We start from the raw sequence: 55,558 nt of genomic DNA on the forward strand, positions 1-55,558 counted from the left end.
TTGCCACGGTCTGTTCCGTCATGGTCGGGGAAGGAGTGAAGCGTCAGATACTTCAAACCTACCCTGTTCCGGGCGGAACAGATTTCTTTTTGCCCCAGCTTTAGTACCCCGCAACTTGGGTTAGCTAACATCTGCGAGGCTGTATGTGCGGTCTGCGAGACGTTAGGTGCGCGCTCGGAGGCAGTAGATTGTATCTGCGAGGCGGTAGGAACCATCTGCGAGGTAGTAGGTCGTATCTGCGAGGCGGTAGCTAAGCGCGGCGAGATGGTGGGAACGGGCGGAATGAGGGTGGCAGAGGTCAGCGAGACGGTGGAAGCGCGCGGAATGATGGTGGCAGGCCGCGGCGAGACAGTGGGAACGTGCGGAGAGACAGTGGAAGCGGGCGGCGAGACGGCGGAAGCGAGCGGGGAGGCTTGGTAGGTAGTTGGTTACTACCTGGCGTCAGCAACGACGGTCAACCACCCCAGCCGCCGCTACAGCGTCGGCTTCCCCTCCTCATCTGAGGAGGGGAGTTTGTCGTTCTGTTGGCGCGGTGCCCTTTTCCCTATCAACTCCTCAACTCCTACCCGCTCACCCTCCTACCCTAATTCGCCTTGTCCCGGCGCAGCTCGATGAGGTTGGTGATGAGGCGGTAGGCGCCGGGCACGCCGGCGGGCAGCTCGCGGAAGAAGGAGAGGCCGGTGTAGATGTAGTGGCCCTTGCCGTACTCGGCGACGAGGATGGCCGACTGCTTGGGCTTCTCGCCGGGGTCGTTGCTGCTGATGATGGGCTGGTACTTATCGTCCCAGGAGCTGGGGTAGTAGAGGCCCTGCTCCTGCTGCCAGCCTTCGAAGTCCTTGCTGGTGATTTTGTTGGGCACGTTCAGCACGGGGTGCTGGGGCCGCAGGAAGGTCACGGGCGCGTTTTCCACCGTCACGCGGTCGTTCGAGAGCTGCATGGGGTACGGGCCGATTTCGGGAATGACGGTGCCGCGGTTGACGGTGTACTGCACCACCAGGTTGCCGCCCTGCTCCACGTAGCGCAGCAGCACGGGCTGCAGGGCCTTCATCCGCTCGATGGTGTTGTAGGCGCGCACGCCGAGCACCACCGCGTCGAAGCGTTTGAGACGGTCTTCGGTCACGTCCTCGGGCTTGAGCAGATTGACGCGGTAGCCGAGCTGGCGCAGGGCTTCGGGCACTTCGTCGCCGGCGCCCATGAGGTAGCCGATTTCGTCGCGGCGGCGCTTCACGTCGAGGCGCACGAGCGGGGCGGTGGCTTCGGGGAAGAGCGTCTGCGTCGGGATGTGCGGGTAGCTGATGGTTTGAATACCGCGCGAGTAGACCTGGCCGGCTACCGTCGCGACGGCGCGCAGCTGCCCGGCGCCCTCGCGACCCACGCTCACCGGGCGCACCCGGAAGTTGAAGGTTTGCTCTTCGTCCTTGTTTTTGAGGCTGAACGGAATCGTAGCCGGCTCAGCTTGCCAGCCTGCCGGCATCTGCAAGGCTAGAGAGCCGGAGACATCAGCCCGCCCTGCCCGGATGGTGACGGGCACCTGCTGCGCCCACCCGTCGCTCACCTGCTGGTCGTTGAAGATGTAGGCTTTACCTGGCACGTTCACGGCCACGGGCGGCACTACGGTCAGGGGCTGGTACAGCTCACCCAGGGCGGGGTCGGTGCGCTTGTATTGGACGGGGACTTTGAATCTAAATTCTTCCTTATCCAGATAAGTATAGAAATACACATTGGCCGCCGCGCCATTTTCAGGGGTACCAATAACACTTCTCCCGTGGGTACGCTCTGCCATTACGGAGCTAATGCGGACAGATTCATTCGGGAAGGCCGTTACTATTTCTGGCACTTTGTACATGCCTACCGTCGCCTGTTCGATAAGCCAGTAAGGTTGCGTTACGCCTTGTGGGGCATCGCCTGTAGCAGAGCCTTTTTCAGACGGAATTCGCAAAGGGCCTTTAGCGACAAATGGCACGCCCTTCTGCAACACCTTGCCCGAAAAGGTATTGCTGCTTGCTCGGGCCTCCTGCAGCGTCACCGGGAAGTCCGAACGGTTGATGGCTGATACCGTCACCCGAAAACTGTCGCCGATGGCAACTGAAGGCTGGGCAGCAATGGCTTCCAGATGAAGCCCGAGGCAGGCTTTAATCAACTCCTCGATTTCACCTAGTTTCTCCTCTGCCCAAAAGGTCCGGGTAGGTCCTCCTTCCTGTTGGCCGTACGCAGTTGGGAATTGCCGGATAGCCTTCTGCACTTTCAGCAGCCCCGCCACGCTCGCGGCCGGGTTGCTCGGGTCGTATTTGCGGATGACCTCATCGAGGAGCTTCTGCACGGCGGCTCCGCCTTTCACGCGGTTCCAGGTCAGGTCCACGCCTTCGAGGGGGTCTTTGGTGGCTTTGTCGCCTTTCACCAATTGCAGGTATTCGAGGGCTTCGCCGCGCTGGGCGGCCGAGCCGAAGCCCTGGCTGCGGTGCTGGGAGCGGCTGCGGGCGGCAATTTCGCCGTAGCTCTGGCCCAGCAGCGGATTGTAGCCGCCGGCGTCGATTTTGAGGTAGCCGTCCATGTTCTCGCCGGGCTTCACGAAGAAGGAGCCGGTGTTCCAGAATAGCCGCTTGGGCTGCCAGGGCTGCACGTACTGGAGCTGCTCGGGGAAGCGTTTCGGGTCGCCGGCGGCGTCGAAGGCTTCGGCGGCTAGGATGGCCGAGGCGGTGTGGTGGCCGTGGCCGGCGCGGGCGTCGGGCGGAAAGCGGGTGATGAGCACGTCGGGCCGGCGCTGGCGTATGACCCAGACCATGTCGGCCAGCACCTGCTCCTTGTCCCAGATGTTGAAGGTCTCCTGCGGGGTTTTGCTGAAGCCGAAGTCGTTGGCGCGCCCGAAGAACTGCCGGCCGCCGTCGATGCGGCGGGCCGCCAGCAGCTCCTGGGTGCGGATGACGCCCAGCTGCTCGCGCAGCTCCGGGCCGATGAGGTTCTGGCCGCCGTCGCCGCGGGTGCAGCTGAAGTAGCCGGTTTCCACCAGGCGGCCGTTGGCCATGTAGGCAATCAGGCGGGTGTTCTCGTCGTCGGGGTGGGCGGCGATGTAGAGGACCGAGCCCAGCACGTTGAGCTTCTTGAGGCCCAGCAGGATTTCCGAGGAGGAGTAGGTCTTCGGCGCTTGCGCCTCCGCGGTGAAGGAGTGAGTGAGCGGCTGAGTAAGTAGGACGGCCGGCAGGGCGGCGCGGAGGAGGCGACGGAGCATTCTGATGGGGCTGGGCGTGCGGAGCGTAAAGGTAGACCGCGGAAGGGCGAAGATGTTTTGGGTGAGGTTGCGCGAGGGGCTGGCGCCGGTTTAGCAACTGAAAGTTGCGTAACCGTTGCCCGAAATAAGACAGGCTTTCAGCCTGCGTATTGGAGCCGGGCGGTCTTGAGCAGATTTTTCCGGTGGTTTCGGCCCGCAGGCTGAAAGCCTGCTTTATTTTCGGCACCGGTTACGCCGTCTTCGACGGCTAAACCGGCGCCAGCTTTATCTGAATTATCTATGAGTGACAGGTATAAAGTCCGCGACGAGCGGCAGCTTTACTTTTTGAGCTTTGCCACCGTCAACTGGGTGGACGTATTTACCCGGCGGCTGTACTGCGACATTGTTATCGACAGTCTCCGCTACTGCACTGGGCACAAGGGACTGGAGCTGTACGCCTACTGCATCATGACCAACCACGTGCACCTCATCGTGGGCAGTGAAACGGGGCGGCTGACCGGCATTATCCGCGACTTGAAACGGCATACTTCCAAGGAGCTGCTACGGGCCATTGCGGATAATCAGCAGGAAAGCCGACGGGCCTGGCTGCTGTGGATGTTTGCGCGGGCCGGGCAGCACAAAGCCGGGAACGAGCAGTACCAATTTTGGCAGGCGGGCAGCCACCCGGTGGAACTGGGGACGAATTTTCTGCGACGGCAGAAGCTGGAGTACGTCCACCGCAACCCCGTAGAAGCGGGCTTCGTGGCTTTGCCCGAGGAGTTCCTGTACAGCAGCGCCCGTAATTATGCTGGACAGCCGGGCCTGCTGCCGGTACTGCTGATTCAGTAGCCGAAACCGTGGCTGGCGCCGGTTTAACGAGCGAAGCGAGTGTAACCGGTGCCTAAAATAAAGCAGGCTTTCAGCCTGCGTGCCGAATCCTGCGGACGAACGGACCCGGCTAATACAACACCGTTCCACGCAGGTTGAAAACCTGCTTTATGATAGGCACCGGTTACGCCGTCTTCGACGGCTAAACCGGCGCCAGCTCTGAGCCTCCGGCGGCCCAGCACAACGAGGCCCTTACGCCGCCGGGGCGCCGGCCGGCTTCGTAGCCCATTCCAGCAGCCCCACCACCGTCAGGGCTAGCCCGGCGCTGCCTAGCTTAAACCACGTCAGCCAGACAAAGCCGGTGGCCGCAAGCAGCTGCAGCCAGCACAGCCCGGCGGCCAGGCCCGGCAGCGCAAACCGCCAGGCCCGCCCGTGCAGGTGGCGGTGGTACCAGGGCAGCGGACTCAGAAAGGCCTGGCCCAGCAGCAGCACGAGGAACACTGCGGTGCCGAGCAGCCACAGCAGCAGGGTGGGCAGGACCTGGGCCAGGCCGCCGAGCACGGCTGGCAGCACGGCCACGGCTGTTTTCAGCGGGTCGGCAGGGGCTGGGTGGGTGGGCGCGACGGGGCCGAGGGGCGGCAGGGGCTGCAGCCAGTCTTCGGCTTCGAACAGGAGGGCCAGGGTCAGCAGGGGCAGCAGCAGCCGCCAGGCTATGCCCAGTAGCAGCTCGGCGTCTTTTGGCGGCCGTACGGCTGGTTTGCTCACGTTATTCACCTCGGCGGGGAACGGGATATGCAGCAATATCGGTTAAAGCCTATAGATACAAAAACCCGACCCGGCCGCAACGCCCGGCTCCCGGCCGTCGTCAGTGGTCTATCTTTCGGCACGCAATGTGTCATTGCCGCCGCAACTTACTTCCCGACTTACCCCTTGTTCATGCGCAATTCCCTCCGTCCCTGGCTGGCCGTGCTCGGCGTGGCTTTGCTACCCGCCGCCGCCTTTGCCCAGAGCCCCGCGGCCGCGGCCGAGCCCGCTCCCCAGCAGTGGACGCACCTCGACCCCAAGACCAACAACGTCATGGGCATCAGCACCGACCGCACCTACGCCGAGCTGCTGAAAGGCCGCACCGCTGCCCCGGTGGTGGTGGCCGTTATCGACTCGGGCGTGGACACCACCCACGCCGACCTCAAGCGCGTGCTCTGGCACAATCCCAAGGAAATTCCCGGCAACGGCAAGGACGACGACGGCAACGGTTACGTCGACGACATCTACGGCTGGAACTTCCTCGGCGGCAAGGACGGCCGCAACGTGGACGCCGACACCTACGAGGAAACGCGCCTGGTAGCCCGGCTCAAGCCCCTGTACGAGGGCAAGACCCGCAGCTCGCTGCCCAAGGCCAAGCAGGCCGAGTACGACCTGTACCAGCGCGTGAAAAAGGACTACGAGCGGAAGCTCAAGGAAGACAACGAGAGCCTGACCCAGCTCACCGACATGAGCGGCAAGATTGACTTCCTGGCCGGGCAGCTGCGGCAGCTGCTGCAGGTGTCGCGCGTGGATACCGCCGCCCTGCGCAAGCTGCCCAGCGCCGACAAGCAGATGGAGCAGCTGCGCGACGCCATGTACGGCTACCTGCTGGCTACCGGCGCCCCCGACCTGGAAACGGCCGTGGAGGAAATGCAGAAGGCCACCGAATCGACCAAGCGCCGGGTGGATTACTCGCTCAACCTCGCGTTTAACCCCCGGGCCGACATCGTGAAGGACGACGAAAACAACGTGGCCCAGCGCAATTACGGCAACCCCGACGTGCACGGTCCCGACCCGCTGCACGGCACCCACGTATCGGGCATCATTGCCGCCGACCGCCGCAACAACCTGGGCGTGCTGGGCGTGGCCGATGCGCCGGTGCGCATCATGGCCGTGCGCGCCGTGCCCGACGGCGACGAGCACGACAAGGACGTGGCCAACGCCATCCGCTACGCCGTGGACAACGGCGCGACGGTTATCAACATGAGCTTCGGCAAGTACTACTCGCCCCAGCGCAAGGAGGTGGAGGATGCCATCCGCTACGCCGGCTCGAAGGGCGTGCTGCTGGTGCACGCGGCCGGCAACGAATCCAACAACATCGACCAGATTGACCACTTCCCGGCGGCCGTGGCCGAGGGCGCCAAAACCACTTACCCCAACGTGCTGACGGTGGGCGCCAGCGCCAGCAAAAACGACGAGAAGCTGGCCGCCGACTTCTCCAACTACGGCAAGCGCGTCGACGTCTTTGCCCCGGGCGTGGCCATCTACAACACCCTGCCCGGCAGCAAGTACGGCAACGAAAGCGGCACCAGCATGGCCGCGCCCACGGTAGCCGGCGTGGCGGCGGTGCTCAAGTCGTACTTCCCCCAGCTGCAGGCCGCCGAGCTGAAGCGCATTATCATGCAGTCGGCCGAGCCGGTGCACACCAAGGTGCAGCAGCCCGGCGAGGAGAAAAAGCTGGTGGATTTTGCCACGCTTTCGAACACCGGCGGGGTGGTGAACCTCTACCGCGCCGTGCAGTTGGCCCAACAGGCCACGGCCGGCAAGGGCGCCGCCACCGGCGCTTCGGCGGCGGGCAAGTAAGCCCGGCTTACGTTTCAGCCTTTGAATGCGGGCCGCGGCGGAAGCTGCGGCCCGTTTGTTTGTGGCCGGTGACACCACAGTCTAACGGTCCCGGACAGCCAGAACCAAGGCTAGTTCCCTTCCTCAGCTGAGGAGGGGTTAGGGGTGGTTGAATGGCTAGAGTTATAGAGCTAGAAGTTACTATCGGACATCAGCACGCGAGATGTCTCGCAGGGCTCGACATGACGTGCTGAGGTGAGGTCAACCACCCCTAGCCCCTCCTCAGCTGAGGAGGGGAACTAGCCTTAGCTCTAGCTGCAATCCGGGAAAATGCCCCCACCGGCCGAACCAGCCAGGCCTCAGGGGGTTATTACTGCTAAGGCCCGGCTGGTTGCCGCCGCCGGGGCCGGCCATTTACTCTATTAATTGGATTTAACTCGGTTAAGCGGCCGGTTCATCCGTACTTTCTGTTTCATCAACCCCATTTTCTGCATGCTGATACAGCAACTTGTCATCCGTAACATTCTGCGTCTGAAGTATCCCAATGGCATTCCGCCGGAGCATTCGGGCGGTTCGCTCTGGAAACTGGGGCTGCGGCTGTTGCGGCGGCAGCTGGTTAGCATCGCGCTGATTATTGCGGGTATCTTCTCGGCGGCGCTGGGCCTGAACGGCTTTCTGCTCCCCAACGACTTCATCGACGGCGGCGTGACGGGTATGTCGCTGCTGACGGCCCAGGTGACGGGCTGGGACTTGTCGGTGCTCATCGTGGTGATAAACGCGCCGTTTCTGGTGCTGGCCTACTTCCACCTCGACCGGGTGGTGGCCATTCGGGCGGCCCTGGCCATTCTGGGCCTGGCCATCGTGCTGCACTTCGTCACCTTCCCCGTCCTCACCCACGACAAGCTGCTGATTTCGGTGTTCGGTGGGTTTTTCCTCGGCGCGGGCATCGGCCTCACCATCCGGGGCGGCGGCGTGCTCGACGGCACGGAGGTGCTGTCGGTGTTTGCCAGCCGCAAAAGCCCGCTGAGCGTGGGCGACGTTATCCTGGTTATCAACATCGTCATCTTCGCCGTGGCGGCCTACGTGCTGTCCATCGAAACCGCCCTCTACTCCATCCTCGCCTACCTCTCGGCCTCCAAGACGGTGGATTTCATGATTGACGGTCTGGAGGAATACACCGGCGTCACTATCATTTCCAAGCGCAGCGAGGCTATCCGCAAGATGATAACCGAGAAGCTGGGCCACGGCGTGACCATCTACGCGGGCAAAACCGGCTACGGCGGCCACGGCCACCAGCAGGAAGGCCTCGACATCGTCTTCACCGCCGTGACGCGCCTGGAAGTCACGCGCCTCAAAACCGAAGTCGAAGCCATCGACCACCAGGCCTTCCTGATCATGCACAGCATCAAGGACACCCACGGCGGCCTGATCAAGAAAAGACCACTGCATTAATGAAGAAGGAGGAATGAGGAAGGAAGAAGGAAAATAGCCCGTCATCCTGAGGCGCAGCCGAAGGACCTTCCTCCCTCCCTGCACCGCCGCCGAAGTCCAAGCTCAGGCGCTATTCCGGCAGCACGATAAAAGCGCAGCCACCATGCCCGGACGATGGGCGTTGGTGGCTGCGCTTCTAGTTGGTGCAGTTCAGCGTTTGCACGTTGGCATCAGTGGCGGTGCGGGGTGCGAGGAAGGTCCTTCGCTGGGGCTCAGGATGACGGCCTTTTTCCCTACCTCACTCTTCCCTCCTCATTGCTCCTTCTTCACTCACCCTCTCGGCACTCGAAAGTGCATCACGTAGCCCCAGAAGGCCAGCCAGTTGAGGCCGTAGTTGATAACGGCGGCGGCCAGGCTCACGATGAGGGCGCTGCCCAGGGCCCGGGGCCAGCTCAGGCCGAGTGCGCCCCGCCCGATGAGGGTGAGGTAGGCCACGTACACCAGGGCCTGCAGCAGCGCCGTGCTACTGCCTGGCTCCAGCCCGATGACCAGAAACACGCTCACCAGGGCCAGAATCAGATACACCTGAAAGGCGCTGCCGACCACCACCAGCGTGAAAAACGACTCGGCGTAGTTGAGCCGGCGGCGGTATACTGCCCAGGCCACCAGCGCGTGCAGGGGCATCAGGGCCAGCCACCACACGTTGAAAAACTTGCCGACGGCCTCGAAGTAGGTTCCCACCCGCGCCAGCACGAAGGCCGGGGCCCCGTGCGCCTGCATGCCGTGCTGCACCTGCTCCCCGATCCGCTCTTAGTAGTGCAGCTTCACGGCCAGCAGCGTGGCCAAACCCACGATGAGCAGCAGAAACTGGAAGGGGTTGAAGTACCGCTTGCGGCGGCCGGCCAGGTAGTCGGCCACCACGCGGGCGGGGCGTAGCAGCACCTGCCCCACGAAGCCGAAGATGCTTTTGTCGGCGTGGGTGAATACGTGCACCAGCTCGTGCAGCACGTGGTGGGTGCTGAGCCGGTGGGGGCGCTGCTGCCCGCAGTGGGGCAGTATGGGCCGGCGGCCAGGGGCTGGGCGCAGTTCAGGCAGTCGGCGGCCGAAGCGTGGTCGGGCGCGGCGGCGCGGGTTTCGGCGGGGGCAACGGCGGGTGCGGACATGGCAGAAACCGGGCTTGGTTGGGTACGACTTTGCAGTTTAGCCCCTTTCCCACTGCCGCGCAAGCTGTACCTTCGCCTTATGGCCCCAGCTCCCGCCCCCAGCATCCTCTCCGATTTATACCTCTACCCCGTCAAGTCCCTCGGTGGCCTGCGCGTGCCCGAGGCCGAGCTGACCACCCGCGGCCTGCGCCACGACCGGCGCTGGCTGGTGGTGGACCAGCGCGGGCATTTCCTCACCCAGCGCGTGCTGCCGCAGATGGCCCTGCTGCACCTGGAGTACGCCCACAACGGCTTCATCATCCGCCACATCCAGCGGCCCGAGCTGCGCCCCCTGCTGGTGCCCTTCATGGCCGAGCACAAGGGCACGCAGTTCGTCACCATCTGGGACGACATGGTGTTTGCCTTCCGCGGCCTGCCCGAGCACGACGAGTGGCTGACGGAGGCCCTGGGCCAGCCCGTGCGCCTGGTGCATATGCCCGATGCGGCCCTGCGCGAAGCCGACGGCGGCCACGCCCCGGGCCTGGTCAGCTTCGCCGATGCCTACCCCTACCTGCTCATCGGCCAGGCTTCCCTCGACGACCTCAACCAGCGCCTGGGTGCCGACGCCGTACCCATGAACCGCTTCCGGCCCAACCTGGTGGTGAGCGGGGCCGCGCCTTACGCCGAGGACAGCTGGCTGCACTTCCAGCTCGGCGAGGCCGATTTCCACGGCATCCGGCCCTGCGCCCGCTGCGTGCTTACCACCACCGACCAGCAAACCGCCCAGCGCGGCCCCGAGCCCCTGCGCACCCTGGCCCGCTACCGCACCGCCGGCAACAAGGTCATGTTCGGCATGAACGTGGTGGGCCCCGCGGGTGGCCGCCTGCGCCTGGGCGACGCCCTGACGGTGCACAGCTACCACCCGCTCACCTAAGCCCGGCGCGCCCATGAGCCCCACTGCCGCCGCTTCGGCCCCGCCGGCCACCACGCCCTTGCTGCTGCCGCGGCTGGTGGCGCTGTGGGCGCTGAGCGAGGCCCTGCTGGGCGGCGTGCTGCACGCGCTGAAGCTGCCCGTAACGGGCCTGCTGGTGGGCGGCGCGGCCGTGGTGCTGGTGCAGCTGCTGGGCCACTACGCACCCCGCCGCGGCACGGTGCTGCGCGGCCTGCTGGTAGTGCTGACCATCAAAGCCCTGCTCAGCCCGCACACCTCCCCCAACGCCTACCTGGCCGTAAGCTTTCAGGGCTTGCTGGGTGAGGTACTGAGCTGGAGCAAGGCCCTGCCCCGCCTGCGCGGCCTGCTGCTGGGCGCCCTGACCATGCTCGAATCGGCCGGGCAGCGCATTCTCACGCTCTGGCTGCTGGGCGGCAAGGCCCTGCCGGCGGCGTTCAACGACTTTGTGCAGGGCCTGCTGGGCCAGGCCGCGCCCCGGGCCGATTATGCCCTGTGGCTGGTGGCGGCTTACTTCGCCACGCACGCCCTTATCGGCGCGGCCCTGGGCTGGTGGGCGGGCAGCCTGCCCGCGTACCTGCCCGGCCTGTTGCAGCGCTACGGTTGGCTGCTGCTGCGTCCCGCCGAAGCGGCCGAAGCCGACGCCGCTACCCCCGAAAAGCCGCTGAAGCCCAAACGCCGGCGCGGCGGCATCAGCCGCCTGCTGCTCGGGCTCTGGGGCGCGGCGCTGCTGCTGTGGCTGGCCGCGCTGCTGGGCTGGCCCCCGGCCCAAGCGGCCGATCAGCACCGCCTGGGCGGCCTGCTGCTGCGCTCCTTGCTGGTGTATGGGGCCTGGGCGCTGTTGGTGGCTCCGCTGCTCACGCGGCAGCTGCGCCGCTGGCTTACCCGCCCCCGGGGCCGCTGGGCCGCCGATTTGCAAAGCACCCTGGAGCTGCTACCCGCTACCCGGCAGCTGGTGGCCCGCTGCTGGCGGCACTCGGCCGGCTACCGCGGGCTGGCGCGGCTGCGCTGGTTTGGCCGCACCCTGGCCGTCAACCTGTTTCTGGCGCCCGCGGGCTAATCGGTGGCGATGGTCATTCACCTGCTCAGCGGCCCCATCCGTAGCGGCAAAACCACCCGCCTGCGCCGCTGGGCCGCCGGCCGCCCCGATGTGGCCGGCCTGCTCATGCCCACCGACGCGCACGGCCGCCGCTACTTCCTCGACATGGCCACGGGGCTGCAGTGGCCCGCTTCGGCGCGGCCCGGGCAGTGGCCGGTCGTCAGCATCGGGCGGTTTCAGTTCGCCCCGGCCGCCTTCGGTTGGGCCAACGCGGCCCTAAGCGGCGCGGCTGAAGCCCCGCCGGCCTGGCTGGTAGTGGATGAAATCGGGCCGCTGGAGCTGCGCGGGGCCGGTTTGGCCCCGGCGCTGCGGCAGCTGCTGGAAGCCGAAACCCGACCGCAACATCTGGTACTGGTAGTGCGGGCAGCCTTGGTGGAACAAGTGATGCAGCACTTCGGCTTAGCCCGGTGGCCTGTAGTCCCGTTTCGGGAACAGCGTTAACGCAGCGTTGTATATTTATTAGTAAAATTATTACACGGGCTTGGCATAGTGCTACAAGCCGACTACTTTTGCTTGCCCTAAACGCCTGACGGTAAGCCCAAATTGGGAGTCGGTGCCGCGTTTAGGGTTTGCCGCCCTCCTTCCCGCACCTTATTCTATGCAACCTACTCCTTACCGCTGGCTCCGGCTGGTCTTGCTGCTGTTGCCCCTGCTGACTGCCATACGGGCCCAGGCCGACAACAACACCCTGGAGCTGCTGCACCGCCCCTGGAACGAGCTGCTGAAACGCTACGTGCAGCCCGACGGCCGCCTGCCTTATGCCGACCTGGCCGAGCACGACGAGCAACTGCGCGGCTACTTGCAGGCCCTGCGCCACGTCACGCCCGAAGCCAGCTGGACGCGCCAGGACCAGGCCGCTTTCTGGCTGAACGTCTACAATGCCTACACCCTCAACCTGGCCGTGGAGTACTACCCGGTGCAGCGCCTGGGCGACATCAAAATCAAAACCGTGGGCGGCTACAAGCCCGCCTGGGAAGCCCCCGAGGTGAACGTAGGCGGCAAGCTGTACTCGCTCAACCAGATTGAGCGCGAAATCCTGCCGCGCCTGCTGCCCCAGGACGCGCGCCGCTTCCTGGCCCTGCACTGCGCCGCCGCCTCCAGCCCCGCCCTGCTGCCCGAAGCCTACGACGGGGCCCGCCTCGACCAGCAGCTCGACGCCCAGGCGCGCCGCTTCGTCAACGACGCCACGCGCAACCAGCTCAGCGCCGCGGCCGTGCAGGTATCGAGCGTGTTCGACTGGCACGCGGCCGAGTTCGGGGAAAAAGCCCAGCTGATTGCCTTCCTCAACCGCTACGCCACTACGCGCATCGAGCCGGCCGCCACGGTGCAGTACCTGCCCTACGACTGGACGCTGAACGACACGGGGGCCTCGGGCGTAATGGCCCAGCAGGCGCGCAAGCACTAAGCGTTTTTGTCCGGGCCGCGGGAATCCGCGGCCCGGGTTTCTGCGTTTCAGAAGGCCCGGCAACGGGCCTTTTTTGTGTTACGGCGGCTCGGCCGGGCCGATTTGGCTGCATTCCGGTTAGCCAATGGCACCGGCGCCCCTGACCGCCGATTTTCTCTCCTGCTCCCCCGACCAGTGACTGACCTCGCCCCCGTACTCGACTTTCTGCGCCAGCTCAAGCAGAACAACAGCAAGCCCTGGATGGACGCCCACCGCGCCGAATACCAGCGCGCCCGCAAGCTCTACACCGCCCTCGTGGCCGATTTGCTGCAGCGCGCCCAGCAGTTCGAGCCCGCCCTGACGGCGCTTAGCCCCTCCGACGTGATGTACCGTATCAACAAAAACGACCGGTTTCAGCAGAGCGACGAGCCGTACAAAAACCACATGGGCGCCGGCCTCAAGCGCGACGGCCGCCAGAGCCCCTGGGCCGGCTACTTCGTGGCCCTCGAAGCCGGCGGCGAAACCTACGTGGGCGCCGGCCGCTGGCAGCCCGAGCCCCAGCAGCTGGCCCGTATCCGCCAGGAAATCCACTACAACGCCGACGCTTTCCACGCCCTGCGGCAGGCCCCCGCGCTGCTGCGCGAATTTCCCAAGGGCCTCGACATGAGCCAGGCCCTGCGCACCGCCCCCAAAGGCTACGACCGCAACGACCCCGACATCGAGTGGCTGCGGCTGAAAAGCTTCTTTGTGTGGCGCTCCTTTTCCGACAAGGAAGTGTTGCGCCCCGACTTCCCCGAGCGCGTGCTGGCCGCCTGGCAAGCCGCCCAGCCCCTCGTCGGCTTCCTCAACGAGGCGATGATGGGAGATTAGGGGATTGGGTGATTAAGTAATTAGGGGATTAGGGGAACAGCACGTCATCCTGAGCCTTAGCGAAGGACCTTCCTCGCACCCTGCACCGCCGTCAAAGACAACGAGCAGACGCTAATTCGCTAGAACAGTAAAGCGCAGCCACCAACATCAGGGCGTTGGTGGCTGCGCTTTCTGGTTGGTGCAGGGTGCGAGAAAGGTCCTTCGCTAAGGCTCAGGATGACGTGCTGTTCCCCTAATTCCCCAATCACTTAATCTCCTAATTAAAACAGACCAAACAGCTTGCCCTGAATCTTTTCGATGATGACGCCGAGGTCTTCGGGGCGGGCGACGTAGTCGAGCTGGTTCACGTCGATGACGAGCAGCTTGCCGGCGTCGTAGCTGCTGATCCACTTCTCGTAGTGCTCGTTGAGGTTCTTGAGGTACTCGATGCGCATGTGCGTCTCGTAGTCGCGGCCGCGCTTCTCAATCTGCTGGATGAGCTTGGGCAAATCGGCCTTGAGGTAGAGCAGCAGGTCGGGCGGCTCCACCATGCTGATCATCGAATCGAACAGGGAGCGGTAGTTCTGGAAGTCCCGCTCGTTCATCAGCCCCGACTCGTTCAGGTTGGCCGCGAAGATGTGGGCGTCCTCGTAGATGGTGCGGTCCTGAATCACACCCTTGCTGGCCTGCTGCAGCTGCTTGATGCGCTGCGTCTGGCGGAAGCGGCTGTTGAGGAAGTACACCTGCAGGTGGAAGGCCCAGCGGGGCATGTCGTCGTAGAAATCCTTCAGGTACGGATTGTCGTCCACGTCTTCCAGAAACACTTCCCACTGGAAGTGGTGGGCCAGCTTGTGGGCCAGGGTGGTCTTACCGGCGCCGATGTTGCCGACAATGGCGATATGCATGGGAATGAGGGCGGATGCAGAATGAAGCCGACAAAAGTACGGCAAAGCCCGCGCCTGATTGCGCTGCCCGGACCGGAATTGCACCGGCGCTAAAAATATATTAACTTATATATATGCCACCGCCTGTACCCCATCCCCGCACCTGCAAACTCCACTCCCCGGTGGAGCTGGTTTACCACGTCGACGACGCCCGCGGCCTGCGCGTGGCCGATTTCGGCTTTTTCGCCGCCGAGCGCGTGCTCTACGTGCGCTGGCACGGCCACCTCACCGCCGACGAGGTCGTCCGCGTGGCCGAAGCCAGCCTGGCCTGGCACGAGCAGCTGCACCCCGTGGGCCTGCTCAACGACAAGCGCGGCACCAGCGGCGACTGGGGCGAGGCCATGAGCTGGATCGAGTACGAGTGGATTCCGCGCGCCAAAGCCGCTGGCCTGACCTGCTTCGCCTACGTCATCAACGCCGACATGATGGTGTCGTTCGAAAACGCGGCCCTCATCAACAAAATCCGGGAGGCCGTGGACTTGCGCACCTTCTACAGCGTGGGCCCCGCCTGGAAATGGCTGCGCCAGCACGCCTTCCGACGCGCTGGCGCAGCAGCTTGAGGGTTTTCATGGGCAAAAAGCACGTCATGTCGAGCAAAGCCGAGACATCTCGCGTGCTGATGGCCGATAGCATTCAACTCGTTGAAAGAGAATAACACTATCCGACGTCAGCACGCGAGATGTCTCGACAAGCTCGACATGACGTTCTGGAATACGGCCGTTACTATTCACTAACGGCTTCCTTGGTCTTTTTGGCCTGCTCCAGGGTGCGGAACTCGCCCTGCCAGGAGCGGATGCGCAGGCGGTCATCGGTCGGAATCTGCTCCCGCACTTTCTCGTAGCGCTGGTTGAGGCGGGTGAGCACGGCCGAGGCCTGGGCCCAGTCTTCGGCCGTCCAGTTCTTGCGGTTGGTGCGCACGTAGTCGATGAAGCGGCCGTAGAGGTCGGTCATTTCGGAGGCGCGGGCGGTGGCCAGGTTCACATTTTCGCCCAGGATGCGCGTCTGCGTCTGCTGGGCGGTGGCGGGCTGGCTGGCTTCCTTTTCCAGGCGCTCCTGGCGGGTTTCCCAGTTTTCGTAGCGGTTTTTCAGGCCCTCGTACTCGCGCTTGCCGGCGGCCGTGAGGCTGTCCACGGCCCGGTCGATGCGGGTGCTCTGGGTGTCGTATTCTTCCTTGATGCGCGGCAGCTCGCGCTTGGTCACCACGTCGGCTTTGTCGAGCTTGTCGTTGACCCAGTCGCGGAAGATGCCCAGGTCCTGCTCCACGTCCGACAGCACGCGGTCGGTGGTGGTGGAGGCTTTGGAGGGCGTTTTGGCCGGGGTAGTCTTGGTCGAGGTCTTGGCGGGGGTGGTCTGGGCCGAGGCCGAAGCGGCCAGCAGCAGGGCGGCGGCAAAGGCGGTGGAACGCAGGATGTGATTCATAGCAGGCAACGTTTGGGGAAAGAGAACCGTCGGGGTGGGCGGCGGGGCCCGCGGCCGGGCTCCGGCCCGGCTCCTTAAAATTCGGGCCAAACCCACTTACGGGCCGGCGGAAGGTTCGTTATTTTGCGAAATTACAATCCTGCCCGTGCCCATGTCCGCAACCGAAGCTGCCCCCATTGCCATCCAGCCCGCCACCCTGGCCGATATTCCCGTCATCATTGAGCTGGCCGAAGCTACCTGGGAGCCCACGTACCGCTTCATCATCAGCAAGGAGCAGATCGAGTACATGTACCGCGTCATCTACACCCCCGCCTCCCTGACGCGGCAGATGCAGCAGGACGGGCACCGCTTCCTCCTGCTCCACTACGATGGCCAGCCCGCCGGCTACGCCTCCTTTAGCGAGCGGGCCGAAGAACCCGGCGTCTATAAGCTGCACAAGCTCTACGTGCTGCCCTCCCACCAGGGCCGCCGCCTGGGCCAGCGCCTGATACTGGCCGTGGAAGGCGCCGCCCGCATGGCCGGCGGCCAGTGGCTGGAGCTGAACGTAAACCGCCACAACCCCGCCCTGGGCTTCTACCAGCACCTCGGCTTCCAGCAGTACCGCGAGGAAGACATTCCCATCGGCCCTTACTGGATGAACGACTACGTACTGCGGAAGAAATTAAATGGCTAAACGGTTGGATGGCTAAATGGCTGGTCGTTCAACGTCAGAACAACCATTTAACCATCCAGCCATTCAGCCATTCAACCATTTGACCATTTAACCCTTGTTCCCCATGCCCACGAAACTCACCGTCAACAACAACGGCTCTTTGCGCGTCGAAGGCGAAGACTTCATCATCGTCGATGCCCAGGGCAACGAGTACGGCCTGCAGGGCCGCACCCTGGTCAGCATCTGCCGCTGCGGCCTCTCGGCCAACAAACCCTTCTGCGACGGCTCCCACAAAGGCCACTTCGAGCACAACGCCGTAGCCTTCGACCTGCCGCCCAAGAAAAGCTAATCACGGATTCGTGCGGATTTGACGGATTGCACGGATTTTGTAGACGATTAAACCTAGTGGTGCCACGACTTTAAAAGTCGTGGCACCACTAGGTTTACGCCACTCCGTTTGGAGGACTGGAAGTTGCGGGCAGCCTAAAAACAGTGGTGCCACGGCTTTAGGCCGTGGCACCACCCGTTCAATCGTCTACAAAATCCGTGCAATCCGTCAAATCCGCACGAATCCGTGATTAGCTCTGCTGAAACAGCTGGTTTACCAGGTCCACGTACTCCTGCCGGGCTTCTTCCTGGCCTTTGCCGTTGAGGCCCGACCAGGCGTCGTACTTGGCAATGGCTTTGAAGTCGAAGCCACCGGGCCGGTCGCCGCTCACGTCGCCTTCGGTGGCTTGCTTGTAGAGGGCGTAGAGCTTGAGCAGGGTCATGTTGTCGGGCTTCTTGGGGAGCTGCTGGGCGCGGTCGGCGGCTTGCTGGAATTCTTCCTGGGTGGCCATGCGGTGAAATAGTGAGGTGGGGAGATGGTGAAGCCATAGCCGTACGGCGGCTTCGGCAGGTAAGGTACGGATTGCGGCGAATTTGGTAGGCATGCAGCATTCTTCGGCTTCGCGCCGAACGGCGCCGCGGCCCGCGAAGCTGGCGCCGGTTTAGCCGTCGAAGACGGCGTAACCGGTGCCTATAATAAGGCAGGCTTTCAGCCTGCGGGTAGCGTTGCGGTGCCAGCCCGGTGGTTTTGTGCAGGCGCCGGACGCAGGTTGAAAACCTGCTTTATGCCGGGCACCGGTTACGCCGCTTGCGGCGGCTAAACCGGCGCCAGCCCCTGAATCCTCGCCGGTTTGGCCGCGGCGCCGGCAACGAACTATCTTACCGCCCTTTCGCCCGCCACGCCTTCCCTCCCCCCTGCCATGCGCCCCACCGCTACCCTGCTCACCCTGCTGACGGCCGCCCTGCTCCCGCTCACGGCCGCCGCCCAGAAAACCTACCTGCACTGCGGCCGCCTGCTCGACGTGCGCGCCGGCCGCCTGCTCACCGAGCAGACCGTGGTGGTGGAAAACGGCCGGGTGCTGGCCGTGCAGGCCGGCTACGCCGCGGCCGGGAGCGGCGCCGACAAGGTTATTGACCTGAAAAACCGCACCGTGCTGCCCGGCCTCATCGACTGCCACGTGCACCTGGAGGGCGAAACCTCCCCCAACGGCTTCCTGGAGGAATTCACCCTCAACCCCGCCGACGTGGCCTACCGGGCCGAGGCCTACGCCCGCACCACCCTGCGCGCCGGCTTCACCACCGTGCGCGACCTGGGCGGCTCCGGGGTCAACGTGGCCCTGCGCAACGCCATCAACCGCGGGCTGGTGGTGGGGCCGCGGGTGTTTACGGCCGGCAAGGCCATCAGCGGCACCGGCGGGCACATGGACCCCACCAACGGCTACCGCCTCGATATGATGGGCGTGCCCGGGCCGGCCGAGGGCGTCGCCAACGGGCCCGCCGAGGCCCGGCAGGCCGTGCGCGAGCAGTACAAGCGCGGCGCCGACCTCATCAAGATTGCCGCCACGGGCGGGGTGCTGTCGGTGGCCAAGGATGGCTCGGCCCCGCAGATGACGGAGGAGGAAATCCGGGCGGCGGTGGAAACCGCGCACGATTTGGGGCTGCGCGTGGCCTGCCACGCCCACGGCGCCGAGGGCATGAAGCGGGCCGTGCGCGCCGGCGTCAACAGCATCGAGCACGGCACGCTCATGGACGACGAAGTGTTCAAGCTCATGAAGAAGTATGGCACCTGGTACGTGCCCACCATCATTGCCGGCAAATCGGTGGCCGACTCGGCCGCCAAGAACCCCAACTACTACCCGCCCCTGGTCACGCCCAAGGCCCTGGCCATCGGGCCGCGGCTGCAGGGCACCTTCGGGCGGGCCTACAAGGCAGGCGTCAAAATTGCCTTCGGCACCGACGCCTCGGTGTACCGGCACGGCGTCAACGCTAAGGAGTTTCAGTACATGGTGGAGGCCGGTATGCCCCCGCTCGAAGCCCTGCGCGCCGCTACCCTCAACGCGGCCGAGCTGCTGGGCCAGACCGACAACCTCGGCGCCCTGGAACCCGGCAAGCTGGCCGACGTGGTGGCCGTCGACGGGGACCCGCTGCAGGACGTCGGCGCGCTGCTGCGGGTGCGTTTCGTGATGAAGCAGGGCGCGGTGTACCGGCAGGAGTAGCGCGGCCGGCCCCGTGTTGCCGGCCCGGCATACTGCGGCCCCGGCCGGCGCGTTATCCGGTCCTTTCCGCCCTATCCCCGCTTACCTGCTTATGCACCGCTTTACTTTTTACCTGCTCGGCAGCGCTCTGCTGCTGGCTTCCCCCGCCCTGGCGCAGTGCCACTTGTACCTCGACCTGCGCGCCCAATTCGAGAGTGGCTACGCCGAAGGCTGGCTGCGCGGCCCCCAGGCCCCCGGGCTGCGGGTGCGCCCGGGCAGCCTCAGCCCCCGCCCCGGCCTGGCCCTGCGCCTGCGCGGCCCGGGCCGCTGGGGCACTTCCCTCGACTACGCCGTGGGCAAGCTGGACTGCAGCTACGTCATTACGCCCCCACCCGGTGCCACTGGCTTCACCCAGGCCCGGCTAAGCAGCTCCCTCGACCTGGACCGGCTGACCCTGCTGGCCCATTACCGCCTGGGCCGCGCCCTCGACCCGGCCGCCGCGCCGCCGGCCTGGCACCTGGGCTGGGAGCTGCAGGCCGGCGCGGGCTTGAACCACATTTCCCGCGACCTGCGGGAGCGGCGCAGCGTGAGCACCGTCGTGAGCAACCAGGATACGGTGGGGCTCATCGCCGAGCGTTTCCAGCGGGCCTGGGCCCCGCAGCTGACCGCGGGCCTGACCGCCCGCCTCCACCGGCGGGGCCACGAGCGGGCATTTCTGAGCGTGTACCTCACGCAGGGGCTGGCCGACCTCATGCGCTACGACACCCGCTACCGCTTCGGCGGGGCGGCTACCAGCCAGTACCAGCTGCGGGCCCGGGGCTCGGCCCTGGGCTTCAGCCTGGGGCTGCCGCTGCGCATCGGCAGCTGGGCGGCCCGCTCGTAGGGCTGCCGGAGGGCGCGGGCCGGCCGGCCGTGGCGTCGGCGGCGGCTTATTCCTGGTCCGCCGGCACCGGGCGCAGCACCCGGCAGGGGTTGCCCACGGCTACGACGCCGGCGGGAATGTCGCGGGTGACGACGCTGCCGGCCCCGATAGTGCTGCCCGCGCCGATGGTCACGCCGGGCAGCACGATGACGCCGGCCCCGATCCACACGCCGGCTTCGATGGTGATGGGGCGGGCAAACTCCCAGCCGGCCACGCGCGGGCCCACCTCCACGGGGTGGCCAGCGGTGCTCAGCACCACGTTCGGGGCAATGAACACGTCGTCGCCGATGGTGACGGGGGCGCAGTCGAGCACGGTGAGGTTGTAGTTGGCGTACACGCGGCGGCCCAGGCGCAGGTTGTAGCCGTAGTCGAGGCGCAGCGGGGCTTCGAGGTGGGCGTCGGTCGGGTAGCCCAGCAGCTCGGCCAGGGTGGCGCGGTCCAGGTCCACGGGGCTCTGGTTGTAGCGGTGGCAGAGCAGCTTGGCTCGGCGGCGTTCGGCTACCAGCTGCGGGTCACCTGCCTGGTACAGCTCGCCGGCCAGCATCTTGTCTTTTTCGGTGCGGGTGCTCATCGGCGGCGAAGATAGGCCGCGGCCGGCCGGTACGGCGCCCAATCACGCCGGGTCGAATGCGGGGCCTAGGGGCCCGGCCGCCCGGCCCTGGGGTCAGCACCCTCCCAACGCCCCGCACCCGCTTCCGGCCACCCTGGCCGCGGGCTTTTTGTTGCGCCGTTATTTCAGCGGCGCCGCTGCCCGACTCCGGAAATTGGTTCTTACCTTCAACCTCACACCCAACCTTACTGCATCCCACAGCTGCATGAAACACTCGTTACTTTTCGTGCTGGCGCTGGCCGGCCTGCTGCCGCTGGGCACGCTGGCCCAGTCCACCGGCTCGGTCGGCATTGGCACCACCGCGCCCGACGCCTCGGCCGCCCTCGACATAGTCAGCTCCACCAAGGGCGCGCTGCTGCCCCGCGTGGCCGACGCTACCGCCCTGGCCGCGCCCGCCCCCGGCCTGCTGGTGTACCAGACCGGCGGCACCGCCGGTTTCTACTACAACGCCGGCACTGCGGCTGCCCCAGCTGGCAGCAGCTGGCGACGGCGGCCGGCGCGGCCGTTACGGCCACCAACGGGCTGAGCAAGACCGGCGCGGCCATCGGGCTGGGCGGCACGCTCGCCGGCGCCACCGACGTGGCCACCGCGGGCAATAACCTCACTTTCTCGGGCGCCGGCAACGTGGGCATCGGCAGCGCCAGCCCCACGCAGAAGCTGGTAGTCGGCGGCTCGGTCTTCGCCAGCGGCGAGGGCACGGGTTTCCTGACCGATTCCCAGCCCAACGCCCGCGTAGGCCTGATCAAGTACGGCAGCCGGGAGGGCGGCATCTGGCGCACCAGCGGCCAGGACTTCGAGATTGGGCGCGTCGACGCCGGCGTGACGGCCCTGCCCGGCACCCCCAGCGCCTGGACCACCGACCTGTACGTGGGCGGCGACGGCAGCGTGGGCATCGGCAACACCGGGCCCACCAACCGGCTGGACGTGAGCGGCACTTTCCGCTCCCTGATGACCAACGGCTCCTTCCGCACCAACGACTTCGGGGCCATTGGCGGCATTGCCACCGTGCTGCTGGGCACCTGGGACGGCTTCAACGGCAACGGGCCGCAGGTGCGCATGCAGGGCGCCGGCACGGGCTTTATCGACATCGGCCAGAACGGCAGCGGCGACTTCGTGGTGGAAGGCAACGACGCGGCCCGCCTCACGGTGCAAAACGGCGGCAACGTGGGCATCGGCACCAGCACGCCCAGCAGCACCCTGCAGGTCAACGGCTCCCTGGCCGTGAAGGTGACCACCGGCCTGGCGGGCAACTCCGCCGGCACCCTCCTGGGCGACGCCGGCTACGTGGGCCTGAGCCCCGCCGCCGGCGCCGACTATTACCTGCTGCCCCGCGCCCAGGACGTGCCCGGCCGCCTCTACTACCTGCGCAACAACTCCGGCAACGCCCCGGCCTACATCAGTGTCAGTGCCAGCGGGGGGGGCATCTTCGACGGGGCCAGCAATGCTCCGGCCAACAACAACGTCTACCAGCTGAACGCCACGGGCTCTACCAAGACCATTACCGTCATTTCCGACGGCACTAACTGGACTTTTATCCGCACCGCGCCCTGAGCCGCCAGCCCCGCACGGCCTACTTATGCTTGCAACACGGCCCCGCCAGGCGACCTTGCCCGGCGGGGCCGTGTTGTGTTGCTGAGCCGCCGTCGCCCCACGGGCGAGGCGGCGCCCCTCAGCGCCGGCGGCTGGCCAGGGCCGCCCCCACGCGCACGGTAAGGCGGTAGCGGCCTTCGCGTGGGCTCTGGTTGGTCAGGTTCAGGTAGCGGATGCCCTGGGCCGGGTCGTACGACGTGCTGAGCGGCGTGGCCATTCAGCCCACCGACAACCGCCTGCTGGTGTACGGCGGCTTCCGCTACGTGGCCGGCCAGCAGCGCATTGCCCTGGCACCCCGTAACGGCCCTGCGCGCGGCTACCGTGCGCCAGCCCCTGCAGCCCTACCCCAATCCGGCCCGCACCCAGCTTACCCTGCCCCTGCCCGCCAGGGCCGCCGGCCGCAGCGCCGAGCTGCTGGATTTGCAGGGCCCGGCCGCCGCTGGCCCAGTTCGCCGCCGGCCTCTACCACCTGCGCGTGACCACGGCCAAGGCCGTCTACCAGCAGCAGATAGCCGTGCAGCCCTAGGTTTAGAGGGCCCGCCCGCCGCGCTTGCCCCCACGAAAAGCTCCGCCGTACCTCGGCGGGGCTTTTTTGCTTTTCCGGGCGCGGCGGCACCGGACCCGGAGCCGTACGCCCCACCCCAAAACAGCTCCGCCGTGGCAGCAGCTGCCACGGCGGATAACTAAAAACCAACTGGCAGTAGCCGCCCGCTTAGGGCTGAACCAGTACGCGCTGGCCTGGGCCGCCCTGGCCGGCCAGCCGGGCCAGGTACCAGCCAGGGCGCAGTCCGGCCAGGCTGATGTGGCCCTGCCCGCCGGCGGGCAGCTGGCAACGGGCTACGCGCTGCCCCAGCAGGGACACCAACTCCAGCGCGCCCCCCGGGGCCGGAGCGCCGGCGTAGTGCAGGGTCTGCCCTGCGGGGAGGATGGAGGGATACACCCGGAAGCCTGGCCCATCCGGGCGCAGGGCTACGGTACGCACCTCTGAGGTAGTGGTGGAGCCGTCCAGGTCGCGCTGCACGAGGCGGTAGTAAAGCACGACGGCCCCGGCGGGCAGGTGCTCGTCGCGCAGGGAGTAGCTACGGCGGGCGGTGCTGGTGCCGGCCCCGGCCACGGCGCCCACGGCGGTAAACCGGCGCCCGTCGGGGCTGCGCTCCACGGTGAAGCCGGCGTTGTTTAGCTCCTGGGCGGTAGTCCAGTTCAGCTGCACGGCAGCGGGGCCGGCAGCCGCCGCCGCGAAGTGCAGCAGCTCCACCGGGAGCAGCGAAGCCGGGCTGATGCGGCCCACTACGCTCTGGGCGTAGGTGCTGCTGCCGCCACTGAGCACCAGGCTGCCAAAGGCAGCATTGGCACTGCGGGCCACCACGGCCACCGAAAGCCGGTCGGCCGCATCCACGCTCAGGCCCACGACATAGTCGTTACCGATGCCGCCGCCCCCTACTCGACCCTGCCAGCCGCCGGTGGCCGCGTCCAGGCGGGCCACCACTACGTCGCTGCTGCCGTCACTGGCGTCGGCGTTGGTCAGAGCAGCGGCAAAGGTGGCACCGAGCGTGAGGGCGGAGCTGCTGAAGTTGCCCGCCACGTAAGTCCGGCCCTGCCCGTCGAGGCTTATTACGGTAAGGGCATCGGAGCCGCTTCCGCCGGCGCGCTGGCCCCAGAGCCAGTTGCCGGCGGCATCCAGCTTGGCCACGAAGCCGTCGGTGGTGCCGGTGCCGGCGTTGGGAAGCGTCGTGCTGCCGAATTCGGCGGCGGTGCTCAGGAAGGTACCCGTCAGGTACGCGGCTCCGTCCGCCGCTTGCAGCAGGGCCGTGGGGTGCTCGTCGGCCGGGCCACCGGCCCGGCTGGCCCAGGTCCAGTTGCCATTGGCGTCGAGCCGGGCCACGGCTACGTCCAGGCCGCCGGCGCTGCTGAGAGCAGTAGTGCCGAAGCTGGCCGTGCCGGCAAAGCGCCCCGCCAGCAGGGCGTTGCCGGCGGCATCGACGGCTAATTTGGGGTTGCCCAGGCTGGCATTGCGCGCCCAGAGCCAGTTGCCCGCCGCGTCCAGCTTGGCAGCGAAGGTTCCGCCCGTAGTGCTGTTGAGGGTGGTAGCGCCGAAGGACACTGCGCCGATGAATGTGCCGCTTATGTACGCATTGCCGCTGCCGTCCACGGCCACGGTGCCGCCGCGGTCGTCGTTGTAGTCGCCCATGACGTAGGCCCAGCTCCAGCTGCCGCTGGCGTCGAGCCGGGCGACAAAGGCGTTGTAAGCATCCTGGGGGCAATTGATGCGGTTGCCGCCGAACTCCACCCAGAATGCAAAGACGTCGCCGGTAACGTAGCAATTGCCCGCGGCATCAACAGCCAACCCGACAGTCTGGATGACTTCCTCGCTGTAGGCCACCTGGCCCCACACCCAGTTGCCGGCCGCGTCAAGCTTGGCGACAAACATTCCCTGTCCCCGGCCGCTAGGGGTGACAAAAGTGGTGCTGCCGAAGCTAATCGAACGCGCGCCGTAATGCCCGGTTACGTACGCGTTGCCGGCCTCATCGACGGCCAGGGCGGTGGCATAGTCATATTGGGCGCTGCCGGCGTGGCGGGCCCAGAGCACGTTACCGGCCACGTCGAGCTTGGCCACGAAGAGGTCAGCGCCGCCCGTACTGGTAAGCGTAGTGCTGCCCAGAGTCAGGTTGCCGAAGAAGGTACCGTACATGTAGCGGTTGCCCGCGGCATCCAGGGCGGTTTGCGTCACCGTCTTGCTGCCGGAGCCGCCGCTGGGGCTCAGGCTCCACTGCCAGGCGCCGGCGGCCGTGCTCAGCGCCGCCACGTAGCTGGCGTCCCGCTCGCCACTGAGCAGGGTATTGGTGCCAAACTGGGGGCGGGTGTTTTGGAAAATGCCGGTCAGCACGAGGTTACTGCCGCTCAGGGCCGCGGTCATGGCCGGAATATGGGTGCCGTTATCCGCTATCTGCTGGCCCCAGACCCAGGCCCCGGCGGCAGTAGCTTTGACCATATAGCTGCTGTAGCCCCCGTCGGGAGAGCCAGCGAGGCTAACGGTGCCAAAGCCTATGTTATTCCCCGAAAAATAGCCCACCATATACGCGTCGCCGGCTCCGTCCGTGACTAACGCCTCCACTTGCTTATAAGAGGACGTGCTGCTATTGGCCCGCAGGGCCCAGCTCCAGCTGCCGGCCGCACTGACCCGGGCCAAAAACAGCTCGAAGCCTGTGCCGGACTTGGTCAGGGTAGTGCTGCCAAAGGCCGCGCTGGTGCTGGTGAAGTTCCCACCCAGGTACACGTTACCGTTGGCGTCAAGGGCTAGGGAACCGACCTGCTCACTGTTGCTGCCGCCGGCCCGCAGGGCCCAGCTCCAGCTGCCGGCCGCGCTGATCTTGGCCACGAACAGGTCGTAGTTGCCCGCGCTGTTGAGTGAAGTGGCGCCAAATGCGGCGGCGGTGCCCAAAAAGTTGCCGGTGATATAGACGTTACCAGCCCCATCCACGGCCTGGGTTAGCAGCTGCTCACTGTTGCCGTTGCCCGCGCGCAGGGCCCAGTTCCAGGCGCCAGCTGCGCTGACCTTGGCCACGAATACGTCGCTGGAGCTGCCGGAGCTGCTGGGATTGGTGAGGGTAGTAGCCCCAAAAGCCGCGCTGGCACTCGAAAACAGGCCGCTCCAGTACGCGTTGCCCGCGGCATCGAGGCTGAGGCCGGTGGCTTGTTCGGCCCCGCCCCCGCCGGCCCGCACGGCCCAGCTCCACCCACCGCTGCTGCTCAGCCGGGCCACGAAGACGTCGGTGTTGCCGGCGCTGGCCAGGGAGGTGGCACCGAAATCGGCCGCGCCACCGGAGAAAGTGCCGTCGACATACGCGCTACCGGCCGCATCGACGGCCAGGGCAGCCGCGTCGTCGGCGGTGCTGCCGCCGGCGCGCTGGGCCCACTGCCAGCTGCCGCCGGTGGAAAGCTTGGCGACGAAGACATCGTTGCCGCCGGCGCTGGCCAGGGTGGCCGGGCCGAAGTTGGCGGCAGTCCCCGCAAAGTATCCGGCCAAGTACACGTTGCCCCCGCCATCAAGCACCAGGGCCCGGGCCCTTGCCTGGTCGCTGCCGCCGGCCCGCCGTGCCCAGAGCCACTGGCCGGCGGCGTCGAGCTTGGCTACAAACAAATCGTCGCTGCCGACGCTGACCAGGGTGGTGCTGCCAAACGAAACCTGGCCGCCGAAATACCCGGCAATATATGTGTTGCCCGCGTTGTCGGTTTTAACGAACTGCGAAACGACCGTGCCGTTGTCGCCGCTGCCCAGGCGTAACGACTGGTCCCAGCTTTGGGCGCCGGCGGGGGTGCGGCAGGCCAGCACCAGCCACAGGCAGGCTAACAGGAAGCCGGGGAAAAGTACGCGTTGTTGCATAAGGCAGGCTTGGGTAATGGGGCGTGCAGAAGCTGTCAGCACCAGCCGCTGCTACCGACCATATCAGGAAAACCATCAAAGATATCCGGGGCGCATGGTTCAGCACAATACCCATTTTCCGGTATAATTTTCTTCATAAACCGCATTGCGGGCCCGTAGCAAACGACTTTGGTTCGTGGTCATCTGCTACGGGCCCGCTGAGGCGCAACGAGCGGCAGCAGCCAGCCCCTTGGCCGCTCTGGCGCCCTGGCACCAGATAGCCCCGTGTCCGCAACCCTGGCCCTACTTCCCGCCGTAAGCGCAAGCGCCGCGCCGTCCTTACCCCCTATTCCATGAAATCCCCCGACATCGACGCGCTGGTCAAGAAATTCCTGCAGCACAAGCTCACCCTGGCCCTGGCCGAAAGCTGCACCTGCGGCTGGGTGGCGGCCCAGCTGGCCCCCGCCCAGGGCGTGAGCCAGGTGCTGCTCGGCTCCGTCGTCACCTACCACGCCGAGGCCAAGCAGCGGCTGCTGGGCGTGAAGAAGAAAACCCTGGAGGAGTACTCCGCCGAAAGTCAGCAGATCAGCAACGAAATGGTGGAGGGCCTGCACAAGCACCTGCCCGCCGACGTGTGCGTGGCCATTACCGGCCTGTTCGGCCCCGGCGCCTCCGAAACGCCCGACAAGCCCGTAGGCACCATCTTCGTGACCATCGTGATGGAAAACCGCGCCCACGAGTACCGCGAAGTGCTGAAGGGCCCCGCCGACAAGCTGCGCGACCTGGCCGCCGACTTCATCTACGCCAAGCTGGGCGAGCTGCTGGACCGCCGCCTGGCCAGCCCTATTGGGACGGTAACCAGCAGCTAGGACGCCGCCGGATTTTTTTGCGCCGGGCGAGGTCCGGGGCTTCGCGGATGCGTTGCTTTTACCCAAATTTGTGGGTATGAAGCACCATTACTTACTCGCTATCGGGGCCGGCTTGAGCCTGGCCGTATTCACTGCTCCCGAGGCCCTGGCCCAGACGGAGCTATCCAACCGCCCCGACCCCGCCGCCGCTCCGGCCCGCCCCGCGGCGCCCTACGTAGCCCCGGCTGCTCCGGCGCCCCCCCCTATGGAAGGCTACTACCCCGCCAACGCCATCGGCCTGGAAATCGGCTGGGGCGGACCCTACGGCGGCCTGGGCGCGCACTACGCCCGCATGGTGTCGCGCAACGTGGACATCAACGCCGGCCTGGGCATCGGCCTGGGCGGTAAGATTGGCGTGGGCGCCCGCTACTTCGTGCGCCCCGACAAGCAGGTGTCCGGCTATTTCGGCGCCAGCGTGGCGCGCAGCGGCCGCATCAGCAACGTGGACGTAACCGTGAACAACGAGCAGGCCAACTACAGCATGAACCCCAGCGGCGTGCTGCACCTGCGCGGGGGCCTGCGCTGGCAGCCCGGCAAGGTGGGCCTGCTCGGCACCGTAGGCTACGGTCTGCGCTTCACCGGCGACCCGGTGGTGTACAACACCACCTACTACGGCCAGCCCTCCCAGCAGCTGCGCGACGTGGTAAACGTGCTCACCCCCGGCGGCGTGGAGTTTTCTCTCGGCGTGCTGTTCGGGTTCGGAGACTAGGGTTTAGGGCGTGAGGGTATGGGGGTAGGAGGGTAAGAGTTATCGGAACGTCATCCTGAGCCTAAGCGAACCGAAGGAAGGCGAAGCCAAGGACCTTCCTCGCACCCCGCACCGCCGCTGATGCCAATGTCCCAACGCTAATTCGTTAGAACGACGAAGCGCAGCCACCACGGCCCATACAATCGGGCGTAGGGGGCTGCGCTTTTCTTTTTGGCTGTTGTCAACAAACGCCTGAGCTTGGACTGTGGCGGCGGTGCGGGGTGCGAGGAAGGTCCTTGACTACGTCGACCTGCGGTTCGCTTAGGCTCAGGATGACGTTCCAATAACTCCTACCCTCCTACCCCCATACCCTCACGCCCTAAACCTTAGTCATCACGCCCTCCGGCCCTCGCGCCCGATGCCGCCCAGCACCAGGCGCAGGTTCAGGCGCACCACGTCGCCGACGGAGTCGCAGCGGCTGAACTCCTGGGTCTGGTGGTGCAGGTTCAGCTCCTTTTTCAGCTGGGCAATCTTCTCGGGCTGGGATAGTTCTTCCTGGCGCATGCAGTCGACGAGGTCCTTGAGGCGGTAGCGCTCGGCGCGGGCGCGGCGGGCCATCAGGGCGCGCTCCTCCACCTGGTACTGGCGGATGGTTTCGGGGGAGAGCAGGCGGCGCACCAGCTCCACCACCGGGCGGTTGTCCTTGAAGTACTGGGGCAGGTACATCGCCTTGTGGCCCTCGTAGCTCTGCTGGTCGAAGTCGATGGCGCGCACGCGGTACTGCTCGTCCTCGAAGTCGGGCGTCACGTCGATGACGTAGTTGTAGGAGCGCATGTCGCCGAGCAGGCGGGCAAAGCACCGCTCGTTGAATTTGACGAACTCCTTGGCAATGCGCACCTGATTAAGGTGGGGCCGGTCGAGCCGGGTCTTGATAAAATCGTCGCCGGGAATGCCGGCAATATGCTCCTCGATGAGCGTGTCGCCGGCCACCAGGAAGTTGATGCTGTTGGGGCTCAGCAGGTGCTCCAGCTCCAGGCCGTACACCCGCGAGGCATCGGCGCGCTTGACGTAGAAGTAGTCGTAGTTGTCGTTGAACTGGTTGACGATGCGCACCCGGAAGGGGTTGCTGTTGCCGAAGCGGCAGTAGTCGATGCGGTCGGCAATGAGGTGCTCGGTGAAGGACATATCCCCGTCGGTTTTGAGGCGGGCGTACACTTCGGTGAGGCCCTGGCTCAGCTCCAGCAGGGTGTGCGGCTCGTACTGCACAGTTTCCCAGAGCGTGTCCTCGCCCTGCCGGTCGAACAGCGGGAAAGACGCGGTGTGGCGCAGCAGGTCGCTGTACATCACCGGCAGGCGGGTTTCGCGGTCGTAGAGGTGCAGGTACTGGCGCAGGCCGGGGCTGATGCGGTAGGAGGGCTTCTTTTTGGAGATGTTGTCGTTCATCGGGAGCGGGTAAGGTGCTACAAGAACGGCAAACTCCCCTCCTCAGATGATTCTGCGCATCAAGCAGTGAGGGGACGTCATGGCTTTAGCCATGACTGGGGCGGTTGGCGGGCGGCCGCGCCGCTTGGGGTATTTTTCGGGGAATGCGGGCAGATCTAACAACGTCAGCAACGGCAGTCAACCACCCCCGTTGCCGCTTTAGCGGCAACATCCCCTCCTCATCTGAGGAGGGGAGTTGGAAAATTCCCGAACTTTAGCCGACCTCTCCTTTTCGCCCGGCTTTGCTGCCCATGAAAAAAGCTTTTCTCTCCCTTGCGCTGGCCCTGTTGGTGCCGGCCTTATCGCCCGGCTGGGGCTTTTTCGGTCACCGCACCATCACGCAGATTGCCGTGTACGACCTGCCCAGCGGCATGCAGCCCTTCTACTTCCGGCACATGGCCAAGCTGGTGAAGCTCAGCACCGGCCCCGATGAGCGGCGCAACGACGACCCGGCCGAGGAGTCGAAGCACTACATCGACATGGACCACTTCGGCGACAACCCCTTCGGGCTGATGCCCAAGGCCTACGACAAGGCCAAGGCCAAGTACACGGCCGACACGCTGAAGAAGTACGGCACCGTGCCGTGGACGGTGCTCGACACCAAGGACCGCCTCACCGACGCCTTCAAGGAGGGCGACACCACGGCCATTCTGGCGCTGTCGGCTGACCTGGGGCACTACGTTTCCGACGCCTTCGTGCCGCTGCACACCACCGAAAACTACGACGGGCAGCTGACCAAGCAGCAGGGCATTCACTCGCTGTGGGAGTCGAAGCTGCCGGAGCTGTTCATTGCCCAGTACAAGCTCGACGCGGAGAAGGCCGAGTACGTGAAAGACCCCGAAGCGGCCATCTGGAAGGTGATTCAGGAGTCGTACGGCTTCCTCGGCGCCACCTTCGACATCGAGGCGGAAATCAGCAAGAAGTTTACCAGCGAGAAGAAGTACACCTACTCGCACAAGTACGGCAAGACCCGCCGTTCTTACTCCGACGCCTTTGCCGAGGCCTACAACAAGCGCGTGGGCGGACACGTGGCCTACCGCCTGAAAGGGGCCCCCACGATGGTGGCCTCGTTCTGGTACACCGCCTGGAAGGACGCCGGCAGCCCCGACCTGGGCAAGCTCATGCCCAGCAAGCTCAGCAAGGAAGAAAAGGAGCAGCTCGACACCCAGCTGAAAGCCTGGAAGGACAACCAGCTCGTCGACCAGAACCTGCTGCTGGCCATGCAGAAGCCCGAAGCCGCCCCCAGCCCCGCCGAAGCCGCGGACCCGGCCGATGCCCCCGCGCCGGCGCCGGCCGCGGCACCCAAGCCCACCGAGGACAAGGCCAAGGGCAAAGCCAAAGACGACAAGGCGGAGCCGACCAAGGTGAAAGTGAAGGAGAAAAAGGAGGACGCGCCCAAGCAGAAGGAGAAAACCAAGGTGAAGAAGGAGGAGCCCAAGAAGGACGACCCCTTCGGCGACTAAGCTCGGCCGCCCGGGCCGAAAACGGGCCGCCGCCGTATGTTTGTCCCCCGAACCCGGCCCAGGGTTCGGGGGACTTTTTTTGCCCTGCCTATGCCCCTGTTCCGCTCCTGCCCCACCCTGCTTACGGCCACCTTCGGCCTGCTGCTCACGGCTGCCTGCAATCAGCAGCCCCCGCCCGTGCAGCAGAAGGCGCCGGAGTCGCCGGACCGCTCGAACCGGCCCGGCCCCGACCTCTCGGCCCTGCGCGACTCCAACGCGGTGCGCATCCTGACGGCCTACGGTAAGGAGCACCCCGAGACGGAGCTGCTGTTCCGTACCTCGATGGGCGACGTGAAGGTGCGCCTGTTCGAGGACACGCCCCTGCACCGGGCCAGCTTTCTGCTGCTGGCCAACAAGGGCTACTTCGACGAGACGGTGTTTTATCGGGTGGAAAAGGGCTTCGTGGTGCAGGGTGGCAACTCCGACCACCGCACCATCCGGCTGGGCAAATACCACATTCCGCCCGAAATCAGCCAGCGGCACTTCCACCGCCGCGGCGCCCTGGGCATGGCCCGCTACGACGACGAGAAAAACCCCGGCCAGCTCTCCTCCTCCCACGACTTTTACTTCACCGTGGGCCAAAAGCTCAACGCCCAGCAGGCCCAGAGCATTGCCGGCCGCAAGCTCACCCCCGAGCAGCTGAAAGTGTACGCCACCGAGGGTGGCGCCCCGGCCCTCGACGGCAAGTACACCGTGTTCGGCGAAGTGACCGAGGGCATGGACGTAGTGGAGAAAATCAACCAGGTGCCCGTGGACCCCTACAACTGGCCCAAGCAGGACGTGAGCATGAAAGTGGAAGTGCTGAAGTAGGCTGTCGCGTACGTTGTAGCGCGAAGCTCCGCTTCGCGTATTCTGAACGTCAATTGTTGTTGCGCCGAATTGTTCCACGACAAACGTGCTGGATACGCGAAGCAGAGCTTCGCGCTACACTGTTTATACCCGTATGCCGGTTGCTTCGCCCGAACCTTACCGCCTGCCCGCCACCACGGTAGCCACGCTCACCAGCACTACCATCCGCCTGCACAGCGCCGCGCCGGTAAGTGACTATAGCCGCCAGCTGGCGGCCATCCGGCCGGTAGAGCTGCAGATTAACCGCGGCACGTTTACCGGGCCGGGCACCGAAACTGTATCGTTTCCGCTGGTGATGGTGGAGCAGGTCGGGCCGGATTTGCTGGTGAGCTGCGCCTGCGGGGCCCCGGTTTCGGCGGGCCTCTGCGAGCATGCCGCCCTGGTGCTGCTGAGTTTGACGCAAAGCCGGGAGCTGCGCCTGTTTTTCGACGCGCCGGCCCGGGAGCAGTACCTGCGCCGCGTAGCCCGCGACTACGGCCTGGAGCAGGCCCCCGACCTCGACGCGCACTTCCGCCTCGGCTACGAGCACCCCGCCCCGGGCCTGACGGTGACGCCCCGGCAGCCCGACCTGTTCCCGGTCACGGCCGCCACTACCCGGGAGCTGCTGGGCCAGCTGCGGCCGGCCACGCGCCCGCCCCTGCCGCCCGTGGGCCCCGCTGCGCAGCGCCTGCTGGTGCTCGGCCGCCACCGCTACTACGGCCACCTCACGCTTACGCTGGCAGAAGCGGCGCTGACCAGCACCGGCAAGCCCAAGAACCCACTCGCCGTAATCGACGCGCTGGACGAGGTCTGGCGCCTCGACGACGCGCCCCGGGTGAAGTTCTACTCCGCCGTGGCCCGCTTTCAGCTGCACTACGACGAGGCAAGGCGCCAGGAGGCCGTGCAGGCGCTGCGGGCCGTATTGCTCAACCCCGACGGGCTGCCCACCTATTGCCACCGCCCCGACGTAAACGAGCGGCTCACGGCGCAGTCGGTGGTGGCCACGCCGCTGCGGCGGGTGCCGGTGGAGGTGCGCCTGCACGTGACGCCCGAGGGCGAGTACTACGCCGTGACGGGCCAGCTGCGCCTGCAGGGCGAGGAGCTGGACTTGCGCGGTCTGGCCGTGGGCTTCGAGTTTTTCGTGGCCCACCAAGGGGCGCTGTATTTAGTGGACGACCTGCACGTGTGGCGGGTCATCGACTTCTTCCGCCAGCGCAACAACACCCTGCTGATTCACCGGAGCAAGTTCCCGGAGTTTGAGCGCGAGGTGCTGGGCCCGCTGGAGCACCGGCTGCACATCAGCTACGACCACCGCCGCCCGGCCCCGCCCGCCCTGCGCCGCAGCGCCGGCTTCGACGCCCCGCCCGAGCTGCTGCTCTACCTCTCCGACGCGGGCCTGCACGTGGAGCTGCTGCCCGCCGTGCGCTACGGCCCGCAGGAAGTGCCACTCTTCTCGCGCCGGCAGCTGCTGGCCACCGACGAACGGGGCCGCCCCTTTGCCGTGGCGCGCGACGCGGCGTTGGAAGCCCGCTTCACCGCCGCCCTGCTGCGCCACTACCCCGGCTTCGAGGAGCAGCTCAGCATCGACGCGCTGTATCTGCCCAAAGCCGAGCTGCTGCGCGAGGAGTGGTTTCTGCCCGCCTTTGCCGACTGGCACGCGCTGGGCGTGCGCATCCTGGGCTTCAACGAGCTGCGCGGCAACTCGCTCAACCCCTACCGCGCCCAGGTGCAGGTGCGCGTACACCGCACCACCGACTGGTTTGAAACGGAAGTGGCCGTGCGCTTCGGGCCGCAGCAGGCCTCGTTGCGGGCCCTGAACAAAGCCCTGCGCCAGCGCAGCCGCTACGTGCAGCTCGACGACGGCACCCGCGGCATCCTGCCCGAGCAGTGGCTGGAAAAGCTGAGCACCTACCTGGCCGCCGGCGAAATCGTGGCCGAGCGGGTACGCACGCCCCGCGTCGGTTTCGCGGCCCTGGCCGAGCTGCACGAGCCCGAGGCCTTCACGCCCGCCGCCCAGGCCGAGCTAACGCGCCTGCGCCGGGCGGCGGCCAGCTTCGCGGGCATCAAGAAAGTAGCCCCACCGGCCGGACTGCGCGCCACCCTGCGCCCCTACCAGCTGCAGGGCCTGGGCTGGCTGCACTTTCTCGACGCGTTCAACTTCGGCGGCTGCCTGGCCGACGACATGGGCCTGGGCAAAACCCTGCAGGTGCTGGCTTTGCTGCTCGGCCAACAGGAGCAGCAGCGCGGCGCCAGCCTGGTCGTGGTGCCGACTTCCCTGGTGTTCAACTGGCAGGCCGAAGCCGCCCGCTTTGCCCCCGGTCTGCGCCTGCTCACCCTGCACGGCAGCCAGCGCCCCGGCCCCGCGGCCTTCGAGGAGGCCGATGTGGTGCTGACCACCTACGGCACCTTGCTGGGCGACATCAGCTGGCTGCGCCACTACCGCTTCAACTACGTGGTGCTCGACGAGGCGCAGAACATCAAAAACCCCGACTCGCAGCGCTACCGGGCGGCGCGGCTGCTGCAGGCCCGCAACCGGCTGGCCCTGAGCGGCACACCCATCGAAAACAACACCCACGACTTGTACGCCCTGCTCTCGTTTGCCTGCCCGGGTTTGCTGGGCACGCGCCAGCATTTCCGCGAGCAGTTCGCCGTGCCCATCGACCAATTCGGGGACCAGAAAAAGGCCCGGGCCCTGCACCGCCGCATCCGGCCCTTCCTGCTGCGGCGTACCAAGGCCCAGGTGGCCGCCGAGCTACCCGAAAAGACGGAAATGGTGCTTTACTGCGCCATGGGCCCAGAGCAGCGCCGGCTTTACGAGGCCTACAAGCAGGACTTCCGGGCCAAGCTGCTGGGCCAGCACGAGGACCTGCTGCTGAAAAACCACATGCACGTGCTGCAGGGCCTCACCAAGCTGCGCCAGATCTGCGACGCCCCGGCCCTGCTGCCCGACGAGGCCGACTACAACGCGCCCTCGGCCAAGCTCGATGCGCTGCTGGAGGAAATCAGCAACCACGCCCCCGAGCACAAAATCCTGGTTTTCTCGCAGTTCGTGGGCATGCTCGAGCTTATCCGCGCCCGCCTCGACGCCGCCCAGGTGCCCTACGCCTACCTCACCGGCCAGACCCGCGACCGGGAAGCCGCCGTGCAGCGCTTTCAGCAAGACGAGCGGGTGCGCGTGTTCCTGGTCAGCCTGAAAGCCGGCGGCGTGGGCTTGAACCTCACGGCCGCCGACTACGTGTACCTGGTGGACCCGTGGTGGAACCCCGCCGTGGAAAACCAGGCCATTGACCGCAGCCACCGCCTGGGCCAGCAGCGCCACGTGGTAGCCGTGCGCCTCATCTGCCCCGATACCCTGGAGGAGCGGATGCTGCAGCTGCAGGAAAGCAAGCGGGAGCTGGCCCGGCAGCTCGTCAAAACCGACGCGGCCTTCGTGAAGACGCTGAGCCGGGAGGAGTTGCTGGATTTGCTCAGCTAGCGTCGTAGCGCGAAGCTCTGCTTCGCGTATCCGGAACGACAATCGTTGAACAGCACACATTGATTTTGTTCAACGCCAACCGTGCTGGATACGCGAAGCAGAGCTTCGCGCTACGACTCACGCGGCGCTGACACACTCAGCCTACTCCCCGCGCCGTACCCGCACCAGACGGGAGTGCTGCGGGTCGGAGGGCGACTCCTGCCGGTACTCCTGTAGCTCCTTTTTGGTGTACGTCCGAATGGCCTCGGGGGCGAATACGTCGGGGCGGCTGGCGTCGGCATCGGCCGTGGCGGCGGGCTGCCGGGCGGGGTGGGTGTACACGGTGTCGCCGCCGAGCCGGTAGACCTGGTAGAAGTAGAACTGCTCGGCCGGGCCGTTTTCGGGCACGAAGCGCACCACCAGTACGTCGCCCACCTGCGGTGCGGCCAGGTACTCGGCGGTGCGGTCGGCGGGCGGGGCGGGCACGGCCAGGGTGGTGTTGTCGGTCTGGGTGGGCGGGGTGGGCGCGGATTGCTCGGGCTTGCTTTCCGACTGACAGGCGCTCAGGCCCGTCAGCAGCAGGGCCGCGGCGGCAAAAAACTTAGGCATGGGGCAAAATAAAGGCGCCGAACTACCAGCCCGGCACCACCCGTACGGATTTTTCGGTCCGCCGAATTGAAAAAGGCGGCCCGCACAGTGCGGGCCGCCTTTTTAGCCATTTGACCATTCGGCCATTTAGCCATTCAACCTTACCACACCTTGGCGCGTTGGGCCTGGGCGCGGACCATTTTCGCGTCCTCCTTGCAGCCGAAGGCTTCGTAGAACTGCGGCATGTTCATCAGCGGGCCGTTCGTGCGGAACTGGGCCGGGCTGTGCGGGTCCGTCAGCACCTGCTGGCGCAGGAACTCGGGGCGGGCGTTGGTGCGCCACACCTGGGCCCACGACAGGAAGAAGCGCTGGTCGGGCGTCAGGCCGTCGTACTTGGGGTAGTTGCCGTCGGGGTACTGGCGCTTCAGCTCCTTGTGCAGGGCGGTGTAGGAAATGGCCAGGCCGCCGAGGTCGGCCAGGTTTTCGCCCATGGTGAGGCTGCCGTTCACAAACACCGAGTCGACGGGCGAGAAGGCGTCGTACTGCTTGCCCACCACGGCGGCGCGGGCCTCAAACTTCTCCGCGTCCTCCTTGGTCCACCAGTCTTTCAGGTTGCCGTCGGCGTCGTACTGCCGGCCCTGGTCGTCGAAGCCGTGGGTGATTTCGTGGCCGATAACGGCGCCCATACCGCCGTAGTTTACCGCGTCGTCGGCCTTCGGGTCGAAGAACGGGGGCTGCATGATGCCGGCCGGGAAGACGATTTCGTTCATCGACGGGTTGTAGTAGGCATTCACCGTGGGCGGCGTCATGCCCCACTCCTTCCGGTCGATGGGCTTACCCAGCTTGCTGGTGTTGTCCTTGTACGACCACAGGCGGGTGGCAATGACGTTCTGCAGGTAGGAGTCGCGCGAGATGGTCAGCGCGGAGTAGTCCTTCCACTGGTCCGGGTAGCCGATTTTCACCGTGAAAGCGTTCAGCTTGCGCATGGCCTCCTTCTTGGTGGCCTCGCTCATCCAGTCGCTCTGCTGGATATGCTCACCCATGGCCTCCTTGATGTTCTGCACCATGGTCATGGCCTTGGCCTTGGTTTCGGGCGTGAAGGCTTTGTCCACGTACAGCTGGCCGAAGGCTTCGCCCAGGGCGCCGTCGGTGGCGCGGTTCATGCGCTTCCAGCGGGGCTGCTGCTTCTTGGCGCCGGTCAGCACCTGCGTGAGCTTAAACGACTCGTCGTTGAACGACTGCGGCAGCGCCGAAGTCATCGACGTAACCAGGTGCCAGCGCAGGTAGGTTTTCAGGTCGGCCAGGGGCTCCTGCTTGAGCATGGTGTTCAGCTCCTGGAAGAACAGGGGCTGGCCCACAATCACCTCCTTGGCCGATTTCAGATCGATGTGGTCGAGGATGTGCTTGGGGTTCAGGTTCGGGTACTTCTTCTGCAGCGCGGCCACCGTCATCTTGTTGTAGTTGGCCTCCGGGTTGCGCAGCTCCACGCGGGTCTTCGAGGCCTTGGCCAGCCGCGTTTCCAGGCGCATGATGGTGGCCGCGTTCTTCTTGGCCGTCGCCTCGTTGTCGCCGGCCAGCTTGAAGGTGTTGATCAGGTAGGTCTGGAACGCCGCGCGGATGTTCTTCGAGCGGGCGTCGTCCTTCAGGTAGTAGTCGCGGTCGGGCAGCGAGAGGCCGCCCTGGTAGAAGTTGACGGCGTACTGGGAGCTGATTTTGTCGTCCTGGCCCACGTAGGTGCCGAAGAACGCGCCCGTCTGCAGCTGCATGCTGCGCGCAATGCTCATCTGCAGCCCGTCGAGGTTCTTGATGGCGCTGATGCGGTCCAACTCCGGCTTCAGCGGCGTCAGGCCGGCCTTCTCGATGGCCATGGTATCCATAGCCGTGTAGTAGTAGTCCCCGACTTTCTGGGCGTTGGTGCCCTTGGCGGCGTTCTTGTTGGCGGCGGCCTCCTGCAGAATCTGCCGCATCACGGCGTTGTTCTTGTCGGCCAGCTCGTTGAAGGAGCCCCAGCGCGTTTCGGCGGCCGGAATGGGGTTGTTCTTGTACCAGTTGCCCGAGGCGTACTGGTTGAAGTCCTGGCAGGGCGAGGCCGACTTGTCGATGTTGGCCACGTTCAGGCCGTGGCCCTGCGGGAAGGTTTCAGCGGCCGGCGCGGGGGCCGGGGCGGCGGTAGCGGCCGGGGCGGGCGTGGTGCTGGCGGTGGGGGTTTTGGAGCTGGAAGCACAGCCCCACAACGCCAAGGCGCCCCAGGCAGTGGCGGCCAGCGTTACGTAGTTGCGGTTTTTCATTAAGCGGGTATGGGAAAGCGGTGATGGTGGGAATTGGGCCGGTAAGGTAGGCACAGAATAGCATTTTGCCCGGCGCAATGCCCGCCCACCCTAACCGCCGAGCCGCCCGCCAACGTTCCCCGCAGGCCTGCGTAGGCCCTCTGCAGCCCCTATCTTCGCCCCCGATGAAACAGCCTACCGAGCAGACCCGCAACTTCTTCCAGGACGTGTACGAGGTCGTGCGGCTCATCCCACCGGGCCGCGTAAGCACCTACGGCGCTATTGCCCACTACCTGGGCAGCCGGCAAGGCGCCCGCACCGTGGGCTGGGCCATGCAGGCCGCCCACGCCCTCAGCGGCCCCGAGTACGTGCCCTGCCACCGCGTCATCAACCGCCTGGGCCTACTCACCGGCAAGCAGTTTTTCGGCTCGCCCACGGCCATGCAGGACGCGTTGGAAGCCGAAGGCGTGCGCGTGGTCGAGGACCAGGTACAGGACTTCGCGCAGCGCTTCTGGGACCCGGCCGTGGAGCTGCAGCCCTAGCCGCCATCCAACGCACAAGCCCGTCTCATTCGGCTCCTAGGCCAAATGAGACGGGCTTGTATGGCTACACCCAGCCGCAGACCGTTTACACCGCAGCCACCACCTTGCGCCCCACGGCCGCGTAAATCAGGCGGCGCATTTCCTCGGGGCTAGCGTTTTTGAGCAGGTACCCAAAGGCGCCCTCGGCCTTGAGGCTGTCAATCAGCTCGGGCTCGTCGTGCATGGAAATGATGATGACGCGCACCTGCGGGTACTGCACGCGCAGCAGGCGGGTGGTCTGCAGGCCGTCGAGCACGGGCATCTGCAAGTCCATCAAAATCACGTCGGGGCGCACGGTTACGGTGTCGAGGCGTTCGAGCAGGTCCTGCCCGTCGCCGGCCTCAAACAGCACCTCTATTTCGTCGAAGCCCGTCAGCAGGGCGCGCAGGCCCTTGCGGAACAGGATGTGGTCGTCGGCTATGGCTAGCCGGATCGGCGGAAGTCCACTCATGAGGAAAGCGACACGGAAAGCGGAGCGGCGGCGGCTCCGGTGGGTTGATTAGCAGGAAGATAGGCAGCGGGGAAGGAAATCCAAACCTGGGTGCCGGCCCCGGGGGCCGACTCGTGGCGCAGCATGCCGCGCAGCACGGCCACGCGGCTGCGCAGGTTGGTCAGGCCCAGCCCGGTGCGGGTATCGGGCGTGGCCAGCGCGTCGATGGCAGCCTGGTTGTAGCCCACCCCGTCGTCGGCGTACTCGATGGCGAGGCGGTGGTCCCCAAACTCCACCCGCACGCTGATTTGCCGGGCCTGGGCGTGCTTGAGGCCGTTGCCGATCAGCTCCTGCACCACGCGGTACACGGCCAGCTCGTGGTGCGGGGGCAGGCGGCGCGGCTCCCCGACCTGCTGAATCAGCACGCGGGGGCCGCCCTCGGGCACCGAGCGGCCCAGGGCCTCGATGGCGAAGGACAGGCCGAACTTCTGCAGCACGGCCGGCAGCAGGTTGCGCGAGATGCGGCGCACTTCGGATATGGCCTGGTCGAGCATGGCCGTCATTTCCACCGTAGTGGCCGATTCGGGCAGCCCGCTCAGGTGCAGCTTCACGATGGACAGCATGGTGCCTACCGCGTCGTGCAGGTCGCCGGCAATGCGGCGGCGCTCCTCCTCCTGGGCCAGCAAGGCCGCCTCCAGGGCCTGCGCCTGGGCGTATTCCCGCTCCCGGCGCAGTTCCTCCTGCTGCTGCAGCAGGCGGCGCTGGTAGCGCAGCACAAAGCCCACGATGCCCAGCGCCAGGATCAGCAAGACCGGCGTGACGAGCAACAGGGACATAAGTAGGGAGTTCATGCAGTAGAAAGCGGCCACGGCCCGGCCGGGCTGCGGCGAAGACGAGCTGTAAAATGCCAGAGCGGCGGGCTGGCGGGCCCGGGAGCAGGATTAGGAAAGTTAAATGTAGCCCAAGTTGGCCGCATCTCCTAACCTGCTGATTTCAAGAGGCCCGCAATAAGCCAAAAATTCCTAAATGCGGTTCTATTTACTACAAATTTCTGGGCCATTCCCAAAGTAGCGGCCCGGATGCGGTACGCTGCGGCCTCTGCCACGTCCGCCAGCGCAGCCCCGCCGCACGGCGAATCGTTCAGGCTCCGGGGCCTTCATCCGGCGCTACCGGCGGCGCTGTTTCGCGCCAGAGGCCCAGAGTCATCAGCACCAGCGCCACGTTGTAGGTGCTGTCGATAAGCAGGCTGATGATGCGTTGCGTCAGGGTGGGAGCACCGTTCTGGAGCAGGTACCCCATCACCGAACCCGTGTAGTACACGGCCAGGCCTACGCTACTGATAAACATGAGGTTGCGCCAGGGGCTACCCGTGTGAACCTCCCGCGTCCACTGCTCAAAGTAGAGCATGACCATAATCAGCATCAGCACTACCTGCACGGCCCTCGTCACCCGGTTGAGCTGATGCGGGCCGGCCAAGATGAAGAAGTCGACCAGCGCCACTAGGGTGAAGACCAGGGCCACCCAGGGCATGATGCGGCGCACGGGCTTCAGGTCGAAGGTGTGGTAGTAAGCCCAGCCCAGCAGCCAGGTTTCCACCAGCACCGACACGTGGTAGAGGTAAACGTTGGTGTGCAGCACCTTGCGGCTCCACTGGTCCACCAGCGCCTCCACCGTCCAGAAGCCGAAGTAATAAACGATGCTGCGGCCGGCCGGGAAAAGCAGCCGCCAGTGCCGCAGCCCGATAGCCAACGGCACCACCACCCCGAAGCTGCTGACCAAAAAGACGAGGTGGGAAACGGTGGTCAGCCAGGCGGGAGGCGTATTCATTGCCCAAAGGTAAGCCGGGATAAGCTGCTAAGGGGCCTTTGGTAACATTGCCCTATAGGATACTGGCCCGGCGAAACGAGGTCGGCCATTGCCGCTCAGGCGGTCTTGGCTTTGTAGGCAGTACTAGGGAAGGCCTCGCGCCACAAGGCGACAGTCATCAGTACGAGGGCAACGATAAACGAAAGATCAATAATTATTGCCATTACGATAGCCGCAAAGCCCCCGGAAGCAATACCCAGGTAGCTCATTACCGAACCGGCATAATAAATAGCCAGTCCCACACTCACCAGAAACATAAAATTGTGCCAGGGATTATCGGTACGCATTTCCCGTACCCACTGCTCGAAATACAGCAGAATCATGGCCAACATCAATGACACTTGCACTACCCGCGCCACAGCGTTTTCATGCTGCAGATCGTTAATCCAGAATGCATCGGCCAGCGCCACCAAGGTGAAGGCCACGCCCACCCAGGGCATGATGCGGCGCACGGGCTTCAGGTCGTAAACTTGGTAGTAGGCCCAGCCCAACAGCAGGGTTTCCACCAACACCGTCACGTGGAATAGATACATGTTGGTGTGCAGCACCCTGCGGCTCCACTGATCGACAAAGGCCTCCAGTGACCAGAAGCCAAAATAGCCAACGATAATTCGAGCAGCCGGCGACAAGATGCCCCAACGCCGCAAACCAATAGCCAGCGGTATCAACACCCCAAAACTGCTTATGAGATTAAGCGTGTATTGGGTGGTCAGAAACCAGTTTGGAAACGGCGTTGGGACATCCATTGCCCAAAGGTACGGTTACTCGGTAGCGTTGCCAAGTGGGCTATCGGTGCAGCAGAAATCCGGGCAATGCGTACCGCGGTTGCCCACTTTGGCCTGAATATCCTGCCCCTCGCTGTTGGCGGCTACCGTCACCAGGGTCATTTTTCCGTCGGCGTTGTGGGCGAAGTAAAAGCGCAGGCCCTGGGCATCGTTCTGGGACAGCAGAACGTTGAGCAGGTCTTTGCCGAAGAACACGCACAGGTTCTGGCCGGGCTGAGCTTCGCGGTAGGCCGCCGTCATGCCGGCGCCTTCACTCATTTCGATCAGGCTTCCTTCAGTACCGTTGAAATTCATGAAATAGGGGTTGTGTGAACAGGTGAATGGAAAGTGCAGTACCTACACAGGCGGCCAAATATATGCGCATACCCACGTTATTTTGTATCATTCCATCAAGCCCCCCGCCAAAAATCATGTTCCCTGTTTCTCGCGCCGCCTCACCGGCACGGTCATCGTGGCCGGATTAGCCTCTACCGTGGTGGGAGCTTCAACCTGGAGCCGCCGCTCAGCCCGAAAACCAGCAATTATTAGCCCCAAGCACCCCAGAAATAGCGCGTCGATGACGATACCCAACGCCGTTTGGGCATCCCAGCTTACCGACCGCGCAAAAGGTGCCAAGACATATCCGGTAATGGAGCCGGCGTAGTAAATGAACAGCCCGGCGCTGATGTAGAACATACCGTCGAGGGGCCGGACTTGGCGGTTGGCCTCGTGAATCCACCGCTCGAAATACAGCATGATGCAGGCCAGCAGCAGGATGGTCTGGACTGTGCGTGCGTACACGTTGGCGTGGAAGATATCGGAGAAAATGGTGGCATCGGCCACGGCTATGGCGGTGAAAAAAGCGCCTGCGGCCAGCCACCAGGGTTGGCGGCGGCGGCCCAGGGCTTCGTAATAGGCCAAGCCCAGCAGCCAGGTTTCCACCAGCACGTCGACATGGTGCAGGGGGTGGTTTTGGTGCAGCACCCGGCGGCAATACACGTTCACCGGCGCTTCCAATGACCAGTATATGCAGTACCACCACACCGCATGCATCGGCGTGGGCAGCCGGTTGCGCTGCCGCCAGCCCAGCAGCGCGGGTATGATGATGCCGAAGCTGCCCAGGTAATTGATGAATACATGGGCCTTGGAAACCCACGCCGGTATCTGCGGCTCCATCGTAGCGGGCCTACTCTTCGGTGCCTTCGTCTTCCTCGTCCAATGCGTCGAACACGCGGTCGAGGGAGGCTTCGGCGGAGCGCAGGCGCTGCTTGCAGAAGCGGATTAGCTCGGCGGCCCGCTCGGCGCTGGCGGTGAGGTCGTCCACATCCACTTGCTCGGTTTCGAGGCGGCGGAGCAGGACTTCCAGCTCGGCAATGGCGTCGCGGTAGGTGCGGTCGGCGGCGGGTTGAGGCTCAGGCATAAAATAAACGGGTTGCTAGTTGCTGGTTTTGTTTCGGCGCACTGGCTGCTGTCAACTAGAAACCAGCAACTCTAAACTAGAAACCACCTAAAAAGGCAGGCGCGGGGCGGCGGGGTTGATAACCTGGGCGGGCAGCGGACCGGCGGGCAGCTGCAGCACCAGCGGGGTGCCAGGCGGCGTGCTGGGCGTGAGCGGCTGCAGCGAGTCGGTGCGCAGGTAGCCGCGCTGGCCCAGCAGCACCGGGTCGAGCACGGCGTGGCGGGTGGTAGCCCCCGACAACATCAGGGCGTGGCGGGCGGTGGTGCGCACGGCGGCAATTTCCAGCTCGTAGCGCTGGCGCAGCAGGGCCTCGCGCTGGCGCTGGTGCAGGCGACGGAAGCGGCGCAGCAGCTCCCGGCCCAGGCGGCGCAGCTGCTGGCGCTGGTGCTGGGCGCTGCGGCGGGCGGCGCGCTGCAGCTGGTGGCGCCAGACCGTGAGCTGCTGCGCCTCGCGCTGCAGGGCGGCGCGCGGGGCCTCGGTGGCACGGCGCAGGCGCTGGTGCAGGGCCGCCTGCTCGGCGCTTACCCGCCCTTGGCTGGCCTGCACCACCTGCCGGCCCAGGCGCTCCAGCCGGGCGCCGTGCTGGGCCAGCTGCTGCAGGCATAGCTCGTGAATGCGCACCCCGTAGCCGTCGAAAGCCGCTTCGAGCCGGGCCAGGCGCTCCACCAGGAAAATGGCCACGGCCGTGGGCGTCTTGAGGGCGGTGTGGGCCGTCAGGTCGACCACCGCTTCGTCCCGCTCGTGGCCGATGCCGGTGAGGACGGGCAGCGGAAAAGCCCCCACGGCCGCGGCCAGGCCGTAGTCGTCGAAGCACAGCAAGTCGGTGCGGGAGCCGCCGCCGCGGATGATGACAACGGCGTCGAAGCTGCGGCGCTGGCGGCGAATCTGGTCGAGGGCGGCGAGGATGCTGGCCGGCGCCTCCTGACCCTGCATCTGGGCCGGAAACAGGGCCACCTCGAAGGCGTAGGGCGCCTCTTCCAGCTGCTGCACGAAGTCCTGCCAGCCCGCGGCCGTAGCCGACGACACCACGGCTAGGCGCTGCGGGGCCAGGGCCAGCGGCAGGCGCTTGTTGCGCTCCAGCAGGTCCCGCTCCTGCAGCCGGGCAATGGTTTCGAGGCGCTGCCGGGCCAGGTCGCCCACGGTGTAGGAGGCGTCGAGGGCTACCACGTCGAGGCTGAGGCCGTACTGCTCGTGGAAGCGCACCTGCCCGCGCACCAGCACCCGCAGCCCGGCGCGCAGGCTCAGGCCGGTTTGCTGCTCGAAGTGCGGGGCCAGCAGCTCGTAGCGGCTGCGCCAGATGGTGGCCCGCACCTGGGTGCGCAGCTCGGTGCCGCCCGGGCCGCTGGTGGGGTCCGTCAGCGTGAGGTAGCAGTGGCCGGCCCCGAAGCGCGGCAGGGTGATTTCCGCAATTTCGGCCGTGACCCAGTAGGCGTCGTCGAAGGCCAGGTGTAGCACGTCGCGCACGCGGCGCAGCAGCTCGGCCAGGGGCACGGGCGTGAGGGCGAGCAGCGGAGCGGCGGTACGGCGGGGACTACGGGGAGGCATGCGACCTGCAAGATACGCAACCGGCGCGGCCTGATGATGCCGGGCCGGCTTCTCGCCGAGGATGGGCGGCCACCGCTTTACGCCTTTCGGCGCCAGCCTCAGCGGACCTGCGCGAGAAATAGCACCCGCACTTGCAGACCAATAATGAACTAGCAATCAGACGGATATCCTTGAACAAGCTCAAGCGTATCAGCTCGACAGTAGCTGCACCCGCCAGCTCGGCCATTCAACCCACGCCCAAATCGGGTCGTACATCAGCCACAGTTGCCGCTCGAACCCTCACCTTCTTTCACCCAAAACACCCATTCCCATGAGCTTTTTCGAAGGCAAACTCAATTCCCTGGACGATCTGTTCGCCGAGCAGCTGAAGGACCTCTACAGCGCCGAAAACCAACTGGTGAAAGCCCTGCCCGACATGGCCAAGGAGGCCCGGGACCCGCGCCTGCGCCAGGCCTTCGAGCTGCACCTGCAGGAAACCCAGGACCAGGTGTCGCGCCTGGAGCAGATTGGCCGCAGCCTGAGCATCGACCTGGGCGGGCACACCTGCAAGGCCATGGCCGGGCTGGTGGCCGAAGGCAAGGAAACCATCAGCGAAAACGCCACCGACGAGGTGAAGGACGCCGCCCTGATTGCCGCCGCCCAGCGCGTGGAGCACTACGAAATTTCGGGCTACGGCACCGCCCGCCACTACGCCGAGCGCCTGGGCCACGCCGAAGCGGCTTCGCTGCTTTCGCAGACGTTGCAGGAAGAGCAACTCACTGATACCAAGCTCAATGATTTGGCCAAGGGCTATATCAACCAGCGGGCCATGTAAGCGCGTATAACAGCCGGCGGGCAGTCGGCCCGCTATTTGTTCGAAAAAGCCTGCAACGCGCAGGCTTTTTTTGAGTCTGTAACCCTCGAACAGCGCGGCCGGGGTTTGACCAAACTTTCTGCCGGCCGGCAGTTGTTCTGGGTCGGTCCTGCCGAGTGTGGCGGCGGGGCCGACTTCTTTTTGCATCTACCCCATCCGCTTTCACCGCCGATATGCCCCCCCAACCCGCTGAGCCGCAAACCGAATCGACCACTTACACGCCCGAGCCGGAAGAGCCCCGGCGCGGCGGTGCCTGGCGCTGGTGGCTGCTGGCCGCGGTGGTCGTGGCGGCGCTGGCCTTCGTCAAAATCAAGTTCTTCCCCTCCCCCAACGCCGGCGAAGGCAAGGGTGGCGGCAAAGGCGGCGCGGCCGGTCCGGGCGCCAAGGGCGGCGCCGGCGGCCGGGGCGGCAAAGGTGGCGGCGGCCCGCTGCCGGTGCAGGCCTTCGTGGTGACGCCCGCCAAGCTCACCGACGCCGTGGCCGCTACCGGCTCGGTGCTGGCCGACGAGCAGCTCGTGGTGCGCAGCGAAATCAACGGGCGCATAACCAGCCTGAACTTCAAGGAAGGCCAGCCGGTGAGCAAGGGCCAGCTGCTGCTGAGCATCAACGCCGACGAAATCCAGGCCCAGCTCCAGAAGCTGCGCTACAACATCAAGCTCTTCAGCGACCAGGAAAAGCGCCAGCGCACCCTGCTCGAAAAGGAATACATCAGCGCCCAGGAGTACGAGCAGTCGAACAACGCCCTGCTCACGGCCCAGGCCGACATGCGCCTCTTGCAGGCCCAGCTGGCCAAGGCCTACGTGCGGGCCCCGTTCAGCGGCATTGCCGGCCTGCGCACCCTGTCGGTGGGTGCCTACGTGTCGCCGAACACGCCCATTACCACCATTTCGCGCATCGAGCCGGTGAAGGTGGACTTCGCCGTGCCCGGCCGCTATGCCAATGCGGTGAAAGTGGGCGACCAGGTGCAGGTACTCGACGAGGCTTCGAACAAGAAGTACCAGGCCAAGGTCTACGCCATCAACCCGCAGATTGACCCGGCCTCGCGCACCCTATCGGTGCGGGCCGTGTACCCGAACAGCAAGCGGGAGCTGCAGCCCGGCGCCTTTGTGCGGGTGAACCTGCAGATCGGGCAGGTAGACGAGGCCATCCAGATTCCGACGGAGTCGGTGTCGCCGGAAGCCTCGGGCTACATCGTATATAAGGTGGTCGGCGGCAAGGCCGAACGGCAGCCGGTGAAAATCGGTATCCGCTCCGAAAAGCTCATCCAGATTACCGACGGCCTCGCCGCCGGCGACACGATTCTGCGCACGGGCATCCTGCAGGTGAAGCCGGGGGACCGGGTTCGAATTAATAATTAAGAATTAGTAATTAATAATTGATACTGGTGATGCTACTGACCATAATTCATGAAGCAGGAGAATATTATTCTTGAAAAGAGCTATTTGTTTTCGGTACGCATCATTCGCTTGTATCAGCATTTGATGCGGGAACGGTGTCCGCTACGATTAGCGGACCAAATTGTGGGCAGTGGAACGGCCATTGGGTCGAACGTTGAAGAAGCCGTGGGCGGTCAGTCCCGGCGTGATTTTGTCTCGAAATGCAGCATAGCATACAAGGAAGCACGCGAAACCCATTACTGGCTGCGCCTGCTCCGCGATACGAATTACCTAACCCTGCGGCAGGCCGATTCCTTGCTACAGGACTGCGAAGAGCTGTTAAAAATTCTAACAGCCATCATTCGCTCCGCCAAAGAGGATATGTAGCTCGTGAGCTTCAATTATTAATTATTCATTCTTAATTATTAATTACAAATGAGCATATCCTCAACGAGCATCGACCGGCCGGTACTGGCCATCGTGATGAGCGTGGTCATCGTGCTGTTCGGCGTGATTGGCTACCGCTACCTCTCGGTGCGCGAGTACCCCAGCGTCGACCCGCCCATCATTACCGTCAGCGGCTCCTACACCGGCGCCTCGGCCGACGTGATTCAGTCGCAGGTGACCGAGCCGCTGGAAGAAGCCATCAACGGCATTGCCGGCATTCGAAACCTGACCTCCACCTCGCGCGACGGCCGGGCCAACATCACGGTGGAATTTGACCTGGAAGCCGACCTGGAAACGGCCGCCAACGACGTGCGCGACAAGGTATCCAGCGCCCAGGGCCGCCTGCCCCGCGACATGGACCCGCCCACCGTCACCAAGGCCAACGCCGACTCCCAGCCCATCATGATGGTGTACCTCAGCTCCAACAAGCGCACCCTGCTGGAGCTGACCGACTACGCCGTGAACGTGCTCAAGGAACGCATCCAGACGATTCCGGGCGTGTCGGAAGTGCGCATTTTCGGGGAGCGGCGCTACTCCATGCGCCTGTGGCTCGACCCGGTGCGCCTCACCGCTTTGCGCGTGTCCCCCACCGAAGTGCAGCAGGCCCTGACCCGCGAAAACGTGGAGCTGCCCTCGGGCTCGGTGCAGGGCCAGAACACCCAGCTGACCCTGCGCACCATGGGCCGCCTCAGCTCGGAGCAGGACTTCAACAACCTGATTCTGCGCCGCGACTCTACCTCGCTGATTCGCCTCTCCGACGTGGGCCGGGCCGAATTGTACCCCGAAAACGACCAGACGCTGTTCCGCGTCAACGGCATTCCGCAGGTGGGCGTGGCCGTGATTCCGCAGCCGGGCTCCAACCAGATTGAAATTGCCGACGCCTTCAACAAGCGCGTGGAGCAGCTGCGCACCGACCTGCCGAAAGACCTGAAAATCACCCCGGGCTTCGACAACTCGCAGTTCGTGCGCAAGTCGCTCAACGAGGTGAAGCACACCATCTTCGAGGCCTTCGTGCTGGTGGTGGTCATCATCTTCCTCTTCCTGCGCGACTGGCGCAGCACCATCATCCCGATGGTGGCCATTCCGGTGTCGTTGGTGGGTATCTTCTTCGTGATGTACCTGCTGAACTTCTCGGTAAACGTGCTGACGACCCTGGCCATCGTGCTGGCTATCGGCCTGGTGGTCGACGACGCCATTGTGGTGCTCGAAAACATCTACTCGCGCATCGAGGCGGGCGAGGAGCCGATGGAAGCGGCCCACAAGGGCTCCAACGAAATCTTCTTCGCCATCGTGTCGACCACGGTGGTGCTGGCGGCGGTGTTTCTGCCGGTGGTGTTCCTGTCGGGCATCACGGGCCGTTTGTTCCGCGAGTTCGGCATCGTGGTGGCCGGCTCGGTGCTGATTTCGGCCTTCGTGTCGCTAACCCTGACGCCGATGATGTCCTCGCGCCTGCTGCGGCGCAGTGAGACGCACAACTGGTTTTACCGCAAGACCGAGCCCTTCTTCGAGAAGCTCACCAACGGCTACAAGAGCAGCCTTGAGGCTTTCCTGCGCCAGCGCGTCTGGGCCTGGCTGATGGTGGTGGCCACGGTGGCCGGCATTGCCTTCTTCATCAAGGCCATTCCCTCGGAGCTGGCTCCGATTGAGGACCGCTCGCGCATCAACATCAGCGCTACCTCGCCCGAGGGCTCGTCCTTTGAGTTCATGGACGCCTACATGAGCGAGATGCAGCGGGCGGCCATGGACTCGGCCGGCGCCCAGCTCAGCAGCGTGTACGCCGTCACCTCGCCCGGCTCCGGCTCAGGCGCCAACTCCGGCATTGCCCGCGTGCTGCTCACCGACCCGGACGAGCGGAAAGTCAGCCAGCAGCAGGTGGCCGACAAGCTCAGCGCGATGGTGAAGAAGTTCTCGGCCGCCCGCGCCTCCGTGTCGCAGGACCAGAGCATCGGTGGGGGCGGCGGTGGCGGTGGTGGGGGCGGCGGCCTGCCGGTGCAGTTCGTGGTGCAGAACCAGGACTTCGAGAAGCTGCGCCAGATCGTGCCCAAGTTCCTGGCTGCGGCCCAGGCCGACCCCACGTTCCAGTTTGCCGACGTGAACCTGAAGTTCAACAAGCCCGAGCTGCGCGTGGTCATCGACCGGGAAAAGGCGCAGACGCTGGGCGTATCGGTGCAGGATATTTCGCAGACCCTGCAGGCGGGCCTGTCGGGGCAGCGCTACGGCTACTTCCTGCGCAACGGCAAGCAGTACCAGATTATCGGGCAGGTGGCCCGCGAGGACCGCAACCAGCCCCTGGACGTGCGCCTGCTGTCGGTGAAGAGCAACCGTGGTGAGCAGGTGCAGCTGGATAACGTGGTGCGCCTGGTGGAAAGCAGCACCCCGCCGCAGCTGTTCCGCTTCAACCGTTACAACGCGGCCACCTTCTCGGCCTCCCTGGCTCCGGGCAAAACCGTGGGCGACGGTATTGCCGCCATGCAGGCCATTGCCGACGAGCTGCTCGACGAAACCTACTCGACCGAGCTGGCCGGCACCTCCCGCGACTTCCAGGAAAGCTCCTCCTCGCTGTTCTTCGCCTTCGGCCTGGCCCTGCTGCTGATTTACCTCACGCTGGCGGCCCAGTTCGAGAGCTTCAAGGACCCGGCCATCATCATGGTGACGGTGCCGCTGGCCCTGGCCGGGGCGCTGCTGAGCCTCTGGTACTTCAACCAGACGCTCAACATCTTCTCCCAGATCGGCGTCATCATGCTCATCGGCCTGGTGACCAAGAACGGTATCCTCATCGTGGAGTTTGCCAACCAGCGGGCCGAGCAGGGCGTGCACTACATGGAGGCGCTGGTGGAAGCCGCCGCTACCCGCTTCCGCCCCATTCTGATGACTTCGCTCTGCGCCATCCTCGGCATCATGCCCATTGCCATTGCCACCGGCGCCGGCGCCCTGAGCCGCCGCGCCATGGGCATCGGCGTGGTCGGGGGCATGGTGTTTGCCACCGGCCTGACGCTCTACATCGTGCCGGTGATGTACTCGTACTTCGCCACGGCCAAGAAAAAGCACGCCAAGCCCACGCCCGAAGAGGACACCAGCAAGCACGCCGAACCGGCCGTGGCGTAACCGCACGACAACTCCCCTCCTCAGATGAGGAGGGGACGCGGCGAGTTTACTCGCCGCTGGGGTGGTTGACCGTCGTTGCTGACGCCAGATAGTATGCAAAAAAACGCCTGATATCAGCACGTCATTTAGCCCTACATAACGTACTGCTTTGACCGTTCTGGCATCCGGTCAACCACCCCTAGCCCCTCCTCAGCTGAGGAGGGGAACTAGCTCTAACTCTTGGCTTCGCTTCCGCAGGCTTCCCCAATGCTCTTTCCCACGCAAATAGCCCTGTTTCGCTCCCTCCTACCCGCTGCGGCCCTGCTGCTGCCCCTCACCGTGCCCGCTCAGCAGCCCGGCGCGGCGCCACCCGTGCGCCCCAATCCCGGCGACCAGCTGACCAAGCCGCAGACGGTGGCCCCGGCGCCGGCGCTGTCGCTGGAAGACGCCATCCGGCTGGGGCTGGAAAACAACTACGGCATCCGCATTGCCCAGCGCGACGAGCAGATTGCCAGCAACAACGTCACCCGCGGCAACGCCGGGCAGCTGCCGACCATCAACGGCAACTTCACCCGCACCTTCACCATCAACAACGTGCGGCAGGAGTCGTCGGCGCGGCCCGAGCCGAGCGTGGCCTCCGGGGCGCGCTCCAACGTGCTCAACGGCAACGTGGCCCTGACCTGGACGGTGTTCGACGGCCTGGGCATGTTCATTGCCTACGACCGGCTGCGCGCCCTGGAGTCGCAGCAGAAGGAGGTGACGCGCTTCACGGTGGAGCAGACGGTGGCCAACATCACCAACGCCTACTACGCCGTGGTGCGCGAGTCGGGCCGCATCCGGGCCTTCGAGGAGGCGCTGAAAGTGGGCCAGGCCCGCATCGACCTCACGCAGGCGCAGGTGGAAGTGGGCGTGACGGCCAAGGTGGAGCTGCTCACCGCCCAGGTCGACTTCAACGCCGACCGGGCGCTGCTCATTCAGCAGCAGGAAGCCCTGGCTACGGCCAAGGTAAACCTGAACAACCTGCTGGCTCGCACGCCGGCCACCGACTTCGCCCCGTCGGATTCCATTGTGGTCAATGCCAACCTGAACAAGCAGGCCGTGGTGGCCGGGCTCCAGCAGCGCAACCCCCAGCTCCAGCAGGCCCGCCTGGGCGTCGACGTGGCGACGTACGACCGGCGCCTGGTCACGGCCAGCCGCTTTCCGCAGGTGGGCGTGCAGGGCGGCTACGGGCTGAACCGCAACATCAACGGGGCGGCCTTCTTCGGCAACACGCTGGTGACCAACACTGGCCGCACCCAGGGCTTCAACTACGGCGTGGTAGCCACGGTGCCCATCTTCGACGGCTTCAACCGCCGCCGCCTGGAGCAGAACGCCCGCATTGCCATCGAGCAGAGCCAGCTGCAGCTGCAGCAGACCGAGCTGGACCTCAACTCCCAGGCCGAGCAGGCTTATTTGCAGTACCAGGACCGCCTGCAGCTGCTGCAACTGGAAGAGGCCAACATCCAGCTGGCCCGCCAGAACGTGGCCATTACCCTGGAGCGCTACCGCCTGGGCCTGCTGAACCAGCTGGCTTTGCGCGAAGCCCAGCGCAACCAGCTCAACGCCGAAAACCGCCTGCTCGACGCCCGCTTCAACGCCAAGCAGGCCGAAACCGTGCTGCGCCAGCTCAGCGGCGACCTGGTGCAGCAGCCCGCCCCCACCGGCACCAAATAGCTGGGCCAGTGCTAAAAACTAGCCTTCTAACCTCTAGTTTTTAGCACTGACGGCTTTATCACCATCCGGGGCCCGCAGTCAACAACCGGATTTGGTAGGTCAACGACGGATTTTGGCTGGTCGGGGCAACGGGGGGCTGCCTAGTATTGCAGGGTCGAGGAAGGGCTTGGCTGACGGCCATAAAAGGCCGGGCCAGCGGGTGGGGATGCATGCTGTCGACCGGGCCCTTCCCTACCTCCCGACGCCGCTGCCATGAGCTACTTCTACCGCTGCCTGCTGCTGATACTATTGCTGCTGCCCGCCGCCCGTTTGCGGGCCCAGCACATGGATATGCCCGCCGCGGGCGCCGTTGCCACCATCCTCTGCTCGGGCACCGTGGCCGACCCCGGCGGCCCCAGCGGCAACTACGGCGACAACGTCACCAGTCAGCTGGCCATCTACCCGTCCCTGAACCCGACGGGGCGGCGCGTGCAGCTTACGTTCACGGCCTTCCAGCTGGAGCAGAACTACGATTTTCTCACCATCTACGACGGCCCGAATACCAGCGCCCCGCAGCTGGCCCGGCTTACCGGCAGCCAAGGCCTGAACCAGACCTTCACCGCTACCAGTTTCAGCGGGGTGCTGACACTGCTGCTCACGACCGACCCGAGCTATAGCTACTCGGGCTTTGTAGCTTCCGTCAACTGCATCACGGCGCCCGGTGACAACGTGGGCATCGGCACCACCGCGCCGCTGGAGAAGCTGCACGTGGCCGGCGCCGTCTACGCCCAGGAGGGCTTCCGCTTCCCCGACGGCTCGCTGCAGACCACCGCCGCCACCACCACCGCCCCCGACAACCTGGGCAACCACACCGCCTCCCAGAACCTGGGCCTCAACGGCAACTGGCTCTCCAACAACGGCGGCAGCCAGGGCCTGCGCATCGACAACAACGGCAACGTGGGCATCGGCACGGCCACGCCCGCCGCCCGCCTCGACGTCAATGGCGACGCCCGCGTGGGCGGCAACCTGAGCCTGACCGGCAACGCCACGGTGGGCGGGGCGCTGGCCGTGGGCCTGGAGCAAGTCACCCAGGACTTCACCGTGCCGGGCTTCAACCTGCTGGCCCCCTCTGTGAGCTGCCCGGCCGGCAAGCGCCTGCTGGGCGGCGGCGGCGGCATGCTGAACCTCACGGCCTCCAACTACAACACGTTCAGCCTCCTCTACAACGGCCCCGACGAAAACGCGCCGGTCAGTACCTGGAAGATCAAAGTGGCCAATACCAGCAACTCGAACCACACCGTGCGCATTTACTGCATCTGCGCGCGGCTGGCCCCCTGACGCTGCCGGGGCCGCGCAAGGAATTGGGGGCCGGAACCCGGGAGTATGAAGCCGACCGTCGGCAGGCCGGCGCGGGTCGTGGCCGGCTGGGCGCCGGGGCTGCGGGGCTAGCGGGTCGAGCCCTTCGGAAAGCCGTGGGGCCGCTGGCTGGCGGCGCCCGGAATGCGCGCCCCCTCGCCGCCGTGGGCCGCGAAGAAGTGCTGCACGGCCTGGGCCAGGCCAGGCAGGTCGCCAACGGCCAGATCCTGCACCACGTCGGCGTGGGCCAGGGGCCAGGCCAGCATGCTCAGGCGCCAGCGCGGAATGCCGAAGGGCAACGCCAGGTACAGCTGCGCCCCGTCCTGGGCGGCGTGGTCGTGGCGGTACAGCCAGGTGTTGAAAAATGACTGCGACGGGCGGCTCAGGCCGGCGTCGGTGACCTGGCTGAATCCAAGGGCGTTGAAAGAAGGTCCGGACATGAGCAGAGGGAAAAGTGGATGAACAGGAAAGAAGCCGCGGTGGGCTAGTTGAGCCAGGTGGAGCACACCATGCGGAAGCGGTAGGGCTCGAAGGCGTTGTAGTACGGGGCGGTGGCTGCCAGCTCCAGCAGGTACACCAGCGTGATGCCCCGGTGGGCGTTGCGCAGCACCCGCACCACGTACACGCGGCCCTCCTCGGGCCAGTCGCCCGCGTAGTCGGCCGGGCGGCCGCTGGCGTCGAGGCAGCGGGCGTAGTCGAGCACGGGGCTGATGCGCACGGCCTCCGGCAGGGTCAGGTTGGTTTTGGGCAGGAAGGAAGACGGCATGGGGGTGGGCTGGAAAAACCTGGGAAGCCCCGGCGACCTTCGCCAAGCGGGTGCTACCGGCGGGCGGCAGCGAAGTACAAGGCTAGGCGGGCGGCCAGCTCGCCGTGCGCCATTTCCTGCTGCAGCACGTACTGCCCGCCCTCCAGCAGGCGCAGGTACACGGTGGCGGGGTTGGGGGCGGCCGGCGCGCCATACACTTCCACTTCGGCCAGGAGCTGCTGGCGCAGGTAGGCGGTGAAGTACAGGGAGGGCGCCTCCGTCAGGTGCTGGCCGAGGTAGGGGCTGAAGCAGCGGAACACCAGCTGGGCGCGCTCCTGCAGCCGCCCGGCGTCGGGCGCGGCCAAGGCGCTGCTGGTCAGCAAATGCTGCAGGTGGGCACAGGCGTACGTGTATGACCAGGAACCCTGCATGGCGCTCAGCACGACGTGGCCGCCGGGCGGGTCCCGGTGGCTGCCGGGGTGTACGCAGTTGCCCCCGCGCTGACTAGCTTTTCGGCCGCAAACCAAAAATAAAGTTGAGGCGGATACCCACCCGGCCACGCTGCCCGCCGCCCGCGTACACGGCGGGAGTATAACTTGCCGCTCATGTCCTCCCCTACTTGCTCGATTCAGTACCGCCCCGATTTACAGCTGCTGGTCGTCCGCTGGCCCGCCGATGCCCCCTTTGCCCAGCTCCAGGTTGATTTCGAAGCCGTGCTGCACGCGGCCCAGGAGCACCAGGCCGCCCGCTGGCTGCTCGACGTGCGCCGCCGCGAGGAGCTGACGCCCCAGCTGGCCGAGTGGACCACCCACGAGTTTTTTCCCCGCGCCGCCGACGCGCTGCGGCCCCAGTCCCTGCGCATCGGGGTGCTGGCCTCGCCCGGGCGCATGGCCGTGTACGAGCGCGACGAAGTGCAGCGCGACACCCTCGCCTACGGCCTCGACGGGGCCCGCACCTACCGCCTGCGCCTGTTCGGCGAAGAGGGCTCGGTGATAGAGTGGCTGCAGCGGTAAGCCCGGTACGGGAGTCGTTTAAGTTGCTGGCGCCGGGCGGGTCCGCCTGCGCGAACTGGCCTCCGGCCACCCCGACCGGCGGTTCGCTGCTATTGGTAAATTAGCCGCATGAATTTCTCCGCCGCCCCACCTGATTTC

At 65.5% G+C, this 55,558-nt stretch carries 53 protein-coding genes (1 of these 53 cut by a window edge); 29 read left to right on the forward strand and 24 right to left on the reverse strand.

The genetic code is table 11. The features are described from left to right. Positions 1–583 precede the first annotated feature (583 nt). Positions 584–3,226 carry a PIG-L deacetylase family protein gene (locus EJV47_RS25465; protein WP_126696040.1) on the reverse strand — a complete coding sequence of 881 codons (2,643 nt, stop codon included), beginning with the start codon at positions 3,224–3,226 and terminating at the stop codon, positions 584–586. 279 nt (positions 3,227–3,505) lie between these two features. On the opposite strand from EJV47_RS25465, the gene EJV47_RS25470 reads away from it, so the two are divergent. Further along, the gene (locus EJV47_RS25470; protein ID WP_126696041.1) at positions 3,506–4,054 is read left to right on the forward strand and encodes an REP-associated tyrosine transposase; all 549 of its coding nucleotides are present in this window, start codon (positions 3,506–3,508) and stop codon (positions 4,052–4,054) included. A gap of 231 nt (positions 4,055–4,285) precedes the next feature. Here the strand turns inward: EJV47_RS25470 and EJV47_RS25475 are convergent, their stop codons facing one another. Next, on the reverse strand, positions 4,286–4,834 hold the full coding sequence (locus EJV47_RS25475; RefSeq protein ID WP_165903930.1) for a hypothetical protein: 549 nt from the start codon (positions 4,832–4,834) through the stop codon (positions 4,286–4,288). 135 nt (positions 4,835–4,969) lie between these two features. Between EJV47_RS25475 and EJV47_RS25480 the strand changes: the two genes are divergently transcribed. Both EJV47_RS25480 and EJV47_RS25485 read left to right on the forward strand, forming a co-directional pair. Continuing rightward, positions 4,970–6,640: a S8 family serine peptidase gene (locus tag EJV47_RS25480; protein ID WP_126696043.1), complete on the forward strand. Its 1,671-nt coding sequence runs from the start codon at positions 4,970–4,972 to the stop codon at positions 6,638–6,640. A 471-nt stretch (positions 6,641–7,111) separates the two neighbouring features. Then, a complete protein-coding gene (locus EJV47_RS25485; RefSeq protein WP_126696044.1) occupies positions 7,112–8,071 on the forward strand; it encodes a YitT family protein in 960 nt (319 codons plus the stop codon). A 309-nt stretch (positions 8,072–8,380) separates the two neighbouring features. Here EJV47_RS25485 and EJV47_RS25490 read toward each other — a convergent pair whose 3' ends face one another. Together EJV47_RS25490 and EJV47_RS25495 are read right to left on the reverse strand one after the other, a co-directional pair. Further along, on the reverse strand, positions 8,381–8,830 hold the full coding sequence (locus EJV47_RS25490; protein WP_126696045.1) for a hypothetical protein: 450 nt from the start codon (positions 8,828–8,830) through the stop codon (positions 8,381–8,383). 30 nt (positions 8,831–8,860) lie between these two features. Then, positions 8,861–9,058, reverse strand: coding sequence for a DUF3667 domain-containing protein (locus tag EJV47_RS25495; protein WP_165903931.1), 198 nt, complete (start codon positions 9,056–9,058; stop codon positions 8,861–8,863). A 234-nt stretch (positions 9,059–9,292) separates the two neighbouring features. Between EJV47_RS25495 and EJV47_RS25500 the strand changes: the two genes are divergently transcribed. The 5 genes from EJV47_RS25500 (at position 9,293) to EJV47_RS25520 (ending at position 13,494) form a co-directional block, all read left to right on the forward strand. Next, the gene (locus EJV47_RS25500; protein WP_126696047.1) at positions 9,293–10,126 is read left to right on the forward strand and encodes an MOSC domain-containing protein; all 834 of its coding nucleotides are present in this window, start codon (positions 9,293–9,295) and stop codon (positions 10,124–10,126) included. A 13-nt stretch (positions 10,127–10,139) separates the two neighbouring features. Beyond that, positions 10,140–11,201 (forward strand): hypothetical protein, encoded by a 1,062-nt coding sequence (locus EJV47_RS25505; RefSeq protein WP_126696048.1) that lies wholly within the window; start codon positions 10,140–10,142, stop codon positions 11,199–11,201. A gap of 9 nt (positions 11,202–11,210) precedes the next feature. Then, on the forward strand, positions 11,211–11,681 hold the full coding sequence (locus EJV47_RS25510; RefSeq protein ID WP_126696049.1) for a hypothetical protein: 471 nt from the start codon (positions 11,211–11,213) through the stop codon (positions 11,679–11,681). A gap of 157 nt (positions 11,682–11,838) precedes the next feature. Continuing rightward, entirely contained in the window at positions 11,839–12,645 is an 807-nt protein-coding gene (locus EJV47_RS25515; RefSeq protein WP_126696050.1) for a DUF547 domain-containing protein, read from the forward strand. A gap of 174 nt (positions 12,646–12,819) precedes the next feature. After that, on the forward strand, positions 12,820–13,494 hold the full coding sequence (locus tag EJV47_RS25520) for a DUF2461 domain-containing protein (protein ID WP_165903932.1): 675 nt from the start codon (positions 12,820–12,822) through the stop codon (positions 13,492–13,494). 260 nt (positions 13,495–13,754) lie between these two features. On the opposite strand, the gene EJV47_RS25525 is transcribed toward EJV47_RS25520, so the two are convergent. After that, positions 13,755–14,378, reverse strand: coding sequence for a deoxynucleoside kinase (locus tag EJV47_RS25525; protein ID WP_126696052.1), 624 nt, complete (start codon positions 14,376–14,378; stop codon positions 13,755–13,757). A 161-nt stretch (positions 14,379–14,539) separates the two neighbouring features. Between EJV47_RS25525 and EJV47_RS25530 the strand changes: the two genes are divergently transcribed. Further along, the gene (locus EJV47_RS25530) at positions 14,540–14,977 is read left to right on the forward strand and encodes a hypothetical protein (RefSeq protein WP_126696053.1); all 438 of its coding nucleotides are present in this window, start codon (positions 14,540–14,542) and stop codon (positions 14,975–14,977) included. Positions 14,978–15,140: 163 nt separating this feature from the next. Here EJV47_RS25530 and EJV47_RS25535 read toward each other — a convergent pair whose 3' ends face one another. Continuing rightward, positions 15,141–15,836, reverse strand: coding sequence for a DUF6565 domain-containing protein (locus EJV47_RS25535; RefSeq protein ID WP_126696054.1), 696 nt, complete (start codon positions 15,834–15,836; stop codon positions 15,141–15,143). Between the two features lie 151 nt (positions 15,837–15,987). Between EJV47_RS25535 and EJV47_RS25540 the strand changes: the two genes are divergently transcribed. Then, positions 15,988–16,509, forward strand: a complete 522-nt coding sequence (locus EJV47_RS25540) for a GNAT family N-acetyltransferase (protein ID WP_126696055.1) — start codon at positions 15,988–15,990, stop codon at positions 16,507–16,509. A 103-nt stretch (positions 16,510–16,612) separates the two neighbouring features. Beyond that, entirely contained in the window at positions 16,613–16,837 is a 225-nt protein-coding gene (locus EJV47_RS25545) for a CDGSH iron-sulfur domain-containing protein (RefSeq protein WP_126696056.1), read from the forward strand. 229 nt (positions 16,838–17,066) lie between these two features. Here the strand turns inward: EJV47_RS25545 and EJV47_RS25550 are convergent, their stop codons facing one another. Then, positions 17,067–17,327 carry an acyl-CoA-binding protein gene (locus EJV47_RS25550; protein ID WP_126696057.1) on the reverse strand — a complete coding sequence of 87 codons (261 nt, stop codon included), beginning with the start codon at positions 17,325–17,327 and terminating at the stop codon, positions 17,067–17,069. 408 nt (positions 17,328–17,735) lie between these two features. Here EJV47_RS25550 and EJV47_RS25555 point away from each other — a divergent pair, with 408 nt between their 5' ends. Beyond that, positions 17,736–19,031 carry a metal-dependent hydrolase family protein gene (locus tag EJV47_RS25555; RefSeq protein WP_126696058.1) on the forward strand — a complete coding sequence of 432 codons (1,296 nt, stop codon included), beginning with the start codon at positions 17,736–17,738 and terminating at the stop codon, positions 19,029–19,031. Positions 19,032–19,122: 91 nt separating this feature from the next. Continuing rightward, entirely contained in the window at positions 19,123–19,893 is a 771-nt protein-coding gene (locus EJV47_RS25560; protein ID WP_126696059.1) for a hypothetical protein, read from the forward strand. Between the two features lie 46 nt (positions 19,894–19,939). Here EJV47_RS25560 and EJV47_RS25565 read toward each other — a convergent pair whose 3' ends face one another. Then, a complete protein-coding gene (locus EJV47_RS25565) occupies positions 19,940–20,503 on the reverse strand; it encodes a sugar O-acetyltransferase (protein ID WP_126696060.1) in 564 nt (187 codons plus the stop codon). 244 nt (positions 20,504–20,747) lie between these two features. Between EJV47_RS25565 and EJV47_RS25570 the strand changes: the two genes are divergently transcribed. Both EJV47_RS25570 and EJV47_RS25575 read left to right on the forward strand, forming a co-directional pair. Then, the gene (locus EJV47_RS25570; RefSeq protein WP_126696061.1) at positions 20,748–21,068 is read left to right on the forward strand and encodes a hypothetical protein; all 321 of its coding nucleotides are present in this window, start codon (positions 20,748–20,750) and stop codon (positions 21,066–21,068) included. A gap of 53 nt (positions 21,069–21,121) precedes the next feature. Further along, entirely contained in the window at positions 21,122–22,093 is a 972-nt protein-coding gene (locus EJV47_RS25575) for a hypothetical protein (RefSeq protein WP_126696062.1), read from the forward strand. A 118-nt stretch (positions 22,094–22,211) separates the two neighbouring features. On the opposite strand, the gene EJV47_RS28275 is transcribed toward EJV47_RS25575, so the two are convergent. Both EJV47_RS28275 and EJV47_RS25580 read right to left on the reverse strand, forming a co-directional pair. Next, a complete protein-coding gene (locus EJV47_RS28275) occupies positions 22,212–22,349 on the reverse strand; it encodes a hypothetical protein (RefSeq protein ID WP_165903934.1) in 138 nt (45 codons plus the stop codon). Between the two features lie 495 nt (positions 22,350–22,844). Continuing rightward, on the reverse strand, positions 22,845–26,513 hold the full coding sequence (locus tag EJV47_RS25580; RefSeq protein ID WP_126696063.1) for an SBBP repeat-containing protein: 3,669 nt from the start codon (positions 26,511–26,513) through the stop codon (positions 22,845–22,847). 332 nt (positions 26,514–26,845) lie between these two features. Here EJV47_RS25580 and EJV47_RS25585 point away from each other — a divergent pair, with 332 nt between their 5' ends. Both EJV47_RS25585 and EJV47_RS25590 read left to right on the forward strand, forming a co-directional pair. Next, positions 26,846–27,361, forward strand: a complete 516-nt coding sequence (locus tag EJV47_RS25585; protein ID WP_126696064.1) for a CinA family protein — start codon at positions 26,846–26,848, stop codon at positions 27,359–27,361. A gap of 76 nt (positions 27,362–27,437) precedes the next feature. Next, complete coding sequence (locus EJV47_RS25590) at positions 27,438–28,109, forward strand: hypothetical protein (protein ID WP_126696065.1); 672 nt, start codon at positions 27,438–27,440, stop codon at positions 28,107–28,109. Positions 28,110–28,481: 372 nt separating this feature from the next. On the opposite strand, the gene EJV47_RS25595 is transcribed toward EJV47_RS25590, so the two are convergent. Continuing rightward, positions 28,482–29,531 (reverse strand): hypothetical protein, encoded by a 1,050-nt coding sequence (locus EJV47_RS25595; RefSeq protein WP_126696066.1) that lies wholly within the window; start codon positions 29,529–29,531, stop codon positions 28,482–28,484. Between the two features lie 290 nt (positions 29,532–29,821). On the opposite strand from EJV47_RS25595, the gene EJV47_RS25600 reads away from it, so the two are divergent. The 3 genes from EJV47_RS25600 to EJV47_RS25610 all read left to right on the forward strand — a co-directional run bounded on the left by EJV47_RS25600 (position 29,822) and on the right by EJV47_RS25610 (position 35,375). Next, positions 29,822–31,033 carry a zinc dependent phospholipase C family protein gene (locus EJV47_RS25600; protein WP_126696067.1) on the forward strand — a complete coding sequence of 404 codons (1,212 nt, stop codon included), beginning with the start codon at positions 29,822–29,824 and terminating at the stop codon, positions 31,031–31,033. Positions 31,034–31,123: 90 nt separating this feature from the next. Next, positions 31,124–31,882, forward strand: coding sequence for a peptidylprolyl isomerase (locus tag EJV47_RS25605; RefSeq protein ID WP_165903935.1), 759 nt, complete (start codon positions 31,124–31,126; stop codon positions 31,880–31,882). A 133-nt stretch (positions 31,883–32,015) separates the two neighbouring features. Then, positions 32,016–35,375, forward strand: a complete 3,360-nt coding sequence (locus EJV47_RS25610; protein ID WP_126696069.1) for a DEAD/DEAH box helicase — start codon at positions 32,016–32,018, stop codon at positions 35,373–35,375. Positions 35,376–35,516: 141 nt separating this feature from the next. On the opposite strand, the gene EJV47_RS25615 is transcribed toward EJV47_RS25610, so the two are convergent. Beyond that, positions 35,517–35,963 carry a hypothetical protein gene (locus EJV47_RS25615; RefSeq protein WP_126696070.1) on the reverse strand — a complete coding sequence of 149 codons (447 nt, stop codon included), beginning with the start codon at positions 35,961–35,963 and terminating at the stop codon, positions 35,517–35,519. Between the two features lie 140 nt (positions 35,964–36,103). Continuing rightward, complete coding sequence (locus tag EJV47_RS25620; RefSeq protein ID WP_126696071.1) at positions 36,104–38,230, reverse strand: M13 family metallopeptidase; 2,127 nt, start codon at positions 38,228–38,230, stop codon at positions 36,104–36,106. Between the two features lie 164 nt (positions 38,231–38,394). On the opposite strand from EJV47_RS25620, the gene EJV47_RS25625 reads away from it, so the two are divergent. Beyond that, positions 38,395–38,751 (forward strand): MGMT family protein, encoded by a 357-nt coding sequence (locus EJV47_RS25625; RefSeq protein WP_126696072.1) that lies wholly within the window; start codon positions 38,395–38,397, stop codon positions 38,749–38,751. Positions 38,752–38,836: 85 nt separating this feature from the next. Here EJV47_RS25625 and EJV47_RS25630 read toward each other — a convergent pair whose 3' ends face one another. The 8 genes from EJV47_RS25630 to xseA all read right to left on the reverse strand — a co-directional run bounded on the left by EJV47_RS25630 (position 38,837) and on the right by xseA (position 44,854). Beyond that, positions 38,837–39,241 carry a response regulator gene (locus EJV47_RS25630; RefSeq protein ID WP_126696073.1) on the reverse strand — a complete coding sequence of 135 codons (405 nt, stop codon included), beginning with the start codon at positions 39,239–39,241 and terminating at the stop codon, positions 38,837–38,839. Then, positions 39,238–40,071 (reverse strand): sensor histidine kinase, encoded by an 834-nt coding sequence (locus EJV47_RS25635; RefSeq protein ID WP_126696074.1) that lies wholly within the window; start codon positions 40,069–40,071, stop codon positions 39,238–39,240. The genes EJV47_RS25630 and EJV47_RS25635 overlap by 4 nt, the downstream gene beginning before the upstream one ends. Positions 40,072–40,360: 289 nt before the next feature. Beyond that, a complete protein-coding gene (locus EJV47_RS25640) occupies positions 40,361–41,047 on the reverse strand; it encodes a hypothetical protein (protein ID WP_126696075.1) in 687 nt (228 codons plus the stop codon). 95 nt (positions 41,048–41,142) lie between these two features. Continuing rightward, positions 41,143–41,832: a hypothetical protein gene (locus EJV47_RS25645; protein WP_126696076.1), complete on the reverse strand. Its 690-nt coding sequence runs from the start codon at positions 41,830–41,832 to the stop codon at positions 41,143–41,145. Between the two features lie 15 nt (positions 41,833–41,847). Beyond that, on the reverse strand, positions 41,848–42,165 hold the full coding sequence (locus EJV47_RS25650; RefSeq protein WP_126696077.1) for a hypothetical protein: 318 nt from the start codon (positions 42,163–42,165) through the stop codon (positions 41,848–41,850). A gap of 114 nt (positions 42,166–42,279) precedes the next feature. Next, positions 42,280–43,026: a hypothetical protein gene (locus EJV47_RS25655; RefSeq protein WP_126696078.1), complete on the reverse strand. Its 747-nt coding sequence runs from the start codon at positions 43,024–43,026 to the stop codon at positions 42,280–42,282. 10 nt (positions 43,027–43,036) lie between these two features. Beyond that, positions 43,037–43,270: an exodeoxyribonuclease VII small subunit gene (gene xseB, locus EJV47_RS25660; protein WP_126696079.1), complete on the reverse strand. Its 234-nt coding sequence runs from the start codon at positions 43,268–43,270 to the stop codon at positions 43,037–43,039. An 87-nt stretch (positions 43,271–43,357) separates the two neighbouring features. Continuing rightward, entirely contained in the window at positions 43,358–44,854 is a 1,497-nt protein-coding gene (gene xseA / locus EJV47_RS25665; RefSeq protein WP_126696080.1) for an exodeoxyribonuclease VII large subunit, read from the reverse strand. A gap of 310 nt (positions 44,855–45,164) precedes the next feature. Between xseA and EJV47_RS25670 the strand changes: the two genes are divergently transcribed. The 6 genes from EJV47_RS25670 (at position 45,165) to EJV47_RS25695 (ending at position 53,644) form a co-directional block, all read left to right on the forward strand. Continuing rightward, complete coding sequence (locus EJV47_RS25670; RefSeq protein ID WP_126696081.1) at positions 45,165–45,668, forward strand: YciE/YciF ferroxidase family protein; 504 nt, start codon at positions 45,165–45,167, stop codon at positions 45,666–45,668. Between the two features lie 212 nt (positions 45,669–45,880). Then, complete coding sequence (locus EJV47_RS25675) at positions 45,881–47,065, forward strand: efflux RND transporter periplasmic adaptor subunit (protein ID WP_126696082.1); 1,185 nt, start codon at positions 45,881–45,883, stop codon at positions 47,063–47,065. Between the two features lie 48 nt (positions 47,066–47,113). Next, the gene (locus tag EJV47_RS25680) at positions 47,114–47,470 is read left to right on the forward strand and encodes a four helix bundle protein (RefSeq protein ID WP_126696083.1); all 357 of its coding nucleotides are present in this window, start codon (positions 47,114–47,116) and stop codon (positions 47,468–47,470) included. Positions 47,471–47,518: 48 nt separating this feature from the next. After that, entirely contained in the window at positions 47,519–50,635 is a 3,117-nt protein-coding gene (locus tag EJV47_RS25685) for an efflux RND transporter permease subunit (RefSeq protein WP_126696084.1), read from the forward strand. A gap of 246 nt (positions 50,636–50,881) precedes the next feature. Further along, entirely contained in the window at positions 50,882–52,327 is a 1,446-nt protein-coding gene (locus tag EJV47_RS25690) for a TolC family protein (protein ID WP_126696085.1), read from the forward strand. Positions 52,328–52,579: 252 nt separating this feature from the next. Further along, positions 52,580–53,644, forward strand: coding sequence for a CUB domain-containing protein (locus EJV47_RS25695; protein WP_126696086.1), 1,065 nt, complete (start codon positions 52,580–52,582; stop codon positions 53,642–53,644). 107 nt (positions 53,645–53,751) lie between these two features. On the opposite strand, the gene EJV47_RS25700 is transcribed toward EJV47_RS25695, so the two are convergent. From EJV47_RS25700 to EJV47_RS25710, 3 genes are read right to left on the reverse strand one after another with little or no spacing between them, the layout of a single operon-like run. Further along, positions 53,752–54,102, reverse strand: a complete 351-nt coding sequence (locus EJV47_RS25700) for a hypothetical protein (protein WP_126696087.1) — start codon at positions 54,100–54,102, stop codon at positions 53,752–53,754. Between the two features lie 44 nt (positions 54,103–54,146). After that, a complete protein-coding gene (locus tag EJV47_RS25705) occupies positions 54,147–54,428 on the reverse strand; it encodes a hypothetical protein (protein WP_126696088.1) in 282 nt (93 codons plus the stop codon). Between the two features lie 53 nt (positions 54,429–54,481). Then, entirely contained in the window at positions 54,482–54,838 is a 357-nt protein-coding gene (locus EJV47_RS25710; RefSeq protein ID WP_126696089.1) for a hypothetical protein, read from the reverse strand. Between the two features lie 174 nt (positions 54,839–55,012). Here EJV47_RS25710 and EJV47_RS25715 point away from each other — a divergent pair, with 174 nt between their 5' ends. Beyond that, on the forward strand, positions 55,013–55,420 hold the full coding sequence (locus EJV47_RS25715; RefSeq protein ID WP_126696090.1) for a hypothetical protein: 408 nt from the start codon (positions 55,013–55,015) through the stop codon (positions 55,418–55,420). 108 nt (positions 55,421–55,528) lie between these two features. Beyond that, a protein-coding gene (locus EJV47_RS25720; RefSeq protein WP_126696091.1) for a hypothetical protein crosses the window boundary here: on the forward strand, positions 55,529–55,558 show its 5' end (the start). The gene runs 414 nt beyond the window's last position; only the first 30 of its 444 coding nucleotides appear in the window; its start codon is at positions 55,529–55,531; its stop codon lies beyond the right edge, outside the window.

Origin of the sequence: Hymenobacter gummosus, assembly GCF_003970915.1 — a bacterium.
Classification (GTDB): Bacteria; Bacteroidota; Bacteroidia; order Cytophagales; family Hymenobacteraceae; genus Solirubrum; species Solirubrum gummosum.

Coding starts and splice junctions, on each gene's coding strand:
- EJV47_RS25465 (WP_126696040.1), bottom strand. CDS start 3,226: ATGCTCCGTCGCCTCCTCCGCGCCGCCCTGCCGGCCGTCCTACTTACT.
- EJV47_RS25470 (WP_126696041.1), top strand. CDS start 3,506: ATGAGTGACAGGTATAAAGTCCGCGACGAGCGGCAGCTTTACTTTTTG.
- EJV47_RS25480 (WP_126696043.1), top strand. CDS start 4,970: ATGCGCAATTCCCTCCGTCCCTGGCTGGCCGTGCTCGGCGTGGCTTTG.
- EJV47_RS25485 (WP_126696044.1), top strand. CDS start 7,112: ATGCTGATACAGCAACTTGTCATCCGTAACATTCTGCGTCTGAAGTAT.
- EJV47_RS25490 (WP_126696045.1), bottom strand. CDS start 8,830: ATGCAGGCGCACGGGGCCCCGGCCTTCGTGCTGGCGCGGGTGGGAACC.
- EJV47_RS25500 (WP_126696047.1), top strand. CDS start 9,293: ATGGCCCCAGCTCCCGCCCCCAGCATCCTCTCCGATTTATACCTCTAC.
- EJV47_RS25505 (WP_126696048.1), top strand. CDS start 10,140: ATGAGCCCCACTGCCGCCGCTTCGGCCCCGCCGGCCACCACGCCCTTG.
- EJV47_RS25510 (WP_126696049.1), top strand. CDS start 11,211: ATGGTCATTCACCTGCTCAGCGGCCCCATCCGTAGCGGCAAAACCACC.
- EJV47_RS25515 (WP_126696050.1), top strand. CDS start 11,839: ATGCAACCTACTCCTTACCGCTGGCTCCGGCTGGTCTTGCTGCTGTTG.
- EJV47_RS25525 (WP_126696052.1), bottom strand. CDS start 14,378: ATGCATATCGCCATTGTCGGCAACATCGGCGCCGGTAAGACCACCCTG.
- EJV47_RS25535 (WP_126696054.1), bottom strand. CDS start 15,836: ATGAATCACATCCTGCGTTCCACCGCCTTTGCCGCCGCCCTGCTGCTG.
- EJV47_RS25540 (WP_126696055.1), top strand. CDS start 15,988: ATGTCCGCAACCGAAGCTGCCCCCATTGCCATCCAGCCCGCCACCCTG.
- EJV47_RS25545 (WP_126696056.1), top strand. CDS start 16,613: ATGCCCACGAAACTCACCGTCAACAACAACGGCTCTTTGCGCGTCGAA.
- EJV47_RS25550 (WP_126696057.1), bottom strand. CDS start 17,327: ATGGCCACCCAGGAAGAATTCCAGCAAGCCGCCGACCGCGCCCAGCAG.
- EJV47_RS25555 (WP_126696058.1), top strand. CDS start 17,736: ATGCGCCCCACCGCTACCCTGCTCACCCTGCTGACGGCCGCCCTGCTC.
- EJV47_RS25560 (WP_126696059.1), top strand. CDS start 19,123: ATGCACCGCTTTACTTTTTACCTGCTCGGCAGCGCTCTGCTGCTGGCT.
- EJV47_RS25565 (WP_126696060.1), bottom strand. CDS start 20,503: ATGAGCACCCGCACCGAAAAAGACAAGATGCTGGCCGGCGAGCTGTAC.
- EJV47_RS25570 (WP_126696061.1), top strand. CDS start 20,748: ATGAAACACTCGTTACTTTTCGTGCTGGCGCTGGCCGGCCTGCTGCCG.
- EJV47_RS28275 (WP_165903934.1), bottom strand. CDS start 22,349: ATGGCCACGCCGCTCAGCACGTCGTACGACCCGGCCCAGGGCATCCGC.
- EJV47_RS25580 (WP_126696063.1), bottom strand. CDS start 26,513: ATGCAACAACGCGTACTTTTCCCCGGCTTCCTGTTAGCCTGCCTGTGG.
- EJV47_RS25585 (WP_126696064.1), top strand. CDS start 26,846: ATGAAATCCCCCGACATCGACGCGCTGGTCAAGAAATTCCTGCAGCAC.
- EJV47_RS25590 (WP_126696065.1), top strand. CDS start 27,438: ATGAAGCACCATTACTTACTCGCTATCGGGGCCGGCTTGAGCCTGGCC.
- EJV47_RS25595 (WP_126696066.1), bottom strand. CDS start 29,531: ATGAACGACAACATCTCCAAAAAGAAGCCCTCCTACCGCATCAGCCCC.
- EJV47_RS25600 (WP_126696067.1), top strand. CDS start 29,822: ATGAAAAAAGCTTTTCTCTCCCTTGCGCTGGCCCTGTTGGTGCCGGCC.
- EJV47_RS25605 (WP_165903935.1), top strand. CDS start 31,124: ATGCCCCTGTTCCGCTCCTGCCCCACCCTGCTTACGGCCACCTTCGGC.
- EJV47_RS25610 (WP_126696069.1), top strand. CDS start 32,016: ATGCCGGTTGCTTCGCCCGAACCTTACCGCCTGCCCGCCACCACGGTA.
- EJV47_RS25615 (WP_126696070.1), bottom strand. CDS start 35,963: ATGCCTAAGTTTTTTGCCGCCGCGGCCCTGCTGCTGACGGGCCTGAGC.
- EJV47_RS25620 (WP_126696071.1), bottom strand. CDS start 38,230: ATGAAAAACCGCAACTACGTAACGCTGGCCGCCACTGCCTGGGGCGCC.
- EJV47_RS25625 (WP_126696072.1), top strand. CDS start 38,395: ATGAAACAGCCTACCGAGCAGACCCGCAACTTCTTCCAGGACGTGTAC.
- EJV47_RS25630 (WP_126696073.1), bottom strand. CDS start 39,241: ATGAGTGGACTTCCGCCGATCCGGCTAGCCATAGCCGACGACCACATC.
- EJV47_RS25635 (WP_126696074.1), bottom strand. CDS start 40,071: ATGAACTCCCTACTTATGTCCCTGTTGCTCGTCACGCCGGTCTTGCTG.
- EJV47_RS25640 (WP_126696075.1), bottom strand. CDS start 41,047: ATGAATACGCCTCCCGCCTGGCTGACCACCGTTTCCCACCTCGTCTTT.
- EJV47_RS25645 (WP_126696076.1), bottom strand. CDS start 41,832: ATGGATGTCCCAACGCCGTTTCCAAACTGGTTTCTGACCACCCAATAC.
- EJV47_RS25650 (WP_126696077.1), bottom strand. CDS start 42,165: ATGAATTTCAACGGTACTGAAGGAAGCCTGATCGAAATGAGTGAAGGC.
- EJV47_RS25655 (WP_126696078.1), bottom strand. CDS start 43,026: ATGGAGCCGCAGATACCGGCGTGGGTTTCCAAGGCCCATGTATTCATC.
- xseB (WP_126696079.1), bottom strand. CDS start 43,270: ATGCCTGAGCCTCAACCCGCCGCCGACCGCACCTACCGCGACGCCATT.
- xseA (WP_126696080.1), bottom strand. CDS start 44,854: ATGCCTCCCCGTAGTCCCCGCCGTACCGCCGCTCCGCTGCTCGCCCTC.
- EJV47_RS25670 (WP_126696081.1), top strand. CDS start 45,165: ATGAGCTTTTTCGAAGGCAAACTCAATTCCCTGGACGATCTGTTCGCC.
- EJV47_RS25675 (WP_126696082.1), top strand. CDS start 45,881: ATGCCCCCCCAACCCGCTGAGCCGCAAACCGAATCGACCACTTACACG.
- EJV47_RS25680 (WP_126696083.1), top strand. CDS start 47,114: ATGAAGCAGGAGAATATTATTCTTGAAAAGAGCTATTTGTTTTCGGTA.
- EJV47_RS25685 (WP_126696084.1), top strand. CDS start 47,519: ATGAGCATATCCTCAACGAGCATCGACCGGCCGGTACTGGCCATCGTG.
- EJV47_RS25690 (WP_126696085.1), top strand. CDS start 50,882: ATGCTCTTTCCCACGCAAATAGCCCTGTTTCGCTCCCTCCTACCCGCT.
- EJV47_RS25695 (WP_126696086.1), top strand. CDS start 52,580: ATGAGCTACTTCTACCGCTGCCTGCTGCTGATACTATTGCTGCTGCCC.
- EJV47_RS25700 (WP_126696087.1), bottom strand. CDS start 54,102: ATGTCCGGACCTTCTTTCAACGCCCTTGGATTCAGCCAGGTCACCGAC.
- EJV47_RS25705 (WP_126696088.1), bottom strand. CDS start 54,428: ATGCCGTCTTCCTTCCTGCCCAAAACCAACCTGACCCTGCCGGAGGCC.
- EJV47_RS25710 (WP_126696089.1), bottom strand. CDS start 54,838: ATGCAGGGTTCCTGGTCATACACGTACGCCTGTGCCCACCTGCAGCAT.
- EJV47_RS25715 (WP_126696090.1), top strand. CDS start 55,013: ATGTCCTCCCCTACTTGCTCGATTCAGTACCGCCCCGATTTACAGCTG.